This is a genomic window from Streptomyces sp. NPDC051183 (assembly GCF_040682455.1).
Classification (GTDB): Bacteria; Actinomycetota; Actinomycetes; order Streptomycetales; family Streptomycetaceae; genus Streptomyces.
Map to the genome: position 1 here is coordinate 1 of NZ_JBFBBA010000018.1, position 57,671 is coordinate 57,671.

Annotated in this window: 43 protein-coding genes (1 of these 43 running past the window's edge); 10 read left to right on the forward strand and 33 right to left on the reverse strand. The window is 72.1% G+C overall.

Annotated features, from left to right (window positions below; genetic code table 11):
* Positions 1–215 precede the first annotated feature (215 nt).
* From AB0M99_RS17645 to AB0M99_RS17660, 4 genes are all read right to left on the reverse strand, one after another.
* Positions 216–2,279, reverse strand: a complete 2,064-nt coding sequence (locus AB0M99_RS17645; RefSeq protein WP_365921287.1) for a SpoIIE family protein phosphatase — start codon at positions 2,277–2,279, stop codon at positions 216–218.
* A gap of 127 nt (positions 2,280–2,406) precedes the next feature.
* Entirely contained in the window at positions 2,407–4,326 is a 1,920-nt protein-coding gene (locus AB0M99_RS17650; protein WP_365921289.1) for a cellulase family glycosylhydrolase, read from the reverse strand.
* A 64-nt stretch (positions 4,327–4,390) separates the two neighbouring features.
* Entirely contained in the window at positions 4,391–6,433 is a 2,043-nt protein-coding gene (locus AB0M99_RS17655) for a beta-galactosidase (RefSeq protein WP_365921291.1), read from the reverse strand.
* Positions 6,434–6,459: 26 nt separating this feature from the next.
* Positions 6,460–7,512, reverse strand: coding sequence for a LacI family DNA-binding transcriptional regulator (locus AB0M99_RS17660; protein ID WP_365921293.1), 1,053 nt, complete (start codon positions 7,510–7,512; stop codon positions 6,460–6,462).
* A gap of 276 nt (positions 7,513–7,788) precedes the next feature.
* Between AB0M99_RS17660 and AB0M99_RS17665 the strand changes: the two genes are divergently transcribed.
* The 4 genes from AB0M99_RS17665 (at position 7,789) to AB0M99_RS17680 (ending at position 12,634) form a co-directional block, all read left to right on the forward strand.
* Positions 7,789–8,670 (forward strand): sugar ABC transporter permease, encoded by an 882-nt coding sequence (locus tag AB0M99_RS17665; protein ID WP_365921295.1) that lies wholly within the window; start codon positions 7,789–7,791, stop codon positions 8,668–8,670.
* 29 nt (positions 8,671–8,699) lie between these two features.
* Positions 8,700–9,575, forward strand: a complete 876-nt coding sequence (locus tag AB0M99_RS17670; protein ID WP_365921508.1) for a carbohydrate ABC transporter permease — start codon at positions 8,700–8,702, stop codon at positions 9,573–9,575.
* A gap of 61 nt (positions 9,576–9,636) precedes the next feature.
* Positions 9,637–10,986: a sugar ABC transporter substrate-binding protein gene (locus tag AB0M99_RS17675; RefSeq protein WP_365921297.1), complete on the forward strand. Its 1,350-nt coding sequence runs from the start codon at positions 9,637–9,639 to the stop codon at positions 10,984–10,986.
* A 103-nt stretch (positions 10,987–11,089) separates the two neighbouring features.
* Positions 11,090–12,634 carry a glycoside hydrolase family 31 protein gene (locus AB0M99_RS17680; RefSeq protein WP_365921299.1) on the forward strand — a complete coding sequence of 515 codons (1,545 nt, stop codon included), beginning with the start codon at positions 11,090–11,092 and terminating at the stop codon, positions 12,632–12,634.
* 97 nt (positions 12,635–12,731) lie between these two features.
* On the opposite strand, the gene galK is transcribed toward AB0M99_RS17680, so the two are convergent.
* Entirely contained in the window at positions 12,732–13,928 is a 1,197-nt protein-coding gene (galK, locus tag AB0M99_RS17685; protein ID WP_365921301.1) for a galactokinase, read from the reverse strand.
* A complete protein-coding gene (gene galT, locus AB0M99_RS17690) occupies positions 13,925–14,974 on the reverse strand; it encodes a galactose-1-phosphate uridylyltransferase (RefSeq protein ID WP_365921303.1) in 1,050 nt (349 codons plus the stop codon). The genes galK and galT overlap by 4 nt, the downstream gene beginning before the upstream one ends.
* 126 nt (positions 14,975–15,100) lie before the next feature.
* On the opposite strand from galT, the gene AB0M99_RS17695 reads away from it, so the two are divergent.
* Positions 15,101–15,916, forward strand: a complete 816-nt coding sequence (locus AB0M99_RS17695) for a DeoR/GlpR family DNA-binding transcription regulator (RefSeq protein WP_365921305.1) — start codon at positions 15,101–15,103, stop codon at positions 15,914–15,916.
* Between the two features lie 54 nt (positions 15,917–15,970).
* Here the strand turns inward: AB0M99_RS17695 and AB0M99_RS17700 are convergent, their stop codons facing one another.
* From AB0M99_RS17700 to AB0M99_RS17720, 5 genes are read right to left on the reverse strand one after another with little or no spacing between them, the layout of a single operon-like run.
* Complete coding sequence (locus AB0M99_RS17700) at positions 15,971–16,984, reverse strand: LacI family DNA-binding transcriptional regulator (protein WP_365921307.1); 1,014 nt, start codon at positions 16,982–16,984, stop codon at positions 15,971–15,973.
* Positions 16,981–18,759, reverse strand: a complete 1,779-nt coding sequence (locus AB0M99_RS17705) for a glycoside hydrolase family 36 protein (protein ID WP_365921309.1) — start codon at positions 18,757–18,759, stop codon at positions 16,981–16,983. Before AB0M99_RS17705 ends, AB0M99_RS17700 begins: the two co-directional genes overlap by 4 nt.
* A 2-nt stretch (positions 18,760–18,761) precedes the next feature.
* The gene (locus AB0M99_RS17710) at positions 18,762–19,592 is read right to left on the reverse strand and encodes a carbohydrate ABC transporter permease (protein ID WP_365921311.1); all 831 of its coding nucleotides are present in this window, start codon (positions 19,590–19,592) and stop codon (positions 18,762–18,764) included.
* Positions 19,589–20,512 (reverse strand): sugar ABC transporter permease, encoded by a 924-nt coding sequence (locus AB0M99_RS17715; RefSeq protein ID WP_365921313.1) that lies wholly within the window; start codon positions 20,510–20,512, stop codon positions 19,589–19,591. Before AB0M99_RS17715 ends, AB0M99_RS17710 begins: the two co-directional genes overlap by 4 nt.
* Positions 20,509–21,855, reverse strand: coding sequence for a sugar ABC transporter substrate-binding protein (locus tag AB0M99_RS17720; RefSeq protein ID WP_365921315.1), 1,347 nt, complete (start codon positions 21,853–21,855; stop codon positions 20,509–20,511). Before AB0M99_RS17720 ends, AB0M99_RS17715 begins: the two co-directional genes overlap by 4 nt.
* Before the next feature lie 216 nt (positions 21,856–22,071).
* Here AB0M99_RS17720 and AB0M99_RS17725 point away from each other — a divergent pair, with 216 nt between their 5' ends.
* Entirely contained in the window at positions 22,072–24,075 is a 2,004-nt protein-coding gene (locus tag AB0M99_RS17725) for a hypothetical protein (RefSeq protein WP_365921317.1), read from the forward strand.
* A 9-nt stretch (positions 24,076–24,084) separates the two neighbouring features.
* Here AB0M99_RS17725 and AB0M99_RS17730 read toward each other — a convergent pair whose 3' ends face one another.
* From AB0M99_RS17730 to AB0M99_RS17770, 9 genes are all read right to left on the reverse strand, one after another.
* Complete coding sequence (locus AB0M99_RS17730) at positions 24,085–24,915, reverse strand: PaaX family transcriptional regulator C-terminal domain-containing protein (RefSeq protein WP_365921319.1); 831 nt, start codon at positions 24,913–24,915, stop codon at positions 24,085–24,087.
* 112 nt (positions 24,916–25,027) lie between these two features.
* On the reverse strand, positions 25,028–25,735 hold the full coding sequence (locus tag AB0M99_RS17735; protein ID WP_365921509.1) for an Asp/Glu racemase: 708 nt from the start codon (positions 25,733–25,735) through the stop codon (positions 25,028–25,030).
* 81 nt (positions 25,736–25,816) lie between these two features.
* Positions 25,817–26,716, reverse strand: coding sequence for a fumarylacetoacetate hydrolase family protein (locus AB0M99_RS17740; protein ID WP_365921321.1), 900 nt, complete (start codon positions 26,714–26,716; stop codon positions 25,817–25,819).
* A 105-nt stretch (positions 26,717–26,821) separates the two neighbouring features.
* Complete coding sequence (locus AB0M99_RS17745) at positions 26,822–27,934, reverse strand: cupin domain-containing protein (RefSeq protein WP_365921323.1); 1,113 nt, start codon at positions 27,932–27,934, stop codon at positions 26,822–26,824.
* Entirely contained in the window at positions 27,931–28,956 is a 1,026-nt protein-coding gene (locus AB0M99_RS17750; protein WP_365921325.1) for a carbon-nitrogen hydrolase family protein, read from the reverse strand. The genes AB0M99_RS17745 and AB0M99_RS17750 overlap by 4 nt, the downstream gene beginning before the upstream one ends.
* 12 nt (positions 28,957–28,968) lie before the next feature.
* Complete coding sequence (locus tag AB0M99_RS17755; protein WP_365921327.1) at positions 28,969–31,371, reverse strand: bifunctional salicylyl-CoA 5-hydroxylase/oxidoreductase; 2,403 nt, start codon at positions 31,369–31,371, stop codon at positions 28,969–28,971.
* 91 nt (positions 31,372–31,462) lie between these two features.
* Entirely contained in the window at positions 31,463–31,963 is a 501-nt protein-coding gene (locus AB0M99_RS17760; protein WP_365921329.1) for a thioesterase family protein, read from the reverse strand.
* An 11-nt stretch (positions 31,964–31,974) separates the two neighbouring features.
* A complete protein-coding gene (locus AB0M99_RS17765; protein WP_365921331.1) occupies positions 31,975–33,600 on the reverse strand; it encodes an AMP-binding protein in 1,626 nt (541 codons plus the stop codon).
* Between the two features lie 353 nt (positions 33,601–33,953).
* The gene (locus AB0M99_RS17770; RefSeq protein ID WP_365921333.1) at positions 33,954–35,135 is read right to left on the reverse strand and encodes a transposase; all 1,182 of its coding nucleotides are present in this window, start codon (positions 35,133–35,135) and stop codon (positions 33,954–33,956) included.
* Between the two features lie 160 nt (positions 35,136–35,295).
* On the opposite strand from AB0M99_RS17770, the gene thpR reads away from it, so the two are divergent.
* A complete protein-coding gene (gene thpR / locus AB0M99_RS17775; protein WP_365921335.1) occupies positions 35,296–35,880 on the forward strand; it encodes an RNA 2',3'-cyclic phosphodiesterase in 585 nt (194 codons plus the stop codon).
* Between the two features lie 1,101 nt (positions 35,881–36,981).
* Here the strand turns inward: thpR and AB0M99_RS17780 are convergent.
* From AB0M99_RS17780 to AB0M99_RS17795, 4 genes are all read right to left on the reverse strand, one after another.
* Positions 36,982–37,497 (reverse strand): hypothetical protein, encoded by a 516-nt coding sequence (locus tag AB0M99_RS17780; protein ID WP_365921337.1) that lies wholly within the window; start codon positions 37,495–37,497, stop codon positions 36,982–36,984.
* A gap of 7 nt (positions 37,498–37,504) precedes the next feature.
* Positions 37,505–38,545 (reverse strand): SCO0930 family lipoprotein, encoded by a 1,041-nt coding sequence (locus AB0M99_RS17785; RefSeq protein ID WP_365921339.1) that lies wholly within the window; start codon positions 38,543–38,545, stop codon positions 37,505–37,507.
* Positions 38,546–38,694: 149 nt separating this feature from the next.
* A complete protein-coding gene (locus AB0M99_RS17790; protein ID WP_365921342.1) occupies positions 38,695–40,110 on the reverse strand; it encodes an NADH-ubiquinone oxidoreductase-F iron-sulfur binding region domain-containing protein in 1,416 nt (471 codons plus the stop codon).
* Positions 40,111–40,139: 29 nt separating this feature from the next.
* On the reverse strand, positions 40,140–41,096 hold the full coding sequence (locus AB0M99_RS17795) for a hypothetical protein (protein ID WP_365921344.1): 957 nt from the start codon (positions 41,094–41,096) through the stop codon (positions 40,140–40,142).
* A 443-nt stretch (positions 41,097–41,539) separates the two neighbouring features.
* Here AB0M99_RS17795 and AB0M99_RS17800 point away from each other — a divergent pair, with 443 nt between their 5' ends.
* Positions 41,540–42,805, forward strand: a complete 1,266-nt coding sequence (locus AB0M99_RS17800) for a helix-turn-helix domain-containing protein (protein ID WP_365921345.1) — start codon at positions 41,540–41,542, stop codon at positions 42,803–42,805.
* Between the two features lie 90 nt (positions 42,806–42,895).
* Here AB0M99_RS17800 and AB0M99_RS17805 read toward each other — a convergent pair whose 3' ends face one another.
* From AB0M99_RS17805 to AB0M99_RS17815, 3 genes are all read right to left on the reverse strand, one after another.
* Positions 42,896–43,714: a sigma-70 family RNA polymerase sigma factor gene (locus tag AB0M99_RS17805; RefSeq protein ID WP_365921347.1), complete on the reverse strand. Its 819-nt coding sequence runs from the start codon at positions 43,712–43,714 to the stop codon at positions 42,896–42,898.
* 152 nt (positions 43,715–43,866) lie between these two features.
* Positions 43,867–45,303, reverse strand: a complete 1,437-nt coding sequence (locus tag AB0M99_RS17810) for a DUF1996 domain-containing protein (RefSeq protein WP_365921349.1) — start codon at positions 45,301–45,303, stop codon at positions 43,867–43,869.
* A gap of 9 nt (positions 45,304–45,312) precedes the next feature.
* Positions 45,313–45,975 (reverse strand): DUF4142 domain-containing protein, encoded by a 663-nt coding sequence (locus tag AB0M99_RS17815; RefSeq protein WP_365921351.1) that lies wholly within the window; start codon positions 45,973–45,975, stop codon positions 45,313–45,315.
* A gap of 396 nt (positions 45,976–46,371) precedes the next feature.
* On the opposite strand from AB0M99_RS17815, the gene AB0M99_RS17820 reads away from it, so the two are divergent.
* Positions 46,372–47,976 carry an alpha/beta hydrolase gene (locus tag AB0M99_RS17820; RefSeq protein WP_365921511.1) on the forward strand — a complete coding sequence of 535 codons (1,605 nt, stop codon included), beginning with the start codon at positions 46,372–46,374 and terminating at the stop codon, positions 47,974–47,976.
* Positions 47,977–48,110: 134 nt separating this feature from the next.
* On the opposite strand, the gene AB0M99_RS17825 is transcribed toward AB0M99_RS17820, so the two are convergent.
* Both AB0M99_RS17825 and AB0M99_RS17830 read right to left on the reverse strand, forming a co-directional pair.
* Positions 48,111–48,524 carry a PaaI family thioesterase gene (locus tag AB0M99_RS17825; protein WP_365921353.1) on the reverse strand — a complete coding sequence of 138 codons (414 nt, stop codon included), beginning with the start codon at positions 48,522–48,524 and terminating at the stop codon, positions 48,111–48,113.
* 113 nt (positions 48,525–48,637) lie between these two features.
* Positions 48,638–50,671: an NADPH-dependent 2,4-dienoyl-CoA reductase gene (locus AB0M99_RS17830; protein WP_365921355.1), complete on the reverse strand. Its 2,034-nt coding sequence runs from the start codon at positions 50,669–50,671 to the stop codon at positions 48,638–48,640.
* 213 nt (positions 50,672–50,884) lie between these two features.
* Between AB0M99_RS17830 and AB0M99_RS17835 the strand changes: the two genes are divergently transcribed.
* The gene (locus AB0M99_RS17835) at positions 50,885–51,571 is read left to right on the forward strand and encodes an alpha/beta fold hydrolase (RefSeq protein ID WP_365921357.1); all 687 of its coding nucleotides are present in this window, start codon (positions 50,885–50,887) and stop codon (positions 51,569–51,571) included.
* 72 nt (positions 51,572–51,643) lie between these two features.
* On the opposite strand, the gene AB0M99_RS17840 is transcribed toward AB0M99_RS17835, so the two are convergent.
* The 4 genes from AB0M99_RS17840 to AB0M99_RS17855 form a co-directional block, all read right to left on the reverse strand.
* The gene (locus tag AB0M99_RS17840) at positions 51,644–54,667 is read right to left on the reverse strand and encodes a glycoside hydrolase family 38 C-terminal domain-containing protein (RefSeq protein ID WP_365921359.1); all 3,024 of its coding nucleotides are present in this window, start codon (positions 54,665–54,667) and stop codon (positions 51,644–51,646) included.
* A 51-nt stretch (positions 54,668–54,718) separates the two neighbouring features.
* Positions 54,719–55,552, reverse strand: a complete 834-nt coding sequence (locus AB0M99_RS17845; RefSeq protein ID WP_365921361.1) for a carbohydrate ABC transporter permease — start codon at positions 55,550–55,552, stop codon at positions 54,719–54,721.
* On the reverse strand, positions 55,549–56,370 hold the full coding sequence (locus AB0M99_RS17850; RefSeq protein ID WP_365921513.1) for a sugar ABC transporter permease: 822 nt from the start codon (positions 56,368–56,370) through the stop codon (positions 55,549–55,551). The genes AB0M99_RS17845 and AB0M99_RS17850 overlap by 4 nt, the downstream gene beginning before the upstream one ends.
* A gap of 68 nt (positions 56,371–56,438) precedes the next feature.
* A protein-coding gene (locus AB0M99_RS17855; RefSeq protein ID WP_365921363.1) for a sugar ABC transporter substrate-binding protein crosses the window boundary here: on the reverse strand, positions 56,439–57,671 show its 3' portion. Its footprint extends 102 nt past the window's final position; the window shows 1,233 of its 1,335 coding nt (coding positions 103–1,335); the start codon falls outside the window, past its right edge; its stop codon occupies positions 56,439–56,441.

The window sequence follows — 57,671 nt, forward strand, 5'->3', positions numbered from 1 at the left end:
GGTGCACCCGAGGGGCCCGCAGCTCCTAATCAGCGGTCGAGTCGTCGTGAGACACCGGGTGGCCAGGTGAGCTGAACCATCAGGGGCAACCGGCTCAAAGCCATACCCGGTGTCTCTGGATCTCTGGACCTTACGACGGCCCGTTCAACCCATGCCAACAACGTAGGACCGGCTGAACGCATCAACCACCGATCCGATGACCCGAAGGAAGCTGCCTAGATGCCGATACGGGTGACGAGGAGTGCCACGTCGTCGTCGGCGGCCGCCGGGACGAGGTGGGTGATCAGCGAGTCGCACAGGTGGTCCAGCTGCCGCTGCGGGTCCGCGAGCAGTCGGGTCAGTTCGGCCAGTCGCTCGTCGAGGTCGCAGCCGCGGGCTTCGATCAGCCCGTCGGTGTAGAGCACGAGGAGGCTGCCCGGCGGTACGTCGATCTCGGTGGGGGTGAAGTCGATGCCCCCCACGCCCAGGGGGACCCCGGGTGGGGTGTCGAGGAGCCGGACCGTGCCGTCGGGGAGCACGAGTGCGGGCGGCGGGTGTCCGGCCCGGGTGACGGTGCAGTGCCCGGTGGCCGGGTCGCAGACGACGTACAGGAAGGTGGCCAGCATGGGCTCGGCGAGGTCGCCGAGGACTTCCTCCAGCTGGTGCAGCAGTCGTACGGGGGGAAGGTCCAGGCGGGCGAGGGCCCGTACGGAGGCGGACAGCCGGCCCATGACCGCGGCCGCGGCGATGCCGTGGCCCATCACGTCGCCGATGAGCAGGGCCGCCTTGCCGCCCGTCAGGGCGAGTACGTCGTACCAGTCCCCGCCGACCTCGTTGACGTCGCTGGCGGGGAGGTACCGGTGGCTGACCTCGATGCCGGGCGGCGGGGTGATGTGCTGGGGCAGCATGCTGCGCTGGAGGATGACCGCGGTCTCGTGCTCGCGGTGGTAGAGCCGGGCGTTGTCGATGCTGAGTGCGGCGCGGGCGGCGAGTTCGCCGGCGAGGGTGACGTCCTCGGATCCGAAGGGTCCTATCGGACGGGTGCGGTAGAAGGTGGCGACGCCGAGCACCGTCTCGCGGGCGACGAGGGGTGCCATGACGAACGAGTGCACTCCCGTCGCGAGCAGTTGGGCGGGTTTGGCCGAGTGCCGGGCGGCGGGGGCGATGGCCTCCTCGTCGAGGCGGGCGACCAGGAAGGGCTGCCGGGCCGCGAGGGCCTGGGTGTAGGGGGCGCCCACGGGGAAGGTGAGCGTCCGGCCGAGCGGGGCGAGGATGTCGGTCACCCTGGATCCGGACAGCGGGGCCTTGCCGAGGCGCCGCAGGGCGACCCCGCCGGCCAGCCCCGTGCCGGGCTCGTCCCCGCCCGCCAGCACGTCCAGGACGTCCACGGTGACGGCATCGGCGAGGCGGGGCACGGCGAGATCGGCGAGTTCCTGCGCGGTGCGCTCCAGGTCGAGGCTGGCGCCGACGCGCATGCTGGCTTCGCTGAGCAGGGCGAGCCGGCGCCGGGCCGCTTCGGCCTCGACGTGGTCGCGCTGCTGCTCGGTGATGTCGACGAGCGAGGCGATGACGCCGATCGGCATCCGGGCGGGGTCCTCGACCCGGACGTACGAGCACGACCACACGCGGTCGTGCTCCGGTTCAGCCGGTGTCCGCCCGACCCGGCGGCGGTCGAGGACCGGCCGCCCGGTCTCCAGGACCTGCCGCATGGCCTCCTCCATTTCGAGGGCGTTCACCTCGGGGAGGATCTGCGCGAGGCTGCGTCCGACGTGCGCCGATTCGGGCAGGCCGTTCATGGCTTCGAGCGCGGCGTTGACCTGGAGGAACCGCAGCTGCGTGTCGAGGATGGCGATGCCGACCGGGGAGCGGGCGAACAGGCCGTCCCACACCGCCGACGATCCCCGGATACGGCGTGCGGCGTGGGCGTCGGCGGCGAAGACCAGGACCGTGGCCGCGCCGTGCCTGCGGTCGGAAACCGGGCAGGCCCAGATCTCCAGCTCCAGCGGGTGTCCGTCGCGGTGCCAGGCGGTCACCGTTCCCATCACGCCGCGCCCGGTGGCCGCGGCTTCCCAGAGGGAGCGGCCCAGGCTGCGGTCGGATCCCGGGTGCAGGAGGTCCGCGATGTTGCGTCCCAGCATCTGGGGCGGGGCGTAGCCGAGCAGTTCCTGCGCGACCTGGTTCCAGCGCACGATCGTTCCGTCGGCGCTGGTGGCCACCAGGGCGACCGGCAGCGCACCCAGCCATCCGCCGGCCGCCTGCGCGGCGCCGCTGATCAGCTCGTCGACCGGGAGCTCATTCATCCGGCACCTGTACCGGCAGACCTTCCGGGAGGCGTGTCTCCACGGATCCATCGTCTGCCGGTACACGCGGCGCCGCCTGCTGGTCGGCCGACCCGACGCGCTGTTCCGCCTCAGTCACTCATGGTCACTACAGCTTCCGGCACAGGAGGGCGTCCGGCGTCTTGCCCTTGGCCCAGGCTCCGGTGAAGGCGATGCCCGCGGCGTACTCGTCGGTTGCGCACTGCCCCTTGAAGTTGCCGTGGGCGAACTCTCCTCCGGGGGCTCCGGCCGGCCGGCTGTCGCCGCGGTCGAACCAGACGGTACGGCCGCCGGCGGCGAGGGTCCGGCCCGCCCGGGCGCACAGGACCGCGGAGACCGCCTGGCCGCGCACGCTGTAGCCGATCATGAACTGGTTGGGGCCGCACTGGTACTTCGTGTAGCCGCCCGCCCAGTCGCCCTGCTGTACGTAACGCTCGTCGGTCACGACGGTCGGCGCCGGGCCGGCGGCTGCGAGGCCGGCGGCCCCGGAGTCGGTGCACAGGCCGCGACCGTCGCGGTGTGCCAGGCCGACGAGCCGCTGTCCGTCGGGGCACGCGCCCTTGCGGGCTCCCGTGTCCCAGTCGCCCAGCGTCCGTACGCGCACCGACTGGACCGCGTCGGCGTGGTCGAGGTTGAGCATGTCCCAGGTGGCGGAGACGGCTACCTGGCCGCTCTTCTGGGGCGAGGTGACCAGGCGGTTCCAGTTGGCGGCGCGCCAGTCAGCGCCGTCGAGGATGCCGGAACGGCGGCCTGCCGCGTCGAAGTTGAGGATGGACCAGGTGCCGTGTCCGGCCCAGCCGACCAGGGGCCAGTAGGCGAAGTCGGTGTCGTTGGCGACCAGGTGGTCGACGAGGTTGCCGAACCAGGCTCGTGCCTGGGGGTTGGCCTCGTCGCTGCCGATGCCGAACTCGCTGATCCACAGGGGCGCGGTGAAGTGGCTGCCCGTGTCGGACGCGACGTAGAACGCCTGGCGCCGGAGGGTCGCGAACAGGTCCTCGCGGGAGAGTTCCTGGTAGCGCGGGTCGTGGGTCTCGCCCATGCCGGTCGCGCCGGTGTGGTTCGGTCCGGTGTAGCCGTAGAAGTGCGCCGCGTAGACCAGCTTGTCGGAGGCGACGAGGGTGTGCGAGAGGGTGCGCACCGGTTCGAGGGTGGGGCGCCCGTGGGGCAGTCCGTCGGCCGGAATGCCCTGCCAGTTGATGCCTTCGACGATCACCAGGAGGTCCGGGCTCGCCTCGGTGAGGAGCCGGTCGCCGAGGCGCTGGGACGCGGCCCACCAGTCGTGGTCGTTGCCCCAGTTCCAGTTGGCGTCGTCGGTGACGGTGCGGCGCACCTCGTTGTAGAGGTCGGCGCCGACGACGCGCTTGTTGTCCTTGTAGCGGCGGGCGAGGTTGATCCAGTCGTTCTCCCACTGCGCGGTGGACTGGCTGGTGTTCCAGCGTTCGTTGCCGTCGAGGCCGCAGCAGAAGCGTGAGGTGTTGGTGTGGTTGTTGAGGATCACCGCGAAGCCGTCGGCCGTGGTGGCGGCGATGACGGCGTCGAAGACCTGGAGGGGGGTCTTGCCGCGCAGGTGCGGGTTGGCCGCGACCGAGGCGTCGGAGACGGGGCGCTGGTCGTGCAGCATCTCGTTCGAGAACGGCAACCGGATGCTGTTGATGCCAAGTTCGTGGAATCCGGCGAGGATCTGCGGGATCGGGGCGCGGTCCAGGCCGAGGGGCATCTGGTCGGCCTTCTCGCCGTCGTGGTGGCTGGCCGGGTCGTTGATGTCACCGGAGCCGCTCCAGGACCCCTGGGCGCCGTGCCAGTTCCCGGACTTGAGCTTGAAGCGGTTGCCGTCGGCGTCGACGACGTAGCGGCCGCGGGTGCTGAGGGGCGGCCGCCAGGAGTCGGCCAGGGCTGCCGGGGCGCCGGCCGCCGCGGGAGTCGCGGCCGTCGTGGACGCGGTCGTGGACGCGAGGGTCGGGGAGGCGGCGCCGAGTGCTCCGAGCAGGAGCGCTGCGGCGAGCATCGCCGGCAGTACGGGTCTTCTCACAGTGTCCTCCGAATGCCTTGGGGGGTGGGGACGTGCGTGGTGGGGCGACGGGGCGCTCGGCTCCTCAGCTGCCGAGGACGGCGACGCCCCGCGGTTCGAGGGTCAGGCGGCGGACGAGGGGCCGCCTGCCGTCGAGAAGGTCTCGCCGGGCGGTCGGCAGCATCAACTGATAGGTGTCCTCGGTGTGGTTGAGCAGGACGAGGACGTCGTGGTCCGCGCCGTGGCGGATCACCGCCTGGATTCCGGCGGGCAGTCCGGGCACGACGGGGGCGACTCCCGCGTCGGCGAGCGAGCGGTCGACGATGGCCCGCATGGTGACGGGATCGGGCCGGGTCGCGACGTAGCGGGCGGTCCCGCGGCCGTGGGTGTGCACCGTGGCCGCCGGGCGGTCGTCCCAGTCGGGTCCGGCGAAGTGGAGTTCGGGGCGGGCGCCGGTGAGCTTCACGTCCTCGCGCCACAGCGACGCCGGCGCGGGGACGGGGACACCGCCCGCCGGGGCCCGCAGCAGGACCGCCTCACCGTCGGCGGCCGGCCAGAACTCCTCGACCCGTACGCCCAGTACGTCGCCGAGCGGCGCGGGATAGCCGCCCGTGTGCACGCGGTCGTGCTCGTCGACGATCCCGGTGAAGAACGAGGCGAGGAGGGAGCCCCCGTCCGCCACGAAGGTGCGTATCCGCACGGCGGTCTCGGCGGAGAGCAGGTAGTGGCCGGGCAGCACGAGCAGCTTGTACGGCGAGAGGTCCGCGGAGGGGTGGACGACGTCGATGCCGACGCCCGCTTCGAACAGGGGGGCGTAGTGGTCGAGGACCCGGTCGAGGCAGCGCACGCCGTCCGAGGGGTGCGAGTCGAGTTCGAGCGCCCACCAGTTGTCCCAGTCGAACATGACCGCGACCTCGTTGCGGATGCGCGTGCCGGCCAGCTCGGGCACCAGGGCCAGTTCGCGACCCAGCTCGCGCACCTCGGCGTGCACCCGGGTGCCGGACCCCGCGTGCGGGACCATGCCGGAGTGAAACTTCTCCGCGCCGCCCCGGGACTGCCTCCACTGGAAGTACATGACGGCGTCCGCGCCCTGCGCAACGGCCTGCCAGCTCCACAGGCGCATCCGGCCGGGGCTCTTGCCCCCGTTGCGGGCCCGCCAGTTGACGGCGGACGGGGCCTGCTCGGTCAGCAGCCACGGCTTACCGCCGGCCGCCCCGCGCAGGAGGTCGTACGACAGGGCGGCGCCGATGTGCGCGGCCTCCCAGTGGGGGTCCGGGTAGCTGTCGAGGGCGAGTACGTCCATCTCCGGCGCCCAGGTGTGGACGTCGACGGCCTTGTGCCCGGCGAGGAAGTTCGTGGTCACCGGTGTATCGGGGGTGATGCGGCGCAGCACGTCGCGTTCGAGGGTGAAGCAGGTGCGCAGCGCGTCGCTGCTGAAGCGCTTGAAGTCGAGCTGCTGGGAGGGGTTGGGGTAGGTGGGGGCGGCGCGCGGGGGCAGGACCTGCTCGAAGGAGGTGTAGCGCTGCGACCAGAAGTCCGTGGACCAGGCGTCGTTGAGCGCGTCGACATCGCCGTAGCGGGCCGTCAGCCAGGTGCGGAAGTCGGCGGCGGAGACGTCGCAGAAGCATTCGGCGACATGGATCCCGTACTCGTTGCCGATGTGCCACAGGCCCAGCGCCGGGTGGTCGCGGTAGTGCGTGGCGACGGCTTCGACCAGGCGGACGGCCCGGTCGCGGAAGACCGGGCTGGAGGGGCAGAAGTGCTGGCGGCCCCCCGGGGACAGGATGCCTCCCGCGGCGGTGACCGGCAGGATCTCGGGGTGCTCGACGGCGAGCCACGGGGGCGGTGACGCGGTCATGGTGGCCAGGTCGGCGGTGATGCCGTGCGCGGCCAGGTCGTCCATGACGGTGTCGAAGAGGCCGAAGTCGTAGGCGTCGCGGGCCGGTTCGACACGGGCCCAGGCGAAGATGGCGAGGTTGACGAGGTTGACGCCCGCCTCGTTCATCAGGCGCAGGTCTTCGGCACGGGTGGCCTTGTCCCACTGCTCGGGGTTGTAGTCGCCGCCGAATCCGAGGCCGCCCAGTCGCGCACTGAGGGCTCGGGCACGGTCTGGTGCCGGAGAGTTCATCTTCCTTGCTCCTTCAGGTACTTCGGTCAGCGACGCGGTGGCGCCGCGCTGTCGCGCGCCACCAGGGTCGGCATGACCGACACGATGGAGGAGTCCGTCGAGGGGACGCCTTCGATCTGGCTCAGGAGCCGGTCCACGCAGGCCGCACCGACCCGGGAGAGGTCCTGGTCCACGGTGGTCAGCGGCGGGAGGAAGTGGGCGGATTCGGCGATGTTGTCGAACCCGACCACGCTCACGTCCTCGGGCACCGGCCGCCCCGCCTCCCGGAGCGCCCGGACCAGGCCGAGCGCCATCTGGTCGTTGGCCGCGAACACCGCGGTGACTTCCGGTCGTTCGGCGAGCTCCCGGCCCGCCCGGTAGCCGCTGTCCGCGCTCCAGTCGCCGTACACGGCCTGCGGGATCGGGGCGCCGGCCGCCCGGAGCACGCGCTGCCACGCCTCGGCGCGGCGGCGGGCCGGGTGCGAGTCCTGCGGGCCGGCCAGGTGCCAGACCGTGGTGTGGCCGAGCGCCAGCAGGTGGTGCACGGCGATCTCGGCACCGGCCGCGTGGTCGGTGTGGACGCCGGGGTAGCGGTGGCCGTCGCCGCCGTCGACGACGACGACCGGGAGCCCCAGGGGGAGGACCAGCGAACCGGCCAGGATCTGCGCCTCGTTCACGATGACCCCGTCGACCGCGTGACCGCTCAGCCGGTGGAACGCTTCCAGTACCGCTTCCTGGGTCTGCGCCTGCGGGACGACGACGTTGACGGAGTAGTCGGTGGACTGCACGGCGGAGACGATCGATTCCAGCGTGCGTGCGTTCCCGTGCGCCTTGAGGTCGAAGCTGATGACACCGATCGTCCGGAACTTGCCGGTGGCCAGCGCCCTGGCAGCGGTGTTGGGCCGGTACCCGAGCATGTGTACGGCCCGGACGACCTTGTCGCGGGTCGCCTCGTCGACGCGGGCGGTCGCGTTGACCACGCGGGAGACGGTCTGCGCCGAGACTCCCGCCATGGCCGCGACGTCCGCCATCGACGGGGGCCGGGGGCGGTCCGCGGCCGGTGAGCGGGGCTTGCGTGGCTGCTGCCCATCCTTCGCCATGGTGCAGTTCCTCTCGCACTGTGCTGTCCGGGCATCTTCCTGAACGGCATCATGTTTGCGCGAACATGCTGCGTAGGTCAACACGTCACAGAGCTGCTTCGGACAGCAGGACCACCTGGCTGCCGGCTTCGCCATCTCCCAAATCCCTTGAAATACAAGAGAACCGACGGTCCGACAGGAGAGTCGGCCAAATGCCTTGACACTCGCCGAGGGCTGTCGACACACTTCCGAACCGCGCCACCATGTTGGCGCTAACATGCATCGGAGGTCTTACCCGTGAGAGCCGCAGTACGGCGCAACCTCACCGCCCATGCGTTCCTCCTGCCGTTCCTCTGCGTCTTCGCCGTCGGAGTCGTCGCCCCCCTGGTGTACTCGGTCAACCTGAGCCTCTATCAGGAGCGCATGATCGGCGGAATGACCTTCACCGGGCTGGACAACTACACCAAGGCCTTCAAGGACAACCTGTTCCATGCCGGCCTCGGCCGCGTCGCACTCTTCTTCGCGATCCAGGTCCCGGTCATGCTCGGCCTCGCGCTGGTGGCCGCCCTCGCGATCGACAGCGGGCGGCTGCGCGCGCCGGGGCTGTTCCGCATCGGCATCTTCGTCCCGTACGCCGTTCCCGGTGTGGTCGCGGCGCTCATGTGGGGCTACCTGTACGGCGACCGCTTCGGCCTGGCCCGCGAGATCGGCGACCTCCTGCACACCGAGGTGCCCGACCTGCTCTCCGGGAGCTGGATGCTCGCGTCGATCGGCAACATCGTCACGTGGTCGTACGTCGGCTACAACATGCTGATCTTCTTCGCCGCGCTGCGGTCCGTACCCGAGGAGCTGTACGAGGCGGCCGAGGTCGACGGCGCCGGTGCCTTCCGCAAGGCGTTCAGCATCAAGCTGCCGGCCCTGCGCCCGGCGCTGCTGATGGCCACGACGTTCTCGGTGATCGGCAGCTTCCAGCTCTTCAACGAGCCGAGCGTGCTCCAGTCCCTGGCTCCGGCCGCCGTCTCCACCAACTACACGCCCAACATGTACGCCTACAACCTCGCCTTCGACGGGCGCCAGTTCAACTACTCGGCTGCCATAGCCGTACTGCTCGGCCTGGTGACCGTGATCGTCGCGTACGCCGTCCAGCGCGCGACCGGCCGCAGGGAGCGCATGCTGTGACCACCGCAACGCCCCGGCCCGCCCGCCGCATGCGCAGCCGCGGCCGCAGCCGCCGTCCGGGCAGTTCCACCGCCCTGACCGTGGCGATGGGCCTGATGCTCGCGTACACGCTGATCCCCCTGGTCTGGCTCGCCATCAGCGCGACCAAGTCCAACCAGACCCTGTTCGACTCCCCCGGCCTGTGGTTCGGGGACGGCTTCCACCTGTTCGACAACATCCGGGACGTCTTCACCTACGACGACGGGATCTACCTGCGCTGGTTCGGCAACACCCTGCTCTACGCGGTGGTCGGAGCGGGCGGCGCCTCGATCATCGCGACCATGGGCGGCTACGCCCTCGCCAAGTACGGGTTCGTGGGCCGCCGGGCCGTCTCGGCCCTCGTCATGGGAGCGATCTCGATCCCGGCGTCCGCACTCGCGGTCCCGACCTACCTGCTGTTCAGCGACATGGGCATCGTCAACACTCCGTGGGCGGTGCTCCTGCCCTCCCTCGCCAGCCCCTTCGGGCTCTATCTGATGCGGGTGTACGCGGCCGAGGCCGTCCCGGACGCCATGCTGGAGGCCGCCCGCATCGACGGCGCCGGAGAGCTGCGCATCTTCCTCACCATCTCGCTGCGCCTGCTGGCTCCCGGCTTCGTGACCGTGCTGCTGTTCACGCTCGTCGCCACCTGGAACAACTACTTCCTGCCGCTGATCGTGCTCAACGACCCGGAGCTGTTCCCCCTCACCGTGGGGCTGCGCCAGTGGGACTCGCTCGCGCAGGGCGGCGCCGGCGCCGGCGCCATACCGATCCTTCCCCTGGTGATCACGGGGAGCCTCCTGGCGATCGTCCCGCTGATCGTCGCCTTCCTCTTCCTCCAGCGGTTCTGGCAGTCGGGCCTGGCCGCCGGCGGCGTCAAGCAGTAGCCCGCCCCTCCCCCCTCTCTCCCCCTCCCTCCTCCGCACGTCCAGTACGAAAGGATTCGCAATGAGCAGGTTCCTGCGGCTGTCGGTTCTCACCCGTACGCTCACCGCGGCCACCGTCGCGACCCTCTCCTTCTCCCTCACCGCATGCGGCGGCGGATCGGGCGCCTCCGACGGCGGCCGGAAGGGCGACCCCGAGGCCGTGCGGGCCGCGCTCGACAAACCCGCCGAGATCACCTTCTGGACCTGGGTCCCGAACATCGACAAGACGGTCGCGCTGTTCGAGAAGAAGTACCCGAAGGTCAAGGTCAACCTCGTCAACGCGGGCCGCTCCAAGGACGAGTACACGAAGCTGACGACCACGCTCAAGGCGGGCACGGGCGCCCCCGACGTCGTTCAGATCGAATACTTCGCGCTCCCCCAGTTCGCGATGACCAAGTCGCTGGTCAACCTCGCCGACTACGGCGCTGCCGGTCTCAAGGACCGGTTCGCCGAGTCGGCCTGGTCCCAGGTCAGCGTCGCCGGCGGGGTCTACGGCATACCCCAGGACACCGGCCCGATGGCGATGTTCTACCGCAAGGACATCCTCGACCGGTTCGGCGCGACGCCTCCGAAGACGTGGGAGGAGTACGGCGCGCTGGCCAGGAAGATCCACGACATCGATCCGAGCGTCCGGATCACGTACGTCGACCCCGGTGACGCGGGCACCTCCAACAGCCTGATCTGGGACTTCGGCGGCAAGCCGTACACCGTCGACGGCGCCACCGACGTCACCGTCGACCTCAAGGACGACCCCGGTGCCAAGGCCTACGCCGACACCTGGGGCCCGATGATCGAGAACAAGCTGGTCGACTCCACCGCGAGCTGGAACGACGAGTGGTGGAAGTCGATGGCCTCCGGAAGGTACGCGACCTGGCTGGCCGGCGCCTGGGCGCCCGCCGTGCTGGAGCAGAACATCCCGCAGAGCAGGGGCCAGTGGTCGGTCGCCCCCATGCCGGGCGGAGTCAGCGCGGAGAACGGCGGCTCGTCGGTCGCGGTGACCACGCAGGCGAAGAACAAGGAGGCCTCGGTCGCCTTCGCCCAGTGGCTCAATTCCGACCCGGAGGCCGTGAAGTCGCTCAACTCCGAAGTCGGCCTGTTCCCCGCGACCAAGGTACTGCTCGACGACCCCGGCTTCCGCGGCGCCCAAGTGCCGTTCTTCCCCGGCAGCAAGCCGAACGAGACCTTCGCCGACATGTCGAAGGCCGTGCGGCCCGGCTGGCAGTACCTGCCGTTCCAGGTGTACGCGAACAGCGTCTTCAAGGACTCCGTCGGCCAGGCCCTCCAGCCCGGCGGGAACCTGCCCGGCGCGCTGGCCACCTGGCAGGAACGGCTGAAGGCCTACGGCAAGGAACAGGGCTTCACCGTCAAGTAGTCCGCAGTCCGCAGCTCCACGAGTCCGCAGCTCCATTCCGTACGGCGGCGGGCCGCCGGGCCCCAGACCCTCCGGCCCGCCCACGAGGAGGAACCCCACAGGCATGACGACACTCGAACTCCCCCTCCTCGACGGGGAACACTGGTGGGGCGGAGCGGTCGCCGAAGGCCGCCGCATGCCCTACCCCGACGGCTACACCTTCGACCTGCGCGACGTGCTGGCCAACCAGGGCATGCCGCTCTTGCTCTCCGACCGCGGCCGCTGGGTGCACAGCGAGCACACCTTCACCTTCACGATCGCCGACGGGCTGCTGACCGCGCACGCGCACGAGGCGCACGCGGTCATCGAGCACGGCGAGGGGCACGGGACCCTGCGCGGGGCGTACGGCGACGCGATGGCCCGCCACTACCCGCCGTCGGGCACGATGCCCGACCCGCTCCTCTTCGGCGCACCGCAGTACAACCTGTGGATCGAGACGGTGTTCGAGCCGACCCAGGCGAAGGTGCTGGCGTACGCGGAGCGGTTGCTCGCGGAGGGCTTCCCGCCCGGCGTGCTGATGATCGACGACCGGTGGAGCAACGACTACGGGGACTGGACCTTCCACCCCGGCCGCTTCCCCGATCCGGCGGCCATGGTCTCCCGGCTCCACCAGCTCGGCTTCAAGGTGATGCTGTGGCTCGTCCCCTACGTGACACCGGACTCCCCCACCGCGCGACACCTCGGCGACCGGGGCCTGCTGGTCCGCGACACCGGTCCCGGCGCGCAGGGGCGGGCCAAGGTCGCCCGGTGGTGGAACGGCTGGAGCGCCGGGCTCGACCTCCTCGATCCGCGGGCACGGGCCTGGCTCACCGGGCGTCTGGAGGCCCTGCGGGACGACATCGGCATCGACGGGTTCAAGTTCGACGGCGGCGACGCGCCCTGGTGGCGCGCGCTCGGCTGCGCGGACCCGGAGGCGTACACCCATGCGTGGAACCGCTTCGGCGTCGACTGGCCGCTCAACGAGTTCCGTGACGCCTGGCGCGCCGCGGGCCTGCCGCTCGCCCAGCGCCAGCAGGACAAGTACCACCTGTGGGAGGGCCGGTTCGGGCTGGACAGCCTGATCCCGAACGCCCTGGCCCAGGGGGTGACCGGCCACGCGTTCACCTGTCCGGACATGATCGGCGGCGGCGAGTTCCGCTTCGTCCCGGGCGAGGACGGCGAGGGCTTCGACGAGGAACTCTTCGTCCGCTACGCCCAGATCGCCGCGCTGTTCCCGATGATGCAGTTCTCCACGGCGCCGTGGCGCGTGCTCTCGGCCGACGGCCTGGCGATCGTCCGCGCGGCCGCCCGCCTCCACACCGAGCTCGCCCCGGAGATCCTCGCGCTCGCCGAGCACGCCGCGGCCACGGGCGAGCCGATCCAACGCCCTCTTGAGTGGGTCTTCCCCCACCAGGGCTACGCGGCGGTCACCGACCAGTTCATGCTGGGCGACACCCTGATGGTGGCCCCGGTGGTGACCAAGGGCTCGGCGGGGCGCGAGGTCCGCATCCCGCCGGGCACCTGGCTGGCCGACGACGGCCGGTCGTACGCGGGCCCGGCGACGGTGTGGATCGACGCGCCCCTGGCCCGGCTGCCGTACCTGCGCAACACCGCAGCGCCGAACGCGTGAGGCACTGCCGGGCAGCGGGCTGTGCGCCCCTGCCCGGCAGCCCCGGCTGGTGCCGTGCCGGGGCGGCGCGACCCGGTGGACCTTTCCGGTCACGGCACTAGCGCACGGGTGCCGGCTCGACGCGGCGGGCGCCCGCGGCGGGGGTGACCGTGAGGGTGCGCGGGGGGCGGTGGCCGGCGGCTCCGAAGGCGGCCGTGACGCTCTCGCCCACCATGCCTTCCCGCCCGGCTCGCACCAGGGCGATGACGGAGCCTCCGAAGCCGCCTCCCGTCATCCGGGCGCCCAGTGCCCCGGCGTGCAGCGCGGCTGCCACGGCTAGGTCGGTTTCCGGGCAGGAGATGCGGTAGTCGTCGCGGAGCGAGGCGTGGCCGTCGGTGAGGATCGGGCCGAGTGCGGCCGCGTCCCCCTTCCGCAGCCGGGAGACGGCTTCCTCGACCCGGGCGTTCTCGGTCACCACGTGGCGGACCAGCGGGACGAGTTCCTGCGGCAGGGCGCTCAGGGCCTCCGGGAGCTTCCCGGCGGGCAGGTCGCGCAGGGCGGGCAGGCCGAGCAGTGCGGCCGCGCGTTCGCAGCCCGTGCGCAGGGCGGCGTACGCCCCGTCCCCGAGGTCGTGCGTGACCCGCGTGTCGATCACCAGCAGCCGCAGTCCCTGGCCCTCCAGGTCGAAGGGGACCTGGAGGTGGCGCTCCGGGGTGCGGGCGTCGAGGTGGAGTGCGGCCCCGGCGGTGCAGCAGACGGAGGCCATCTGGTCCATGATTCCGCAGGGGACGCCGACGAAGCCGTTCTCCGCGCGCTGGGCGGTCCGGGCCAGTTCGGCCCCGGTCAGCCCCAGTCCGTACAGCTCGTCGTAGGCGACGGCTACGGCGCATTCCAGCGCGGCGGAGGAGGAGAGGCCGGCGCCGGTGGGCACCGTGCTGTCGAAGTGGAGGTCCGCGCCGCCGACGGCGTGTCCCGCCTCGGCGAACGCCCAGACCACGCCGGCCGGGTAGGCGGCCCAGCTCGTGACGGCGCCGGGGGCCAGCGCCGCCACCGCCAGTTCGGTGATCCGGCCGTCGCCCTGCGCGCTGTGCAGCCGCAGTCGCCCGTCCGTACGGGTGCGGGCGGCGAGCAGGGTGGTCTGCGGGAGGGCGATCGGGAGGGCGAAGCCGTCGTTGTAGTCGGTGTGTTCGCCGATGAGGTTGACCCGGCCCGGTGCCGCCCAGACCCCGTCCGGGGAGTCGCCGTAGATCTGCCGGAAGGTGTCCGCGGCCCGGGCCGCCCGGCTGTCGTCGTCCGATGGGTGCGTCCGGTTCACGACAGGGCCTCCCTGAGTCGCCGCGCGGCCGTCTCGGGACCCACGTCGTTGATGAAGGCTTCCGTCCCGGACTCGGTCCCGGCGAGGAACTTGAGCTTGTCGGGAGTCCGCCGGATGGTGAACAGCTCCAGGTGCAGGGCCAGTTCGGCTCCCTGGGTGCGGGGCGCCTGGTGCCAGGCGGAGACGTACGGCGTGGGGGGCGGCCCCTGCGGCCGGTCCGGTACGGGGAACAGCCGGTCGAAGCGGCGCAGCAGGTCCAGGTAGATGCCGGGGAACTCGGCGCGCTCGGCCTCGGTGAGGCGGGTCAGGTCGGGGACGCGGCGGTGGGGGTAGAGGTGTACCTCGTACGGCCAGCGGGCGGCGTGCGGCACGAAGGCCGTCCAGTGCTCCCCGGCGGTCACCACCCGCTCGGTGGCGCCGCGGGCGCGGGTCAGCAGGTCCTCGAAGAGGTTGCGTCCGGTGGTGGCGCGGTGGGCGGCCGCGGCGGCGGTCATCTTGGCGGTGCGCGGCGTGACGAAGGGGAAGGCGTAGATCTGGCCGTGCGGGTGGGAGAGCGTCACCCCGATCTCGGCGCCCCGGTTCTCGAAGACGTACACCTGCTCGGTGCCCGGGAGGGCGGAGAGTTCCGCGGTGCGGTCGGTCCACGCGTCTAGGACCAGGCGGACGGCGGCCGGGGTGAGGTCGGCGAATCCGGCCTCGTGCTCGGGGGTGAAGCAGACGACCTCGCAGCGTCCGGCTTCGCCCGCGAGGGAGGGGAAGCGGTTCTCGAAGACGGCCACCTCGTAGTCGGCGGCGGGGATCTCGCCGAGCCGGCCGTCCCGGGAGGGGCAGAGCGGGCACTCGCCGGCGGGCGGTCGGTAGGTCCGGCCCTGGCGGTGGGAGGCGATCGTGATCCAGTCGCCGGTGGCCTCGTCGCGCCGCAGTTCCGGGTGGCTCTGCACGCGGTCCAGGGGGCGCAGGTCGGGCGCGTCGCGCACGGCGCTCTCGTCGCTGTCGAAGTAGATCAGTTCGCGGCCGTCCGCGAGTTTCGCGAGGGTCTTCTTCACGCCCCAAGACTAAACAGATTCCAAAACAAATCAACAGCTCCAAGCAATAATTCCCCAGGATCCGACAATCACTGCGTGCTATGTTGTTGCTTTCTGACCGTTTCCCCGACGCCCGGGAGGGACATCGTGGCCGAGCAGGCTGCACAACTGGCCCATCAGCGACGCGCGTTCATCCTCGCCGCGATCCAGCACGACGGCACGGTACGGGTGGCGGACCTGGTCGGACAGCTCGGCGTATCGGACATGACGATCCGCCGCGACCTGGACGCCCTCGCCCGGCGCGGCGCCGTGGAGAAGGTCTACGGCGGAGCCGTCGCCACCGCCGGGGCCGGGGCCAGCGGCCACGAGCCCGGGTTCGACGCCAAGTCCGACCTGGAGGGGGCCGCCAAGGCCGCCATCGCGGCAACGGCGGCGACCCTGGTGGAACCGGGCAGCGTGGTCGCGCTCTCGGGCGGCACCACCGCGCACGCGGTGGCCGCCCGGCTGCTCGGCGTCCCGGGGCTCACGATCGTCACCAACTCCCTGCCGGTGGCCGCCCTGGTACGCGCCGCCGGCCGCGACGGCGGGACCCCGGCCCCCACCCTGCTGCTCACCGGCGGCACCCCCACCCCCTCGGCCGCACTGGTCGGCCCGGTCGCGGACCTGGTGATCGGATCCCTCCACGTGGACCTGCTGATCCTCGGCGCGCACGGGGTGGCGGAAGGAGCCGGGCTGACCACACCCAACCTCACGGAGGCCCAGACCAACCGGGCCCTGGTCGCCTCGGCGCGGCGGGTCGCCGTCGTGGCCGACCACAGCAAGTGGGGGGTGGTCGGGCTCAGCGGTTTCGCGGGGCTGGACCAGGCCGACTGGTTCGTGACGGACGCGGGGATGCCCGCTCCGGCCCGCGCCGTCCTCAGGGAGGCGGTGGGCGAACTCCTCATCGCGGGCGAGGAGCACTGACCGCCGCCGGGATCCGAAAGCCCGCGGCCCGCAGCGCGCTGCCCGCTGCCCGGATCAGGCTCCGGCGCCGGGTTCCCCCGGAACCGGCCCGGTGGTCGCCCGGATGACCAGTTCGGGGTCGAACAGCAGCTCCCCCGCCGGTACGTCCCGGTTGCTGACCAGTGCCAGCACGCTGCGGCCCACCTCCAGCGCCAGCCGGTCGGCGGGCTGGCGCACCGTGGTCAGCGGCGGGTCCGTGAACTCGGTGATGGCCGAGCCGTCGTAGCCCACCACCGACACGTCACCCGGCACGGAGCGGCCCTGGCGGCGGACGCCCCGGATCGCACCGAGGGCCATGTAGTCGCTGGCCGCGACGATCGCGGTGGCGCCGAGGGCCAGCAGCGGGCCGACGGCGGCCTGGCCGCCCTCGACCGTGTAGGACTGGCGCACCACCCAGCGCTCCGGGTCCTCGATGCCCCGCTTGGCCATGGCTTCCAGGAAGCCCCGTACCCTGCGGTCGGCGGGCTGGTTGCCCGCCGGTCCCGAGGCCATCCCGATCCTGCGGTGGCCCAGCCGGTGGAGGTGGTCCACGGCCAGTTCCGCGGCGAGCGCGTCGTCCGTGGAGAAGACCGGGGTGGGCACGCCGTCCGCGAACTCGCCGTTGATCCCGACGTAGGGGACCCGGCGCTGGCGCAGCAGTTCGTACGTCTCGGTGTCGGCACCCTCGACGGTGTTGGACGCGGACAGGAAGACGACGGCCGCGACACCCTTGTCGACGAGCGCGGAGATGAAGTCCCGCTCCTGCACTCCGCCGGGGAAGGCGGGGCACAGGACCGTCTTCAGTCCGTGCGGGGCGAGCGCCGACTCGATGCGCTCGGCCACGTCCGCGAAGAACGGGTTGGACACGAACTCGGTGATGACCGCCACCAGTTGGCCCTGTGTCTGCCGTTCGTAGCCGAGCTCCGCCATGGCCTGTTCGACCGCGTCCCGGGTCTTCTTCGACACGCCCTGGCGTCGGTTGATCACCCGGCTGACGGTCGCCTCGCTGACCTGGGCGCGGGCTGCGACCTCGGTGATCCCGACCTTCATCGCGGTCCTTCCGTGATCGTGAGCGATGCCAGACCGCCGCGCGGCACGGACAGCGAGTGTGCTCCCTCCGGCAGGAACGCGGGCGGACCGTCCATGATACGGCCGTCCGGCCCCTGGACCACGCCCTTGATCCGGCCACCGCCGCCCCGCACCTCGACCATCACCCGGTCCCGGTCCGAGCCGTTGACCAGGTGGAAGTGCCGATGCGCGGAGAAGTCCAGCGGGACGACCCGGTCGCCGTGCACGCTGAGCAGACAGTGCTCCCCGGCGCTCGCCCGCACCAGCGGGTACAGCTCGTCGGGCCGGCCCGGTTCGACCTCCCCGTCCAGCAGCAGCTCGCGGTGCAGCCGCCACTGCCGCAGCCAGAACCCGACCGCCTCCCGGTGCGCAGCCGGTACCCGGTCCAGCCGTACGGAGATCTGCGGGACCGCGTGCAGGGCCCCGATCAGCTGCCGGGCCACCGTGGCCACCGGCGCGTCGGGCGACCACAGGAGCATGTCGGAGTGGACGGCGCCGCCGACGGCCAGCAGTGCGGTGTCGAGGGTGCGGACCCGGTTGGCGGTCGCGTCCGCCGGGCAGTCGAAGGAGCGCAGCATGTTGCCGAACGGGGCCATGCCGGGTCCCGTGTAGGGCTGGCGCAGCTCCAGCAGCAGGCCCGGGCGTACGGCTTCCAGGGCCGCGCGCAGTTCGGTCAGCAGGGCCACCATCGCCCGTCCGACGTCGCCCGCGCCGTCGTCCGCGTACACCATGGCCTGGTCGAGGAAGTCGAGCTTGAGTCCGTCGAGTCCGTACTCCCGGACCAGTCGGACGCAGAACCCGACGACGTGGTCCCGTACCTCGGGGCGGCGCGGGTCGAGCACCTGCGCGCCGGGCACGGTGGCGGGGGCGGGCGCGCAGTGCGCCCACCGCTCGTGGCAGGCGGCGCCGGGGCCGAGCAGCAGGGGCGCCACCCAGGCCAGGTAGGCCAGCCCGTGGGCCCGGACCCGGGCCACGTGCCCGGCGAAGTCGGGGAACTTGGCCGGGTCGGGCTGCCAGTCGCCACAGCCGGAGTAGCCGCGCCCGTAGCCGTGTTCCTGCCAGCCGTCGTCCAGGATCAGGGCGCCGCAGCCGAGGCCGGCGGCCAGTTCGGCCTGGGTCTCGACGGCGCCGGCGCTGACGTCCTGGTTGAAGGCGTACCAGGTGGAGTAGGCGGGGGTGCGGGCCGCGTCGGGCACCGGCATGGGGGTGAGTGCGGCGGCGAACCAGGCGCGCAGGGCCCGCGCGGCCACGGCCACGGACGGCGAGCGGGGGACGAGGAGGATCCGGTGGGGCTCCCGCGAGGCGGGCAGGCGCAGGTGGACGACGTGGGTGTCGTTCTCCTCGGACACCCCGAACCTCAGGGCCGCCTCGGGTACCGGGTCGGCCGCGGCGAAGGTCAGCAGGGTCGCGCCGGAGTGGTCGTAGAGGCAGCCGGCGGCGTGTCCGTCGACCAGCGAGACCCGGGTGCGGCCCTCCCAGTCGGCCAGGAGCGTACGCCGCCAGGCGCCCTGGGGGTGCCAGTATCCGGCGGCGTCGCCGAGGGGCACGGAGAAGCGGACCTCGACGGGGGCTCCGTCGGAGCGCACTTCCAGCAGGCGCACACCACCGGCGGGCGCGGCGAGGGACCAGGCGGGGCGGACGCCGGGGGCGAGGACGGCGAGCGAGACCCCGTCGAGGAGGGGCTCGTACCGGGCGGGTTCCAGGTGCGCCGTGGTCACGGCCTCGGTCGGGTCCGCCGGGGCGGTGGTGGTCTGCACGGTCACTCCTTCACGGCGCCGGCGAGCAGGCCGGACACGAACTGGCGCTGGAGCGCCAGGAATACGAGGGCCATCGGGATCGCGGCGGCCGCGGTTCCGGCGAGGATCGCGCCGTAGTCGGTCTCGTCGAGGCCCTGGAGGGAGGCCAGGGCCACCGGGATGGTGAACGAGGCGCCGTCGCGCAGGACGATCAGCGGCCAGATGAAGTCGTTCCACTGGTAGAGGAAGAGGAAGATCGCCAGGGCGGCCAGCGCGGGCTTCATCGGCGGCAGCACCACCTTCCAGAACAGCCGCAGCTCGCCACAGCCGTCCATGCGGCCCGAGTCGAGGAGCTCGTCGGGGAGCGCGGCCATCGACTGGCGCATCAGGAAGATGCCGAAGGGCAGGGCCAGGTTGGGCATGATCACGGCCTGGTACGTGTTCAGCCAGCGCAGCTCGGCCATCATCTGGAAGAGCGGTACGAGGGTGACCTGGGAGGGGATCACGAGCCCGAGCATGAGCAGCCCGAACAGGGCCTCGCGGCCGCGGAAGCGGTACTTGGCGAAGCCGTAGCCGGCCAGGGTGCAGACGGCTCCGGCGCACAGCGTGTAGACGACCGCGATGAGCAGGGAGTTGAGGACGACCCGGCCGAACTGCGCGGTGTCCTGGAGGGTCCGGAGGTTGGTCGCGAGGTGGCCGCCGGGCAGCAGCGGCGGCGGGCTGTCGAAGATCTCCGCGGAGCTGTGGGTGGCGGCGACCACGAGCCAGTAGAAGGGGAGCAGGACGGCGGCGAGCGCGATGGCCAGTCCGGAGGTGAGCAGGATGCTCCTGCCGCGATGGCGGGCGGCGGTCATGGCTTCTCCCCCAGGAGGCGGAACTGGATCACGCCGAGGATGCCGATGAGCACGGCCAGGGCGTAGGCGATGGCGGAGGCGTATCCGAAGTCGAAGTATTTGAAGGCGTTCTGGTAGAGGTACACGCCGATGGTCAGGGTGGCGTTGTCCGGGCCGCCGCCGGTGAGCACGAACGGCTCGTCGAAGATCTGCAGGGTGCCGATGGTGGAGAGCACCGTGGTGAGCAGGAGCGCGGGGCGCAGTCCCGGCAGGGTGACGTGGCGGAAGGACGCCCAGGCGCCGGCCCCGTCCACGGCCGCCGCGTCGTACAGCTCGGCGGGTACGGACTGCAGGCGCGCGAGCAGGATCACGGCGTTGTAGCCGGTGTAGTGCCAGGTCAGTGCGATTCCGAGGGAGACCTTCGCCCACAGGGGGTCGGTCAGCCACGGCACGGGGTCCGCGCCGACGAGCCCCAGCAGCCAGTTGACGAGCCCGTAGTCCTTGCCCAGCAGGACGGAGAACATGATGCCGTAGGCGACCAGACCGGTGATCATCGGCAGGAAGAAGCCGAGCCGGAAGACGGCGCGGCCGCGCAGCAGGGTGGAGTTGAGGGCCACGGCGAGCCCGGTGGCGAGGGCCAGCATGAGCGGCACCTGGACGGCGAGGATCACCGCGGTGTTCTTCAGGGCGGTCCAGAACAGCGAATCGCCCAGCAGCCGGGTGTAGTTGTCGGCGCCGACGAACCGCTCGGTCCCGCCGACGGTCTTGTGGAGGCTGATCATGAAGGACCGGCCGATGGGGTAGAGCTTGAAGGCGGCGAACAGCAGCAGCGCGGGCAGTACGAAGAGGTACGGGGCAGCGCGGCGGCGCGGCCGTGTCCGCGGGGCCGCCCCCTTCGCGGGGGCGGCGGGTGCCGCGCGGCCGGTGAGCGTCGCGGTCATCGGGAGACCTTGCGCCCGGTCTGCTGGGCGAGCTGGTCGGCGGCCTCCTTGAGGACCTTCGCCGGGTCGGCGCCCTTGAGCAGCACCTTGGACTGGGCGTCGGTGACGAGCTTGAGGGCGCGGGCGTAGTCGGCGGTGTAGTTGAAGGCGGGCGAGGGGGCCTTGAGGGCCTCCAGGAAGATCTCGCCCTTCTTCTGGCCGCCGAAGAAGGCCGCGGGCTCGTGGAAGACCGCGTCGTCGTAGGCCTTCATGAGGGCGGGGGCGATGCCCTTGCCCTTGTAGATCTGGACCTGGGACGCCGGGCGGGTGAGGACGAACTCGATGAAGGACCAGGCGGCGGCCTGGTGCTTGCTGCTGCCCGCGATGGCGAGGTGGGTGGAGTTGACGGTGGCCGCGGTGGCGCCGCCCCGGCGTACGGCCGGGGGAAGCCGGACCTTCCACTTGCCGGCCTCCTCGGGGACCTGCTCCTCCAGGATGCCGCCGAACCAGGTGGGCAGCGGCAGGACGGCCGCGGTCCCCTGCTTCAGCGAGCTCATCAGGGCGTTCCAGCCGCCGGCGAGGTCGCTGACGAGGCCGGCGTCGTTCATGGTCTTGATGAGGGTCATGGCCTTCACGGCCTCCGCGGAGTCGAGCGTGATGTCCCCGGCGAGGTTGAAGTAGAAGGAGCCCTGCAGTTGCAGGAGCATCTGGAAGAAGTTGGCGGCGTCGGCCTGTGAGGCGGGCTTGTCGATGCCCAGCAGGTGGGCGCCGGTCTTCGCCTTGATCTCCTTGCCGGCCTCGATGGTCTCCTCCCAGGTCTGCAGGGCTCCGGCGTCGACCCCGGCCTTCTCGAAGAGGTCGGCGCGGTAGTAGAAGCCCGCCGAGTTCGCCTCCCAGGGAAGGGCGTTGACGCGCTTGCCGTCGGGGGACACGGTCTGCCACAGGCCCTGGGCGAAGGCGTCGCGGTGTGCGTTCGCGCCGAGCGGGCCGAGGTCGGCGAGGCCGCCGGGGAACTTCTCCACGTAGCCCGGCAGGTAGTCGACGCCGATGTGCAGGACGTCGGCGAGGCCCTGGCCGCCCGATGCCAGACCGGTGGTGATCTTGTCCCAGATCGCCGGGTTGCCGATGTCCTCGACCGTCACCTCGATGTCCGGGTACTTCTTGTTGAACTCCGGTACGAGGGCCTTCATTTCGGCGGCCGGGCCCTGCCAGGACCAGACCGAGATCCTGCCCTTGTCCTTCTCGCCGCCCGCTCCGCCCTGGCCGGTGTCGCCGGTGCCCGAGCAGGCGGTCAGTCCGGCGAGCCCGGCTCCCGCCGCGATCGCGCCGCCGATCCGCAGCACTCTTCGACGTTCCAGTTCCATTGCTGACCACCCCTGCTCGCACCGTTGCGGAAGCCTGACTGGCCGGGACTGTAACAACGTCAACTCTCGACTTGCAAGCCTGAGATGAAAACTTTCAGTTCGATCCAGCAAGCGATTCTTGTGAGATCCATTGCAAACCGTCATCGCCGGTTGCTAGCGTGCCGCGCGCCCAGCTCACCGCTGACCGGTCGCCCCACCACAACCCGGGAGAACCCGATGACGCGTTCCCGTGTGTCACTGCTGTCCGCCCTCGCCCTGCTCGTGCCGCTCACCCCGCTCACTCCCCTCGCCCTCGGCAGCCCCGCCGCGGCGGCGCCGCCGGGTACGGCGGCCGGGCAGGCCGCGCCCGCCGCGCCCGCCGCGCTCGCCGTCGCCGACCCCGGCTTCGAACAGGGCGGTACGGGCTGGCAGTTCACCTCCGGTACCGGGGTCGCCACGAACTACCCGCACGGCGGGGCGCGGCTCGCGTACCTCGACGGCGGGCCGGGGATGAAGGTGTCCCAGGCCGTGACGGCCACGGGCCGGGGCGTGTACGACATATCCGCCTGGATCGCGACGGGCGGGCCGAACGGCCGGTACGTCGCCCGCGTCAACGGCGTGGTCGCCGCATCGCAGACCCTGCCCGGCGCCTCCAACTACCGGCGCTACACGCTCAGCCGGATCCCCCTCGCCCCGGGCGACACACTGGAGATCGCCTTCGAGTCGGGGGACGCCTGGGTCAACTCCGACGACGTGATGCTCTCCCCCGCCTCCCCGGCGGACCCCCGCATCAGCTCCTCGGACCCGAAGATCGTCGAGATGTTCGACTGGTCCAAGCGGAAGGCCAACAGCTGGGTCCACCTGCCCGGCACCCGGGGCCCGCTGAACGTGGACGAGCGCAACACCGGCGGCAGCGGCACCGGGACCTACGGCGCCTCGTACTGGGCCGGCTACGCCAACCGCAGCGGCTACTACTCGCGCGACATGGCCCACCAGCTGGCCGGCGCCGGGGTCCTCGGCCTGCACGCGGAGAACAAGGCGATGCTGCGCTCCTTCGCCGCGTCCGCCACCGCCGCGCACAAGTACTACCCGGCGTGGGCGCTCAACTTCGACACGCGGACCTACCTGTCGATCGACTACAAGAGCCCCACGAACTTCGTCCGCGAGGTGCCCGCCACCTTCGAGCTGGTGCAGAAGTCCGAGGAGGCGTACCGCTGGAGCGGGGACCGCTCCTACCTCGACGACCCCGCGCTGTGGGACTTCTACCGCCGCGCCACCGACGAGTTCGTCACCCTGCACGACGGGCTCAAGGACAACGGCGCGGTCAAGGTGGCCGAGGGCACCGGCCAGGGCATCTTCCAGGGCACGGCCAGCTACAACGAGCAGAGCGACGAGCCCCTCGCCGAGGCCGGCGACGCGATCGGCTCCCAGTACCAGGCGTACGCGGCGATGGCCTCGCTCGCCCGCGGCAAGGGGGACTGCGCCCTCGCCGACCGGTACGAGGCCAAGGCCCGGGACCTGAAGGCGTACTTCAACTCAACCTGGAGCGGCACCGGTTCGGGCGCCGACATGGTGCGCGGCTACACCACGGACGGGCGCGCCCTGACCGGCTGGGGCAAGGAGAACAGCTGGTTCATGCCGATGAAGCAGATCGTGGAACCCGGCCCCCGCCGGGAGGCCTACCTGGACTACATCGACCAGCAGGCCTCGGGACCGGACCGGCCGGACAACATCGAGGCCCTCACCTACCTGCCGGACACGTTCTTCCGGAACAACCGCAACGACACCGCCTGGAAGTGGATGAAGGACGTCTACGACCGCAAGGACATCCAGCACGTGAACACCACGCAGGGCACCAACGGGGACTACCCCGAGGTCTCCTTCACCCTGGTCGGCCAGACCGTCGAGGGACTGATGGGCGTCGTACCCAACGCGCCGGCGCGCACCCTGAGCACCCAGTCCCGGCTCCCGTCGGGCATGGACTGGCTGCGGATCGACGACCTGCGGGTCGGGCAGTCGACCTTCTCCCTGCGCCACGACGGGGCGACCAAGTCGTCGCTGACGCACGGCTCGGGCACCGCCCCATACACCTGGGAGGCCCGCTTCCCCGGCTCGTACGCCACGGTCACGGTCGACGGGGTCGCCCGGCCGGCCCGTACGAAGGTGGTCGACGGGGTGACGTACACCTACGTGACCCCGGTCGTGGCACCGGGCCGCACGGTCACGGTCCAGGTCGGCTGACGCCGTGGATCAGTCCGACTCCGCAAGGCCCGTGACCTGCCGCACGTGCAGCAGGCTCGGGGCCGCGAGGACCTCGTGCAGCTGCTGGAACATGCGGCGCGCCGCCACCGCGTTCCAGTCCGCCGGGAGCAGTTCGCTGGGCAGACCCGGGTCGAGGTAGGGCAGCCGGCGCCACTGGGTGAGCATCGGGACGTAGTGGCCGAAGGCCTCGGCGCCGTCGATCTCGCGCTGCTGCGCCAGTCCCTCGGCGACGGGGCCGTACTCCTCGGTGAACGTGGCGTACTGCTCCTGGATCGCCGGGAAGTCCCACCACGAGCTGACCGTCTCGGGCAACTCGCTGAAGGCGGCGTAGTCCGCGGCGAAGAGGTGCACGTAGTCGCTGAGCCCGAGCCGGATGAGCATGTCCCGGGCGTCGCCGAGGAGCCGGCCGGGCGCCAGCCACACACCCGGGGCGATGTTCCCGAACCCCAGCCAGGTCAGCCGGGTGCGCAACTGGTAGCGGTACGACCGCTCGGACTCCGGTACGGAGAAGACGGCCATCGCCCAGCCGTCGCTCAGCTTCGCCGGTTCCAGGCTGCCGAAGATGCGCCGGTCGCCCTCGTCGAAGACGGGCTGCGCGGCCGGGCTCAGCCGGTAGCCGGTGGCGCCCCGGCGCTCCGGTTCGAGCACGCCCTTCTTCTTGAGGCGCGAGATCGCCGAGCGCACCGCCGGGCCGTCGACGTCCAGCTCGGACATCAAGGTGATCAGGTCGGCGACGGAGATCCACCCGCCGAGGCGGCGCGCGAACGCCCCGTAGACCGTGTTGATCAACGAGCTGGGCCTGAGGGGAGTGTCCGCCATGATCGCCTTCCGTCGTGTGCGGTCGCGATCCTACCGAGCCGGGAGGACGGCGCACCGTCCAGGCCCGGCCCGCGGCTCGGCGGACGCACGGCGACGGGGCGGCGCGGCGGCGTCATCGCGCGTAGGCCCCCGAAAGGAGGTGGCCCGCTCCGGGGGCCACCGCCGGGAGGTCCAGGGCGCGCAGCATCTGGTGGGCGGTGCACACTGCCGCCGAGACCACGGGCTTGCCGAGGAGCTGCTCGGCCTCGTCGATCGCGCCCAGCGAGGGCATCTGGACACAGGCGGAGAGCACGACGGCGTCGGCGTCGCTGTGGTCCAGGGCCTTGGCGAGCCCGGGGAGACGGGCGGGGTCGTGCGCGGCGACGTCCAGGTTGTTGGGGATCTCCAGGGCCCGGTAATCGAGCACCTCGATGCCCTCGTGGGTGAGGTAGTCGACGACGGTCTGCGTCAGCGGGCGCATGTACGGGGCGATGAGGGCGATCTTCTTCGCCCCGAGGGTCTGCAGACCGTGGACGAGGGCGCCGGCGCTGGTGACGACCGGGGCGGGCGCGCCGTTCTCCACCGTACGGGTGTGCAGGCGCTCCTCGGAGGCACGGTGGTAGCCGAGCCCCATGCTCATGATGGCGACCAGGCAGGCGTAGCCGAGCACGTCGACGTGCGCGTCGGAGAGCTCGACGGCGCAGCGGTCGGAGTCGGCGTCCATGGCCTTCAGCTGCTCCGGGGTCACATGGGTCATGCGCATCCGGCTGGAGTGGAAGGTGAACCGTTCCGGCGCGATGGCCTCGCGGGCCCGCAGGATCGCCGGGACCTCGGTCTCCATCGTGACGTTGGAGCTCGGCACGATCTGGCCGATGCGGTAGGTGCGGGAGGCGGGCTGGGCGGGGTGGGACACGTTCGCTCCTCAGCGGGCGTCGACGACGGGGTTGGTGAGGGTGCCGATGCCTTGGACGGTGGCCTCGACGGTGTCGCCGGGGTGCAGGAACTCCGGCGGGACCATGCCGGCGCCCACACCCGCGGGCGATCCGGTGGCGATGACGTCCCCGGGTTCGAGGGTGACGCCGGAGGAGATGTCGGCGATGAGGCGGGCGATGGGGAAGAGCATGTGGCGCGTGTTCGACTTCTGCTTGGTGACGCCGTTGACGCGCAGCGAGAGGTCGAGGTCCATCGGGTCCCGGATCTCGTCGGCCGTGACGACGGCCGGGCCGAAGGGCGCGTAGGAATCCTGGCCCTTGGAGAAGAACCACTGGCCGGAGCGCCGCTGGTCGCGGGCGCTGATGTCGTTGACGATGCTGTAGCCGAAGACGTGGTCGTACGCCTCCTCCTCGCTGACGCGGAAGGCGGTGCGGCCGATGACGACGGCGAGTTCGCACTCCCAGTCCAGCTGTGCGGTCAGGTCGGCGTTGTGCAGGATCGGCTGGCCGGGGCCGGTGACGGCCGTGGCGGGCTTGCTGAAGAGCACCGGGCGCGTGGGCCGCTCCTTGTCGGTGTCCAGGCTGCGGCTGGACTCCTCGACGTGCTCGACGTAGTTCAGCCCGACACCGATGATCTTGCCGGGGCGCAGCGGGGCCGCCAGGGTCACGTCGTCGAGCCGGTGGACGGCCTCGGCCGGCCGGCCGGGGGCGGCGAGCAGTCCGCGGAGGGTCTCCTGCGCGGCGGCGCCCGCCCGGATGAAGGACAGCAGGTCCAGGGGGACTTGTACGCCCGCCCGGTCGGCCAGGGCGGCGATGTCGAGGACGAGGTCGTCGACCTGCGCTCCCAGGCGGTGGGGCGAGTCGTCGAAGGTGTAGGTGACCAGCCGCATCGGGTGCTCCTTGCGTGTGAGTGGAAGAGGGGGATCGGGGCCGGAGGTGCTCCGCCGCGCCGGGGCCGGTGTCAGGGCCGGCGGCGTCCGGCGCGGCGGAGCGGTTCAGGAGGCGGGCTGGTGCCCGCCGTTGTCGGTGTACGCCTCTTCGCGGTGGAAGCCGAGGGAGCGCATGACGGGGAAGTCGTTGAAGGAGAAGAGGCAGGCGTCCTCGGACTGGTCGAGGTTGTGGTGCTCGTGCCAGGCCCAGGAGGGGACGCAGAACATGTCGCCCTGCTGCCACTCGAACCGCTGTCCGGCGATCACCGAGACCCCGCGCCCCTTGGCGGCGGTGTAGATCACCGAACCGGTGTGGCGGTGGGCCGAGGTCGCCTGGCCGGGTCGCAGGAGCTGCATGTGCGCGCCCATGGTGGGCATCACCGAGCCGCCGGTGAGCGGATTGGTGTACTCCGCGATGACGCCGTCGTACGGGGATCCCTCGGTGGCCCTGGCGAGGTTGCGCAGGGCCTCGTAGGTGGGCTCCCAGGGGAACGCCAGGAGCGGCGAGTAGGGCCGGGTCCACTTCTCCACGCCGTAGGGCAGGAGGTTCGCGCCGTACGTCAGCACGGAGGAGTTGATGACCTTGCCCGGGGTCTGGTACAGCTCGGGGTGAACCTCGTAGAAGCCCGCGTCCAGGGCGTTGACCAGCGGGATGTCGAGTCCGTCCTGCCAGATGACGGGGGCGTCGTCGGCTTCGTTGCCGTGTTCGTGCCAGGTGCCGTTGGGGGTGATCGCGAAGTCGCCGGGTCCGACCTTCAGCTTCTGGCCGTCGACGATCGTCCACGCGCCGGTGCCCTCGTGGACGAAGCGCAGGGCGGCGGCCTGGTGGCGGTGGGCGGTCATGGCCTCTCCCGGGCCCATGATCTGCAGGCCGGTGTAGAGGAGTCCGACGGCGGCGCTGACGTCCTTGCGGCCCGGGTTGACGAGCATCACCACGCGGCGGCCCGCGTCGTCGGCCTTGACCAGGTCGAGGGCCTTGCGGACCAGGGGCCGCAGCTCGCTGTAGCGCCACAGCACGGGGACGGACTTCGGCTGCGGGTACCAGGGCTCGATGTCGTTGGCCACGGTCCACAGGGCGCCGGCTTCGAGCTGGGCGAGTTCGCCGTAGAAGGCGGCGAGTTCGGGAGAGTCGGCCACGCGTGCTCGGCCCAGACGGTTGTCGTCGTACTCGGTGGTCATGCGTCCTCCTTCGGGATGGCGGCGGGTTCGGCCGTGAGGGGCCCGGCGGGGTGCGCGGGGTCGGTCGCGAAGGTCACCGGGGTGCGGGGGCGGTTGTCGACGTGGAGCTGGAAGACGTCGAACCGGTTGTAGTGGCCGACGATGTCGTGCATCTGCTTCGGCTGGATGCACTTGGCCAGGTCGATCTCGGCGTAGACGATGCCCTCGGTGTCGATCAGCGGCTCGGTGACGGGCCGGCCGTCGGGGCCGAAGATCCCGGACAGGGCGCTGCGGGGGCGGGCGAGCATGCGGCGTACGTCCTCGTCGTCGCCCGCGATGGTGTCGACGATCTCCGGCGAGATGGTCGAGCAGGCCACGACGGAGAAGACCTTGCCCTCGAAGCTGTGGGCGGCGGTGCGCACGGCGATGGCGTCGGCCATGTCGTAGTCGGCAGGTGCCACCGGAAGGGCGATGTAGCAGGAGGCGTGCACCAGTTCGCCCTGCGCGAGCAGGGTGAAGCGGGCCAGCGTGTTGGTGTTCTCCCCGCAGGCGAGCGCTCCGAGGGGGCCGACGGGGGTGGGGTGGACGCGCAGTGAACTGCCGTCGCCGCCGGTCCAGGTGAGCTTCTCGGCCCAGGTGGGCACCAGTTTGCGGTGCACTCCGAGGAGTTCGCCGTCCGGGCCGATGGTGAGCAGGGTGTTGTAGAGGACGCCGAGGCTGTACGGGCCCCGCTCGTTGACACCGATGACGAGGACGACCCCGTACTGGCGGGCGGCGGCCCGCAGTTGGTCGACGTACGGGCCGGGAACGTCGATGGCCGAGCGGTAGAGGCGCTCGAACCAGGGCGAGCCCTGGACCGGGGTCATCGTCCAGTTCCAGTACGGATATCCGGGGACGAACACCTCGGGGAGGACGACCAGTTCGGCGCCGGCGGCCGCGGCCTCCGCGATGAGGGCGATCGCCTTGTCGACGGTCGCCGCGGCGTCCAGGTACACGGGGGCCGCCTGCACGGCCGCGGCGGTGAAGCGTGGCAGGTTGTCCATCGGTTCTCCAGGTCAGCGGGCGGCCGCGGCAGCGGCCGCGGGGACGTGCGGAACCCAGCGCTGGTGCACGGGGGCGGAGGCCTCGCGGAGCAGCTGGAGGCGGGGCGGCACCCGGTCGGTGCGGGCGCGCGGGGGGCGGCCGCTGCCCGCCCGCCAGGATGCGGGCCAGGGCGCCGCGGGACCGCTGTAGCCCTGGGCGGCCGCGGCGTGCAGGGTCCACAGGGGGTCGTGCAACTGGGCCCGGCCGACGGCGCACAGGTCGGCCCGGCCGGCCAGGATGATCGAGTTCACGTCGTCGTACGTGGAGATCGCGCCGACGGCGATGGTGGGCAGGCCCGTGGCGTTGCGGATCAGGTCCGCGAAGGGCGTCTGGTAGCTGCGGCCGTAGCGGGGCCGTTCGTACGCGACGACCTCGCCGGTGGACACGTCGATCGCGTCGGCTCCGGCGGCGCCCAGGGCGCGGGCGATCTCCACCGTGTCGGCCTCGCTGGTGCCGCCCTCGGCCCAGTCCGCGGCGGAGATACGGACCACGAGGGCCTTGCCCCCGGGCCAGACGGACCGCACGGCGCGGAGCACTTCCAGGGGGAAGCGGAGCCGTCCGGCGAGACTGCCGCCGTATTCGTCCGTCCGCACGTTCGTCAGCGGGGAGAGGAAGCCGGACATCAAGTGGCCGTGGCCGTACTGGAGTTCCAGCGCGTCGAACCCGGCGCGATGGGCGCGTTCGGCCGCGGCGGCGAAGTCGCGCGCGATGGCGTCCATGTCCTCGCGGGTCGCTTCGCGCGGGATCACGGCGCCCGCGCCCCAGGCCAGCGGGGAGGCGGCGACGAGGGGCCATCCCTCCGCCCCGAGCGGGACGGCCCGGCCGTCCGCCCTGGGTACGCCGGTCGCGGCGCGGCGGCCGGCGTGGGTGAGCTGGATGCCGAGGCAGGTGTCCGACTGGCCGTGCACGAAGTCGGTGATGCGCCGCCAGGCGGCCTCCTGCCCGTCCGTGTACAGGCCGGGGCAGCCCGGGGTGGCCCGGCCGTCCGCGCTGACCGCGGTCATCCCGGCGAAGACCAGGCCGCAGCCGCCCAGGGCCTGGGTGCTCAGGTGGACGAGCTCGAAGTCGCCCGGGATCCCCTCGCGCGCGGTGTACAGCGCGGTGGGCGGCACGACGACGCGGTTGCGCAGGCGCAGGCCGCCCAGTCGCATCGGGCGGAACATCGGCGGGGCGGCGGCCGCGGTGCCGGCCGGAGCGGCGGCCGAGGCGCTCCCGCTCCCGTCCGCGTGCCAGGCGTCGACCGCGGTGGTGAACTCCTCGTCGCGTACGCGCAGGTTGTCGTAGGTGACGCGGCGGCTGCGGGTGAGGAGGTTGAAGGCGAACTGCGGGGGGTCCTGGGCCGTGTAGCGGCCGACGTTCTCGAACCATTCGAGGCTGGCCTGCGCGGCGCGCTGGGTGGATTCGACGACCGGGCGGCGCTCGGCCTCGTAGGCGGCGAGCGCCGAGGTCACGTCGGGGTGTTCGTGCAGGCAGGCGACCAGGGCGAGCGAGTCCTCCATGGCGAGCTTGGTGCCGGAGCCGATGGAGAAGTGGGCGGTGTGGGCGGCGTCGCCGAGCAGGACGACGTTGCCGTGGCGCCAGGAGGCGTTGCGTACGGTCGTGAAGCGTATCCACTTCGAGGCGTTGGGGATCAGACGGTGGCCGTCGAGGTGGTCGGCCAGTATCTCCTCGCACAGCCGCACGCTCGCCTCGTCGCTCTCGCCACGGGCGAACTCCCGGTCGGCGAGGGCCTCGAAGCCCGCCCGCCGCCAGTCGTCCTCCGCGATCTCCACGATGAAGGTGCTGCGCTTGTCGTCGTACGGGTAGGCATGGACCTGGACGCTGCCGAAGTCCCGCTTCTCGACGATGAAGGTGAAGGCCTCGAAGACCCGGTCGGTGGACAGCCACATGTAGCGGCAGTGGCGCTCGTCCAGGTCCGGGCGGAAGCTTTCCGCGTACGTGTCGCGGGCCGCGGAGCGGATCCCGTCCGCGGCGACCACCAGGTCGTAGTCGGCGGAGAGTTCCTCGACGGGCGGCGCCTGGGTGCCGTAGTGCACGTCCACCCCGAGCTCCGCGCAGCGCCCCTGCAGGATCTCCCGCAGCCGGTTGCGGTCGAGGGCGGCGAAGCCGTGGCCACCGGAGACGTGGACCTCGCCGCCGTAGCGGACGTCGATGTCGCTCCACCGGGCGAACTCCGCGGACATCGCCGCGAACACCTCGGGATCGGCCTGCGCGATGCCGTCCAGCGTCTCGTCGGAGAAGACGACGCCGAAGCCGAAGGCGTCGTCGCGGGCGTTGCGCTCCCAGACCGTGATCTCCCACTCCGGTGAGAGCTGCTGGGCCAGGGCCGCGAAGTACAGCCCGCCCGGCCCCCCTCCGATGACTGCTACACGCACGGTGTTCCTCCTAGTGGTTCCGGACAACAGAATATGTTGACTATTTGACGACCGTCAAGAATGCGACACATCCTGTTGGCGCACCCCTTGCTCACGCGATGAGTTCGGGAGCCTGCGGACCGGCCTTCGTGAGGACCTCCCGCACGTCGTCGGGCCAGGGCGTGGAACCGGTGGCGCGCGAGGCCGAGTGGGCGATGACCATGCGCCCGGTGGCGGCTGGCTCCTCGCCCTCACCGCGCACGGTGAAGGCGTAGTGCAGGGAGCTGGCCCCGACCCTGACGACCTTCAGTTCGGTACGGACGGCCTCGCCGAACCACAGCCGGGCCCGGTAGTCGGCCTCGAAGTGGACGCGGGGCGTACTGCCGAAGAGGTGGGCCAGTCCCAGCCGGCGCAGCAGGACGGCCTCGGCCGCCTCGACCCAGCGCACGACCGTGGAGTGGTGGTAATGGCCGGCCGCGTCCGTGTCGGGCCATTCGACCCGCCGCTCGATGACGACGCTGGGCAGGTTCGGCTCGTGCGCTTCGGGGCATCCGGCGGCGCAACTGCCCGTCGGCTCGGGGACCGTCCGCTGCTGCGGGGTGGAAGTGTCCATGGAAGTGCCTTTCAGGGGGTGTCCGGATTGGCGCGCCTGCGCAGTTCGGCGCGCCGGAGCTTGCCGTTGCTGGTGCGCGGGAGGTCGGTGACGAACTCGACGGCGCGCGGGTACTTGTAGGGCGCGACGGTCTGCTTGACGTGGTCCTGGAGCTCCTTGACGGTCGCCCCGTCGGGCGCGACGCCCGGACGCAGGACCACGTACGCCTTGACGACCATCCCGCGCTTGTCGTCCGGGGCTCCGACGACGCCGCATTCCTCGACGTAGGGGTGGGCGGCCAGCGCCTTCTCCACCTCGGGGCCGGCGATGTTGTACCCGGAGGAGACGATCATGTCGTCGCTGCGGGCCACGTACCAGAAGTAGCCGTCGCCGTCCCGGACGTAGGTGTCGCCGGTGATGTTCCAGCCGTTGCGCACGTACACGCTCTGGCGCGGGTCCTCCATGTACCGGCAGCCGGTGGGGCCGGTGACCGCGAGGAGCCCGGGCTGCCCGTCCGGTACGGGCTCGCCGCCTTCGTCGACCACCCGGGCGCGGTAGCCGGGGACGGGCCTGCCGGTCGAGCCGGGCCGGATGTCGCCGTCGGAGGCCGAGATGAACACGTGGAGCATCTCGGTGGCGCCGATGCCGTCGATGATGCCGAGCCCGGTGGCGGCGTGGAACTCCTCCCACACCGCGACCGGCAGCGCCTCCCCCGCGGACACGCAGCGGCGCAGGCCGGCCAGCTGGTGCACCGCACCGGCGTCCATGATCGCCCGGTAGGCGGTGGGCGCCGTGAAGAGCACGGTGACCCCGTGCTCCTCCACGAGGTCGGCCAGCCGCTGCGGGCCCGCCTGCTCGACCAGCAGGGTCGCCGCACCCACGGAGAGGGGGAAGACCACCAGCCCGCCGAGCCCGAACGTGAACGCCAGGGGCGGGGTGCCGGTGAACACGTCGTCCTGGCGGGGCCGCAGGACGTGGCGGGAGAAGGTGTCGGCGTTGGCCATGACGTCCCGGTGGAAGTGCAGGGTCGCCTTCGGCCGTCCGGTGGTGCCCGAGGTGAAGGCGATCAGTGCGATGTCGTCCGCCGCGGTGGCGACGCCGGCGAAGCGCCCGCCCTTCGCGGCGCAGCGCGCGACCAGGTCCTCCGCGCCGGGTCCGCCGTAGGCGAGCACGGCCGGGCCGGGGGCGTCGACGGCGGGGAGCTCGTCGAGGAAGCGGTGGTCGCACAAGGTGACGGCGGGCCGGCTGATCCCGTACAGCTCGGCGAGCTCACCGGCGCGCAGCAGGGGCATGGTGGTGACGGCGACCCCGCCGGCCTTCAGGACGCCGAACCAGGCGGCGACCAGCCAGGGGTTGTTGGGGCCGCGCAGCAGGACCCGGTTGCCGGGGACGAGACCGAGGTCCTCGGTCAGGACCTGGGCGACCTGGTTGGCGCGCTCCAGCAGGTCACCGTAGGTCCAGCGCTCGGTGGGGGTCAGCAGGCAGGGCCTGTCGGAGCCCCAGCGCCGGACGGCGTCGTCGAGCAGCCGGTGGGCGCAGTTGAGCCGGTCGGGATAGTCCAACTCCGGTAGGTCGAAGTGGAGTTCGGGCCACAGGGGGAAGGGTGGGAGCCGATCGCGACAGAACGTATCGACATGGGCGGTAGGGGAGAGCTCCATGGGGGCGGCACCTCGATCTCGGGGCAGCGGGGAGAGTGGAGCAAGTATCTCGCTAATCTTGCGACCGTCAATGATTCGCAATAGACGGATTCGGTTAACAGCTTGTTACACGTGTAACAAGCGCTATGCTAGGCACCACCCCGAGATCAGTGCAAGCAATTCGGACAAAACGCGCGATCGGTGCGGTGGTGCAGGGGCACGTGTAACCAGGCGCGTCGGGTCCGCGGGCCGTGGATCACGCGCGGCGCGGAGGGGGCCGGTGGTGCCGGACGGCCGGGGACACGGTACGAAGTCCCCTTTGAAACCTCCCCTTCCTGAAGGGAAGGGGATTCCTAGCTCACTTTGCCTGTCACCTAGCAGGTGCCGGGTCTTACGAGATCAGCACTAGCCGGGTTGAGACCAGCCCGGACGAGCATCACGCGGGCGGAGTTCTTCTCCCTGGGGGACACGAACCCGCACGCGGTGCACGTATACGTTCGTTCCGAAAGAGGCAGTGCGTGCTTGGTTCTCGCTCCGCACCGTGCGCAGTCCATCGTGGTGTGCGCGGGATTCACGAGGTGGATGGTGCGGCCGTGCTTGCGGCCCATCTCGATCAGCGCGGCCTTGACGGCGCTGATCGCGGCGTCGGCGGCCTTGCGGGCCATGGTGGTCTTCGCGAGGAACTTGGGGCGGAAGTCCTCCACGGCGAGGTGGTCGAAGTCGCGGACGACGGTCTTGGCCCACTTGCGTCCGGTGTCGGTCCGCTGCCGGGCGATCTTCTTGGACACCTTCGCCGCGGCCTTGCGGTAGCCGGCGGTGTCGGGACGGTTCCTCGGCGTCGCCCGGCGGGCCATCATCCGCTGGTAGCCGGCGAGTTTCCGCGCGGCGCCCTTCCCGTGCTGGGCGTGCGGCAGGTCGTGTGCGTCGGAGGTGGTGGTGGCCGTCTCCTTCACGCCCCAGTCCACCCCGATCACGCGACCGGTCGCGGGCAGCGGTTCGGCCTCGACGGTGACGACGAAGCTCGCGTACCAGTGCCCGAGGCTGTCCCGGTACACCCGAACCGAACTGGGCGCAGACGGCAGGCCACGCGACCACACCACGCTCAGGACGATCCCGCCCGCCAGGTGCAGTCGGCCGTCCCGCAGCCGGAAGCCGCGGGCCGTGTAGTTCAGCGTGGGCAGCGCCTCACGCTTGCGCTTGACCCGGGGCATCCCGGCCCGCTGGCGCACCGGCAGCCGCGCCTTGATGTCCTTCAAGGCCTTGGCACGGGACTTGGCGAAGTCCCGGATCACCTGCTGCTGCGGCACCGAGCTGCCCTCCCGCAGCCACGCCATCGACTGCCGGGCCCCGGTCAGCATCCTGTCGAGCCGCGCCGGACCACACGCATCGCTCCCACCCGTGGCCCGGTTGGACTTGTGGACCTTGCGGGACATCGCCACGCACTCGTTCCACACCCACCGACACCGCGCCCACTCGCCTTCAAGCCCGGCCAGCGCACCGGACGACACCCGCAGCCGGAACGTGTACCGGGCATGCCCGGACCCCTCCTCGGCCATCGCTGTCGTCCTCCCGCTCCGGAACCTAACAGCCCCCACTGACAACGAAAGAGAGCACAGGTCAGAGAAGATGCGCAGGGAACCCCGGCGCTTCGCGCCTCCGGTCCAAGGGACCCATTCCTCCCCGGCCTGAAGGCCGCGGCATCCTGGGAGAAATCAGGTGAACGTACAGATCCAGCCCGCGACCGTTCGCGTGTTCATCGCCCTCGCCCCGCCCGACGACGCGAAGGAGGAACTCGCGCGGGAGCTGCGCCCCGCCTACGACGCCTACCCGCACATGCGGTGGAACCGCATCGAGGACTGGCACATCACCCTGGCGTTCCTCGGCGAGCTCCCGGTCGGGACCGTTCCGCTCCTGCGGCCGCCGCTCGCCGGGATCGCGGCGCGGCGCCGGCCGCTGGAGCTGGCGCTGCGCGGCGGCGGGCACTTCGGCGAGCGGGTGCTGTGGAGCGGGATCGACGGGGAGCTCGACGGGCTGCACCTGCTCGCCACCGAGGTGCGCGCGGTGGTCAAGGAGTGCGGCATCCCCTTCGAGGACCGGCCGCTGCGCCCCCACCTGACGCTGGCCCGGTCCCGCCGCAACGATTCCTCCAGCGCGGTGGAGGCCGCCGACGGCCTCGGCACGTTCACCGGCCGCCGCTGGCCGGCCGAACGCCTGCACCTGGTCGGCAGCAACATCGGGCGCGGCCCGGGGCGGATCCACTACCGCGACATCGAGTCCTGGGGCTTCGACGGCGGAGCCTGAGCCGGGTCCGGCGCAGCCGGGATGCGCGGGGTCCGCCGTGGGCGGCGCGGGCGGCCGGTCGCGCAGCGGCGCGGTCGCACCGCCGGGCGCGGTCGCCGGGACGTTCGCCACGGGCCGCGCCTGGTCCGGCCTGGCCTGGATGCCGCGGGTCCGCCGGGCGGCCCTCGCGGGGGCGGCGCGGACCGCAGATCGCGCAGCGGCGCCGGTCGCACCGCCGGGCGGGGTCGCCGGGACGGCGGCCGTCGGGACCTCGCGTACGGCCACGGGCGCCCGGTCGGCCGCGGCCCCGCGCGGACCAGGGTCAACAGCGTGCCTGGCAGCACCGCCAGAGAGGCGGACAGGCACGTCCAGGCGGTGACAACCCGGAGTGCGCGACCGGTGGTCGAGCCGCACTCGCCGGCGCGCGCCGACTCGTCCTGGACGGCAGCGATGGCGGCGCGCCCCCTCGCGACGGCATCGCGGTTCCCGCGAGCGTGGTTCTGCTCGATGGGCGGGACCAGGCTGCCACCGGGTCGGTACGGGCCGCGCGACGGGCGACGGTGAGCGGCCCGGCCGCCGTCGCCGCACAGCCCGACCGCGGCGGACAGCCTCGGCGCGCTGCGGTCAGGTGGAGCACCTGGAGTACGTCCGCCGGCGCCGGGTGGGCGCCGGCGGTCCCCGCGGTGGTCGGGCTCCCGGCCGCGCGCAGAGTGAGGGCGGCTCTCGCCCGGCGGCGGTGCCACGGGCTCCTCGTCGCGACCCGGGTCGGCCGGCGGCGGGGCTCCGGGGACCTGGGGAACCGGTCGGCACGGCAGGCCCTCGGCGTCCGTCGCATCTCGCGCCCCGACGGCGTTGCTCGCCCGGCTGGTCCGCCGGCGCCAGGTCGGCGCGGGCGGGCCGCGCGGTGGTTGGGGCCCCGACGCCCGGCGGCGGTGTCACGGACTCGTCGCCCGGGGGCCTCGCCGCGACCCCGATCAGCCAGCGGCGCGGGGGGGGCCGTTGCCGTGTATCGGGGCGCCGGGGCCCGGGGGCGGCGACCTCCGGGTGCGTCACATCTCGCGCGCCCGACCGCACGGTTCGGGGCGCGGGGCGATGTTCGGCGGCCCGCTCCACGTCGGGGCCTCAGGGAGGCGCCGGGGTGTGCTGCCGGCCGTGGGCGGAGCCGTGCTCCGAGCCGTGCCCCGAGCCCTGCTCCGCGCCGTGCGACGCGCCCGGCTCCGAGCCGTGGGACGTGCCCGTCTCGATGGTTCCGCCGAGGCGCTCGCGCAACGGCGTCAGCGCGTCCGCGGAGGCCGCGGTCACCACCCACCGGTCTCCGACGAGGTAGGTGCCGCCGTACATCCGCGATTCCGCCAGCCACGCCCGCTGCCCCTGGCCGGCGGCGAAGGTGGCCATGCGGTACGCCTCCGGCCCCGTCCCGCACGCGCCCTCCTTCAGTTCCTCCGCGTCGACGGTGATCTCGGCCGTGCAGCCGAGGGCCGCGGCGATCTCCGCCACCGTGGTGCCGGGCGCGGCCGCCGGCCCGGGCTCCTGCTCCGTACCGTGACCGGCCGTGCATCCGCCGCACCACAGCGAGGCGAGGAGCACGGCCACGCAGGGCACCAGGTGGCGGCCGGTGACGCGAGCCGGTCGGGGCACGGCCCGGTCACCCACCGGCTCCACCGGCCGGGACCTTCTTGCCGGCGTCGGTCACGGCGAACCACAGGCCCTGCTTGTTGTGCCCGTTGGTCTGCCCGGGCCCGGTGTCGCCGGTGAACAGGTAGACCGGCCAGCAGTCGATCGTCAACTGCTCCGTCCCGTCGGGCCGCTTCACCGATCCGACCAATTGCGACTTGATTCCCGAAACCTTCGACTTGTCCACGGCGGCCGCGGGCTTCCAGGTGTCGAGGCAGGCACCGAGGCAGCCGAGTTTCATCGGCCAGGCGCTGTCCTTGTCGAATCGGTAGAGCGTACGCCCCTCACCGTCCACGAGAATCTTCCCGAGTTTCGAATCGGCCGAAACGGAGAGCTCTCCGGCGGTTTCATTCTTCGAATGCTCCATCTTTCCGTTGTTCTCCGCATTCTCCGTCTTCTCCGTCTTCTCCGCGCCCTTCTTGTCGACGGCCTTCTTCCCGTCGGCCGCCAGCGCGTGCCAGGTGCCGCCGACCCCTTCGCCCTTCGCCTCGCCCGGCCCGCCGTCCTTGGCGTAGCGGTACACGGGCCAGCCCCCGAGGGTCAGCTGCCGGGTGCCGTCGGAGCGCAGGACCGAGCCGAGCATCGCCGCGTCGATGCCCCCCGAGGCCGTGGCGTCGTCCGCGGGTACCACCGGCCAGGCCTTGGCGCAGTCGCCTTCGCAGTTCGAGGCGGGGGGCTTGGCCGTGTCCTTGTCGAACCGGTAGAGCGTGGCCCCGGCGCTGTCGGTGACGACGCTGCCGACGTCCGCGATCTCCCGTACGGCCAGCTGCCCGGCCGGTCCGTTCGCCTCCTTGCCCGTCCCCTCCCCGGCCGACGGGTCGGCGCCGGCGCCGCCCGAGCCGTATCCGGAGCCGAATCCCGAGTCGTATCCGCCGCCCAGGGCCTTGCTGTCACTGGCCGGCTGTACGGAATTCACGTTGCGGGAGGTTTCGCCGCCGCTGCCGCATCCCGCGGCCAGCAGCAGTACCGCGATCACCGATCCGGCGGTCGTCACCCGACGCCTGTTGTCCACGATCACTCACTCCTTCGAGTTCAGCCCGGCGCTTTCGCTTACGTGCTCATTCATATGGCCTGAACGGTCCGCCGAATTGAAAATCCAAGGAATTTGTCAGATCGCGCCAATCGGTGAACTCGCCCCGGCGGCAGCCGTTCACCGCCGGCTCATTCCTGAATGCGCAGGGCGAGGGCCGGGCAGCGCCGCACCGCCCGCAGGGCCTTGGGCCGCAGCCGTCCGGGCACCGGCATGACCCCCTGCGCGGGGTACCCGTCGGCGTCCAGCCGGACCACGTCGGGCAGCAGGTCCACGCACAGGCCGTGGCCCTTGCACAGCGTCCAGTCCACGACGAGCCGTTCGGGGTTCTCGTCCGCCGGCAGCGGCAGCGCCCCGAGGACGGGCCGCCCGCACCCGCTGCCCAGCGCGTGGTCGCGGAACTCGTCGGGGAAGACGGCCAGCGCGGACGCCACGAAGGACGAGGTGCCGTCGGGGTGGCTGCACGCGCCGCGCCCGCGTACGGCGCGCATCCGCGCCTCCACGGCTTCCAGCGCGGCTCTCCCCCCGCCGCCCGCGAGGTCCTCCACCGCACCGGCCAGCGACGGCAGTCCCCTGACGCACGGCCCGCACTGCCCGGCGGACTCGTCCGCCATCCAGCGGGCCACCCGGGCCACTTCCCCGGCCGGGCAGGTGTCCTCGGGCAGCGGCAGGACCGCCCCCGCCCCGAGAACCGCGTCGAAGGCGGCGAGGGAGGCCCGGGAGAGCGCCGCCGACCGCGCCGCGGCCGGCGTGAGCCACCGGCCGTGGTAGCCGCCGACCAGGACGCCCTGGCCGGGGGCCGATCCGCAGAGGTCGAGGACGTACGCGAGCGAGGTCCCGGTCGGCACCTCGACGACGGTGGAGCCGCCGACCGTCAGCAGGATCGTGCCCGGCTCGGTCGGCAGGCCGGCCGACCGGTAGCCCGCCTCGCCGAGCCGGGCAGCGACGGCGAGCTGGGCGTAGGTCTCGGTGTTGGACAGGAGGGTGGGCAGCGTGCCCAGTCCCCGTTCGCTGGTGCGCACCTTCTGCCCGGAGGGTCGCGCGGCGCCGCCCTCCAGCCCGTTGACGAGTGAGGTCCCCTCGCCCGTGACGAAGCGTTCGGGGAGTCTGACGACGCGGACCCGGCTGCCGACCGGGCCCCGCTCGGCGACGGCGGCGCGCAGCGACTGCTCCACGTCCTCGCGGGTCACTCCGACGACGATGTCCTCGGCGCCCAGCGCGGCGGCGGCCAGCAGGGCGCCGTCGAGCACGAGGTGCGGCACGTGCAGCAGCAGTGCGGTGTCCTTGAGGCAACTGGGTTCTCCCTCGCTGCCGTTGACGACGACCGCGGTACGCCCCTCCCGCGCCCGGGCCGAGCGGGTGACGGCCCGGAGTTTGCGGGCGAACGGGAAGCCCGCCCCGCCGCGCCCCCTCAGGTCGATGCCTTCGGCGAGTTCTACGAGGGCGTCGCTCGGGTACGGGGGCAGCGCGCCGTGCACGGTCAGGTGGCCGACCCGGTCGAGGCGGGCGGCCGTGTCGAGCCCGGCCAGCAGCCTGGGCTGCCCCACGCATCCGAGGGCCGGGCTCGTCACCCCGGTCATCGCCGCCCCCGGCCGGCCGGGGAGGGCAGGACGAGGGGCTGTTCAAGGGTCTGTTCGCCGGGCGGCTGGTCCAGTTGGCGTGCGAGCCGCGCCGTCAGCAGCGCCGTCGGCTGTTGCAGGGGCTGGCGTACGAAGGGCTGCGGGGGCCGCGCCGGCGGCTCCGGGGCCGTCTTGGGGGCGGTGGCCGGGGCCGGGGCCGCGGGCCGGGCGGGCGCCGAGCGCATCCGCGCCCGCAGCCGCAGGGTGAGTACTGCGGCCACGCCGACCAGACAGAGGGCGTACGCGACGGTCACCCAACCGCTCGCGGCGCGGCCGGACTTGAGCCCGTGGACGAGCGAGGCGCCCCAGGCCGGGTACGCGCCCATGTGCAGGGCGCGCCACCACACCGACCGGCCCTTGGTGGCGAAGGCGCTGCGGACGGCGCCGGAGACCGCCACGGCGACGAAGAGGTATCCGGCGAGGGTGCCGAGTCCGATGAGGAAGGGCCGGTCCCGGTCCGCGAAGGGCACGACGGCGGCGGCGACTCCGGTCTGCGCCTCGGCGACCTTGACCCAGACGTGCAGGGCGAGGAAGCCCAACCCGGAGACGGCGAGGGCCCGGTGGGCCCCCTGGGCGACGATCCGGTGCCCGGAGGTGAGCAGCGTACGGTCCGTGGCGGCCAGGCCCCACAGGACGGCGGAGGTGAGCGAGACGAGCGAGAGCACGCCCGCCCCGTAGTCGAGGAAGTCCCACAGGTGCGTCAGGGCTCCTGCCCGGGCCGCCACGAAGAGGGAGACGAGGGCGGCGAGGGCGCCCACGACCAGGGAGGCCGGGTTCGGTCCGCCGCCGGCGGACAGCAGGGGCGGGCGCCGTACGGCCCGCCGCCCGACGGCCGCGGCGGTGGCCGCGCCGGCATGCCGTCTGGTGCGCCGGGCCCGATGAGAGCGGGGCATACGGGTCTGGGGCAGGGGCATCGAGTTCTCCCATACGCCCGGGCCCGAGCGCTCCACCTCGCACTCGGCGCCCGGGGCAGTCGTCGGAACTGCTCCGCAGCGGGCGGGAGATGGATGCCTCGCCGACCGGGGAGCGGGGGCCGGAGTGCAGAAGCATCGTGGACCTTCGCAACGCCTCCACAGTATTTATCGAATCGTGACAAGTTCTGGTGGCCACGGCATCATCACGTCGAACACCCCCGGAAGATTCCCTTCCAACGGTGCGGTGGCGACCGGGTCCAGGCCCTGTCGGCCGCCACACCTCCCCGACGGCAAATTCGAGGCAAAGTCGCGGGACTGCAAGTGGACGGCACTCTCCTGGAGGGAGTACGAGGTGCTCAACTCACCTGTCGGCACCGGCCGGCGGGGAGGGTGGCGGTCTCGGCAGGCTGGTCACCCTTCCACGGGGCGGGCCGTACCCCGGCATGAACGAGGTAACAATGTGCGAACTTCTGAACCGCATCTGGTCCCGCCCGCGGGGCGAGTGGACCCGGGTCCTGCGAAGGGAGCTGCCCGCGCTGGCCGCCGGGATAGTGGACGAACTCCGGGAGGGGATCCCCGGATTCGCCGAGCTGATCGAGGACGTCGGCGAGGACGTGGTCAGACAGCGGGTCGAGGCGGGACTGCTCACCTCCCTGGGCTACCGCGAACCGGCGGACCGCGGCCGTCGGGCCGACCCGCAGCACGGCCTGGCCGAGGACTGCGGCCTGGGCGGCGACCGCGGCCCGGGCGAGGACGGGGACCTGGTCAGGGACGGGGACCTGGTCGGGGACGGAGCCCTCGGGGAGGAACACGCCCGGGAGCCGGACTCGGCCCTGGATCACCGGGAGCGCCACAGGGTGCGCGCGCTGCCCCCCTTGACCGTCGTCCCCCCGCAGGGCCTGGGGCCGGGGCCCGAGCGCGCCCGACGCGAGCTCTTCGCCGCCCTTACGGGTGACATGGCCATGTCTGACATTGCCCTTGCGGAACTCGCCACGGCGGCCGGCTGGCCCCTCCCCTCGGCAGTACGGGCCATCGCCCTCGCCACCCCCGGCGAGGCCCAGCAGCTGGCGGCCGCCCTGGACGACGGCCTCGTCGGCATGGTCGGCGGCCAGCCCTGCCTGCTCGTCCCGGACCAGGACCCGGAGGCCCGTACCGCTCTGGAGGCCGCGCTGCGCGGCCGGTCCGCCGCCGTCGGCCACACGGTCGCCCTCCGCGACACCGCCTCCTCACTGCGCTGGGCACTGCGGCTGCTGTCCCTCACCCCCACCCGGGCCGGCCTGGACGCCCGGGCCGTCTTCGTCGACGACCACCTCTCGACGCTGTTGCTGCTCCAGGACGAGCCCCTGGCGCACGCGCTGGCGGCACGCTGGCTGCGGCCGCTCGCGGACCTGACCCCGCGCCAGAGCGAACGGCTCGAAGTGACGCTCCTCGCCTGGCTGGAGGGCGGTGGCGCGCCCGAGGCGGCCAAGGCCCTGAGCGTGCACCCGCAGACGGTGCGCTACCGCATGCGGCAGCTGGAGAAGCTCTTCGGGCCCGGGCTGCGCGATCCCCGGACGCGCTTCGAGCTGGAGATGGCCCTGCGCAGCCGCCGCCTCATGGCGCAGGTACGGCGCCAGAACTCCCGGGTGAGCCGCCGGCCGCGCCCGGTGACGACGGACTTCCGGCCGCAGCTGGGCATGGGGCGCATGGCCCGCGTCAACGGCCTCTAGGCCCGCCCGCCAGGAACCGGCGAGTCCCCCACCGGGCGGTCCCCGGCCCCCGCCCCAGCGGCGCGGGGGGCCGGGGACCGCCCGTCCTCGCTACGGGCCGACGAGTACGGCCGAAGCGCCCGCGCGCAGCGCGGCGTTGAGGTCGAGCAGCTCGGCGTACGCCCGGGAGCAGGACCGGCACGCGGCCAGGTGGCGGCTGAGCCCCCGCCCGCGCGGCGCCCCGCGGCGCCGGACGGCCGCCCCGAGTACGGAGCTGTAGTGGCGGCAGCGGTCATCGGCCGCGGTGTCGAGGTGGGCGTTCAGGTAGGCCTCGCGCAGCCCCTCGCGCGCGCGGAAGGCCAGCGAGGTCACCGCGCTCGGGGTGATGCCCAGCAGCAGCGCGACGGGATGCCGGCAGTCGTCCTCGACGAGGGTGTGCCACAGGACGGCCTTCCAGCGCTCGGGCAGGGTGTGGAAGGAGCGTGCGACGAGCCGGCGGTCCTCGCTGTCGAGCAGCTCGCGCTGCGGATCCCCGTCGGAGGGGGCCGGCCGGCACCAGGATTCCACGTCGGGCGTCAGCACGGTCCGCCCGTCGCCGGCCCGCCACTCGATCGCCGTGTGGCGGACCACCGCCAGGAGGTACGGGCGCCAGTGCTCGCGGGGCCCGGCGCCGGACCGGACGGCCTGGAGGGTACGGATGAAGGCCTCCGAGACCAGGTCCTCGGCGTCCTGCGGTGCGCGGCAGCAGGCCCGCGCGCAGGCGAGGGCGGCGGCGCTGTGGCGCCGGTACAGGAGGTCGCAGACGCCGGGGTCCGCCGCGCCGGACGCGTAGGACCGCCTCAGGCGCAGGATGAGGTCCCGGTCGCCGGGCGGGGTCTCGTACCCGCCCTCGCGTCCCGGAGCGGCCTTGGTGTGACGAGAGCCGGACATGACACTCCTCATGTGTTCCAGGGCCCGCGGGCCCCTTCGGGCGACGGCAAGGTGCGGTGCCGGTCCGAAGTCGGCTTCGGACCGGCACCGCTCTCTCGGGGCGACGCGGGAGGGGGAAGGGGAGGTCGCGCCGGCCCCGGGCTCCGGCGGGTCTAGCGGCAGGCGCGCCCGCCGTTGATGCAGCGCACCGCGTTGGACATCAGGCCGTCCGACATGACGTTGATGAAGTCGCCGTGGTCGGTGACCGGTTTGTGGAGCTGCTCGGGGAAGCTGTCCACGGCGAACCGCGCGCCGGGGCTCACCCCGTAGGTGATCCGCTGCACCAGCTGCGGGATGGCCTTGAAGCCCTTCGGGCAGGATCCGTCGCGGCCCGCGAAGGCCACGTGGGTGCGGTGGTTGGCGCTGTCGGCGTTCTTGCCGTCCCAGCAGCTCTGGAAGTTGAAGGTGCGCACGACGTCGCTGCCCTTGGGGCAGATCGGGTACTTGTCCTTCAGCTGGCGGTTCTCGAAGCCGGTGCAGCTCCAGGAGGCGTTGGCGTTGGCCGTGCCGTTGGTGAGCGCCTTCGCGTCGCCGGTGATGATCCGCAGGAACCGGGGCATGGCTGCGACCCGGCTGACCGCGCTCCCCTTGAACTCGATCGTCACCTGCTTCGGGCGCAGGATCGTGCCGACGTTCGCGTCCTGGCCGCCGCCCGGCGCCTTGGCGTCCGCTTCCGCCCGGCCGTCGCGCAGGCGCAGTACGGGCCAGTAGTAGGTGGACTGGTCGCCGTTGGTGCAGGTGGTGCCGGCGGCGGCGAGGCTGTTGTTGGTGGAGAAGGCGTCCGTGGCCTTGTTGCCGACGTAGTCGTGCATGTGGTGGGCGCCGTTGCTGACACCGGGCGCGACGATAACGTTGTCGGGGTTGAGGTGGCGGTTCTCGTTGCGGCCGCACTGCACGGCGAAGGATCCGGTGGAGGCGCCCGCCCGGCGGGCCGGGGTGCGCACGTTGGGTTTGACGGTTCCGATGGCGACGAAGTCGCTGCGGGCCGGGCCGCCGGCCTTGCTGCCGGTGCCGCCGCCCTTGGCGGCGAAGCCCTGCGCGTCGCTCTGGGCCCCGTTCTGGGCCCCGCTCTGGGGCTGGTCCTGGGCCTCGTCCGGGGCCGCCGGCTCGTCGGCCGGGTCGGCGGCCGGGGCCTGCTGCATCGTGCAGGCGCTGAGCTCCTCCAGTCCTTCCGGGCGGGCGGCCGACTTCCCGATCGCGTCGGACACCCCGGATATCGTCGTCGTCCGCTGCTCCTTCAACTCGCCGAGCAGGACTTCGCCCCGGGCCTTGCCCGAGGCGAGCTTGCCGTACGCGTCGGCGACCTGGCTGTCCAGCTCGGCGAGGTTCTCGTCGACCTCGGCGCGGGCCTGGTCGGGGACCTCGCGGAGCCGGTCGCCCACGTCGGGGCAGTCGATGGTCGCGGTCACCGGCGCCCGGCGGGAGTCCTGGCCCGCGGAGGCGCCCTGCGCGACGATCACCACTCCGCCGCCGCCCAGGACCAGGGCGGACACCACGGCGAGGGCCTTGTGTGACGGTCGGAGGCGGCGTTTGTGGCCCTTTTGACTCATGCGATCACTTCACTTCGTCGGTCGGGAAACGGTGGAGGGTGCCGGCGAGGCGTCGGCGAGGCCGTCGAAGTCGACGAGCCCGCTGTCCTCCAGGACGGTGATGTGGTCCAGGACCGTGGCGTTGGCGTCGGTGGCCAGGGCCCGGACCATGGAGTTGCGCGTCTGCGCGCGCACTTGGGCCACGAGCGCGAAGACCTTGCCGTGTGCGCGGCGCAGCAGCTGGATGAAGAGCCGTTCGTACTGGGCGCCCTGGGCCCGGTCGAGCTGGTCGAGCCAGCCCTGCTGCTGGGCGGTGGGCTGGTTGGGCAGGTCGACGCCGAGGGCCTGGCCCACTTCGATGACCCGTCGGTCCAGTTCGGCGTGCCCCTCGACGAGGTGCATCCCTGCGGTGCGGACCGATGGGCGCGTACCGCGCTGCTGGGCCTGTCGGCCCGCGGGCAGCTCCCACAGCCCGGCGAGCCGCACCTTGCGGACGAAGTCCCGGTCCTGGGGGGTGAGCGGGCCGAAGGCCGTGCTCAGGACCCCGGCACCGTCGTCGTCGCCGACCGGGGTGGCGGCGGCCGCGGACCGGCCGCCGAACTTCTGCACGGGTATCAGCAACGCGATCAGCGTGAAGGCGAGGGCTCCGATGACGATGCCCGTGCCCATCACGTACCGCGAAGCGAGCGACATGCCTCCGACGGTCGACCGGCGGAATGACAGCACTGTGCCTCCTTGCTACGGGGGCCGGGAGGGCCGCGGGGCCGCAGACTCCGGTGATCGCGCCGTCCGCACCCGCACTCCCGGGTGCCAAGGGACGCTAGTGCCAGTTGTGGTACCGGTGTTGAAGGACCATCACGATTGGACAAACATCCGGGCAACCCCTCGAAGGGCTGGTACGGTGCGCGGCCCGACGGGTCGGCTCCCTCAGTGGGGCCGAACTTCCCGGGCGTGTCGGCCAGTTGTCCGGATTTGAGCTCCTTCGTGAGGAGCACACGGCCTGACCCTTCGGGATGATTCGCCCAGGGCTCCGGTGTAACAGGGTTGGCGGGGAACCGACTTCACGGAAAGGAACGGCTCCCCTTGCGCATGAAACGCTTCGCACCGCTGATCGCCGCTGCCGGCGCCATCGCGATGTCCCTCCCCTTGCTGTCCGCGGCTCCGGCGTCCGCCGCCCCCGCCCCGGACCACTCCCCCCAGAAGCCGGCCTGGGCCCGCTGCAGCCCCGAACAGCCGGCCTCGTACGAGTGCGCGACCATCAAGGTGCCGCTCGACTACCGGCGCCCCGAGGGACGCAAGCTCGACATCGCGATATCCCGGATCAAGAGCGAGAACCCGGCCAAGCGGCACGGGGTCATGCTGCTCAATCCGGGCGGGCCGGGCGGTTCGGGTCTCGACCTCCCGCTGATGATGAACGAGGCGATGCCCAAGGACGTACGGGACCAGTACGACCTCATCGGCTTCGACCCCCGCGGGGTCGGTGCGAGCAGTCCCGTCACCTGCGGTCTGAGCGACGCCGAGCAGGCCTTCGACCGCCCGTACCGGCCGGAGACCTTCCCCTCGGACGTGGCCTGGGCCCGCACGGTCGCGGAGAAGTGCCGGGAGAAGTCCGGCTCGGTCCTCCCGTACATCACCACCCGCAACACGGCGCGCGACATGGACTCGATCCGTGCGGCCCTGGGCGAGCGGAAGATCTCGTACGTGGGCTACTCGTACGGGACGTACCTCGGCGCGGTGTACACGCAGCTCTTCCCGAACCGTACCGACCGCTTCGTCCTCGACAGCGGCGTCGACCCCGACCGGGTCTGGCGCGGCATGATCCAGGTGTGGGCGACGGAGGCCGAGCCGGCCTTCGCGCGGTGGACGCAGTGGACGGCCGAGCGCGCGGGCGAGTACCAGCTCGGCGACACTCCGAAGGCGGTGTCCGACACCTTCTGGGCGCTCGTGGCGCGCGCCGACAAGGACCCGATCGTCCTCGACGGGCAGAAGATCACGGGCGACGACATCCGGACCGCGCGGGCGCTGTTCTTCTATCCCGCGCAGGCCGCGCCCGTCATCAAGCTGCTCAAGGACGCGGCCGACGGCAAGCCGACGGCATCCGCCCTGCCGGACCTGAAGCAGTTCTCGCAGTCCGCCCGCGTCGCGGGAGCCGCCAGGTCCACGAAGGCGGCGTCGGCGTTCGCCGCCGACCCGGCCCCGGACAACGGCACCGCCGCCTTCTGGTCCGTGCTGTGCGGGGACACGGGCGCCTGGCCCAGGTACGCCGAGCAGTACGAGCGGGACGCCGTCAAGGACAAGGCCAAGTACCCGCTGTACGGGGACTTCGCCTCCAACATCAAGCCCTGCGCCTTCTGGGACCGGCCGGTCGAGTCGGCGACGCCGATGCGGACGAAGGCCGGCGTGCTGACCGTGCAGAACGAGTGGGACTCGCAGACCCCGCTGGTCAGCGGCCAGGACATGCACCGCGCGCTCAAGGGCTCGCGGATGGTGCTGGCCATGGGTGGCGAGGGCCACGGCGTGTACCTGGCCGACGCCACTTCCTGCGCCAACGCCCCGGTCAACTCGTACCTCACGACGGGCCGGCTGCCGGAGCGGGACATCACCTGCCAGACCCCGCCGGCCGGCTCGGAGCGCCGCGCTCCCCTGACCTCGCCGGTGCCGCAGCGCTTCCCGGTCGGGGCGTCGCGCTTCTGACCCGGTAGGGCCCGCGACACCCGCGGGCCAGGACGCCTCCGCTTCTACGCCCGCCTCGACCCGGCGGCCGGAGGCGGGGGCGTCCTCGTCCTCGCGTGCCGCGGCGCGCCGGGTGCGGAGCCCGGCGGCCGCGCTCAGCCGAGCAGGGCGTAGACCGTGGAGGCCTTGGCGGCGGGCTCCCGCTCGCCCTCGGGGGTCATGGTGACGTCCGCGAAGGCCATCCGCTTGCCCAGCTTGGTGACGCGTACGTCGATCAGCACGTCGGCGCCGACCACGGGCCGCTGGAAGCTGGTGGACTGCTGCACGGTGGTCATCGGCCCGTACCCGCCGCGCGCGGCGGAGATCGCGATGACGGTGGCGGTGTCGGCGGCGGCCATCAGCGCCTGGCCGGACAGGCCGCCGCCGTCCCGGGCCAGTTCGTCGGACCACGGCAGCCGCAGCACGGCGTGCCGTTCGCCGGTCTCCCGGACGGTCAGGCCGAGGGCGAGCACCCAGGGGGCGAAGTTCTCGCCGAGGATCAGTTCTGCGTCTGCCGGTGTCAGGGTCACCCGCCGATTGTGGCGGCCCGGACCGGACCGCCACAACACCTTCGGGCGGGCCGGTGGAGGGCTCGTGGCTCGTCGCTCGTCGCTCGTCGAACCCTCCCCCGGCTCCTGGCGGGTCAGAGGCCGGCGGCCAGCTCCGTGCCCTGTCGGATGGCCCGCTTGGCGTCCAGTTCCGCGGCCACGTCGGCGCCGCCGATCAGGTGCGGCTCCAGACCCGCGGCGCGCAGCGCCTCGTACAGGTCGCGGCGCGGCTCCTGGCCGGTGCACAGCACCACCGTGTCGGCGGGCACCAGGCGCTGTTCGCCGTCCACCGTGATGTGCAGGCCCTCGTCGTCGATGCGGTCGTACGTCGCTCCTGCGACCGAGACGACACCGCGGTGCTTGAGCTCCGCCCGGTGGATCCAGCCCGTGGTGGTGCCCAGGCCGGCGCCGACCTTGGTGGCCTTGCGCTGGAGCAGGTGGACCTGGCGCGGGGGCGCGGGCCGCTCCGGGGCGGCGAGACCGCCGGGGCCGGTGTACGAGGTGTCGACGCCCCAGTGGCGGAAGTAGACCTCGGGGTCCTGGGAGGCGCCCTCGCCGCTGTCGGTGAGGTACTCCGCGACGTCGAAGCCGATGCCGCCGGCGCCGACGACGGCGACGCGCCGGCCGACGGGGGCGCCGTCGCGCAGCACGTCGAGGTAGCTGACCACGTTCGGGTGGTCCACGCCCTCGATGTCGGGGGTGCGGGGGGTGACTCCGGTGGCGACGACGACCTCGTCGTAGCCGCGCAGGGCCTCCACGTCGGCGCGGGTGTTCAGGCGGACCTCGACACCGCGTTCGACGAGCTGGTTGCCGTAGTAGCGGATGGTCTCCTCGAACTCCTCCTTGCCGGGGATGCGGCGGGCGATGTCGAGCTGTCCGCCGATGTGGCCGGAGGCCTCGTAGAGGGTGACGGCGTGGCCGCGCTCGGCGGCGGAGACGGCGCAGGAGAGTCCGGCCGGGCCGGCCCCGACGACGGCGACGCGCTTCTTCAGCTTCGTCGCGGACAGGTTGAGTTCGGTCTCGTGGCAGGCGCGCGGATTGACCAGGCAGGTGGTGATCTTGCCGCTGAAGGTGTGGTCGAGGCAGGCCTGGTTGCAGCCGATGCAGGTGTTGATGGCCTCGGGACGGCCTTCGGCGGCCTTGGCGACGAAGTCGGCGTCGGCGAGGAAGGGGCGGGCCAGCGACACCAGGTCGGCGCGCCCGTCGGCGAGCAGCTCCTCGGCGATCTCCGGGGTGTTGATGCGGTTGCTGGTGACGAGGGGGACGGAGACCGCGCCCATCAGCCGCTTGGTGACCCAGGTGTAGGCGCCGCGCGGGACGGAGGTGGCGATGGTGGGGATGCGGGCCTCGTGCCAGCCGATGCCGGTGTTGATGATGGTGGCGCCGGCCGCCTCGATCTCCTTGGCGAGGTGGACGACCTCGTCGAGGGTGGATCCGCCGGGGATCAGGTCGAGCATCGAGAGGCGGTAGATGAGGATGAAGTCCTCGCCGACGGCCGCGCGGGTGCGCCGGACGATCTCCAGCGGGAAGCGCACGCGGTTCTCGTACGCCCCGCCCCAGCGGTCGGTGCGCTTGTTGGTCGCGGCGGCGATGAACTCGTTGATCAGGTAGCCCTCGGAGCCCATGATCTCGACGCCGTCGTAGCCGGCGAGCTTGGCGAGGCGGGCGGCGCGGACGAAGTCCTCGACGGTGCGCTCGACCTCGATGTCGGTGAGCTCGTTCGGGACGAAGGGGCTGATGGGGGCCTGCAGCGCGCTGGGGGCGACCAGGTCCTTGTGGTAGGCGTAGCGGCCGAAGTGGAGGATCTGCATGGCGATCTTCCCACCCTCGGCGTGCACGGCCTCGGTGATCACCCGGTGCTCGGCGGCCTCGTCCTCGGTGGTCAGGCGCGAACCGCCCTCGAAGGGCCGGCCCGCGTCGTTCGGGGCTATGCCGCCGGTGACGATGAGGCCCGCGCCGCCGCGGGCGCGCTCGGCGTAGAAGGCGGCGAGGCGCTCGAAGCCGCCCTCGTGCTCTTCGAGGCCGGTGTGCATCGAGCCCATGATCACGCGGTTCGGCAGGGTGGTGAAGCCGAGGTCCAGGGGGCTCAGCAGGTGCGGGTACCGGCTCTGGGAACTCTGCGGGCTCATGGGGGCATGCCTCTCGCGCGGGGGTGATGAACCTGTTCTAGCGAGCCCGCGCCGGTTTTGCAACTAGGTGCAAAACCGGGTTCGGCCGGTCCCCGGCCGCATTTCCCGGGACCACGGGCCCGGCGGGCCGGGACCTGTGGCGGAGTTCACGCCCCCCGTCCCGCGCACCGGGCGCCTCCACGGCCCGGTGCGGCTCCCCGTAGCGTCTGCCGGATGACCGCACACCACACCCTGACGACGTCGAACGGCATCCGGCTGGCCTACCGGGTCGCCGGCCCCGAGGACGGCGAGCCGCTGCTCCTGCTGCCCGCGCTGGGCGAAACCGCCGGGCACTGGGCCCCCGTACGGGACGGACTCGCCCGGGAGCACCGGGTGTACGCGCTGGACCTGCGCGGCCACGGCGGGAGCGAGCGGACCGCGGAGTACTCGCTCACCCTCATGCGGGACGACGTCCTCGGCTTCCTCGACGCCCTCGGCCTCGACCGGGTGGACCTGATCGGGCACTCCATGGGCGGGGTCGTCGCGCACCTGGTCGCGCAGCGGCAGCCGCACCGCATCGCCCGCCTGGTCCTGGAGGACGTACCGGCCCCCCTCCCCCGCGAACCCCACCCCCCGGTCCGCCCCGAGGGCGACCTGGACTTCGACTGGGCGATGGTGCTCGCGGTCCGCCCCGAGCTGGACCGCCCCGACCCCTCCTGGCTCGCGGGACTCGCCCGCATCACGGCCCCGACCCTGGTCGTGGCGGGCGGCCCCACCAGCCACGTCCCGCAGGACGGCCTCGCCGAACTGGCCCGCCGCATCCCGGGCGCCCGCACCCTGACCATCCCGGCCGGCCACCTGGTCCACGCGGCCGCCCCGACGGAGTTCCTCGCCGCCGTACTCCCCTTCCTCAAGTCATGACCCCGGGCCGCGACCTCGCCCGGCCCCGGCTCCCGGGCGGGGGCCGGAGCCGGGCGCGGGCGCGGGAAGGGGTCAGGCGCGGTGGAGGCGGAGGGTGAGGATCTGGAAGGGGCGCAGGGTGAGGGCGATGGTGCCGTCCGGGGTGGGCGGGGCTGCCGCCGAGCGGGGCAGGGGGCGCTCCAGGAGGTCGCTCTCGATCACCGCCGAGACCGGGAAGCCCGCCGCCAGGGTGGCGTTCGCACGGCCGCCGCGGGACTCGTAGAGGCGGACGATCACGTCGCCGCTGCGGTCCTCGGCCAGCTTCACCGCCTCTACCACCACCGCGTCCTCGTCCACCGAGACCAGCGGGGCGACCGGGCCCGCGCCCGTCAGGCCCCGTTCGGGCAGGTTCAGCGCGTGGCCCTCGCGGACCGCGTCGCCGATGTCCGCGCCCGGGGCGAGCGAGAAGCGCAGGGTGTGGGCGCCCTGGTCGGTCTCCGGGTCGGGGTAGCGCGGGGCCCGCAGGAGCGACAGCCGTACCGTCGTGGTCTGGCCGCCGTCCGGCCGCACGTCCCGGGTGACGTCGTACCCGTACGTGGAGTCGTTGAGCAGGGCCACGCCCCAGCCGGGCTCCTCCGCGTGGATCCAGCGATGGGCGCAGATCTCGAACTTGGCCGCCTCCCACGAGGTGTTGGTGTGGGTGGCCCGGTACACGTGCCCGAACTGCGTCTCGGACGCGGTCCGTTCGGCCTTCACGTCCAAGGGGAAGGCCGCCTTGAGGAACTTCTCCGTCTCCCGCCAGTCCACGTCCGTGACGATGTCCACCGTCTTGGCCCCGGCCCGCAGGGTGATCGCCTGCGACACCGCGGAGGAGCCGAAGGACCGGGTCACCCGGACCGTGGCGGACGACGGATCGGCCTCCGTCACCTCCAGCGAGTCCGCCTCGGCCAGGTCGGTGACCTTGTTGCGGTAGAAGGCGTCGACGTCCCACGCGTCCCACATGTTCGGGAAGTCGGGGTGGATCTGGAGGAGGTTGGCCGCCGCCCCCGGCGCGACCGACTCCCGGCGGCCTTCGAGGTCGTAGGCGGAGACGATCAGGCCCCGCCCGTCGATCTCCACCACCAGCCGCCCGTTGGCGAGTACGTGTCCGCCGCCGTGCCGCTCCTCGACGGTGACGGGCTGACCGGCCGCGTCCGGCCGTCCCGCGCCGCCGGCCGGGACACCGCGCCGGGTGTGCGGGGCGCCGTTGAAGACCAGCTGCTCCTCGCCCTCCCCCGCCAGCGCGAGCTGCGCGGCCAGGACGATCCCGAGCAGTTCCGCCCGTACCGATGCGTAGGTCGCGCGCGCCTCCCGGTGCACCCAGGCGATGGAGGAACCCGGCAGGATGTCGTGGAACTGGTGCAGGAGCACGGTCTTCCAGATCCGCTCCAGGTCCTCGTACGGGTACGCGTACCCCGGCACCCGCACCGCGGCCGTCGCCGCCCAGAGCTCGGCCTCGCGCAGCAGCGACTCGCTGTGCCGGTTGCCCTGCTTGGTCTTGGCCTGGGAGGTGTACGTGCCGCGGTGCAGCTCCAGGTACAGCTCCCCGGCCCAGACGGGCGCGTCCCCGTACTCCGCGCGGGCCTTCTCGAAGAAGGCGTCGGGGCGCTCGATCTCGATGCGCGGGGAGCCTTCGAGGTTCCGCTGCCGCTTCGCGCGGGCGAGCTGCTCGCGGGTGGGGCCGCCGCCGCCGTCGCCCCAGCCGAAGGGGACCAGGGAGCGTGAACCACGGCCCTTCTCCTGGTAGTTGTGGGCCGCGTGCGCCATCTGGGCGCCGCCGAGGTCGGAGTTGTAGGTGTCGACGGGCGGGAAGTGCGTGAAGACACGGGTGCCGTCGATGCCCTCCCACCAGAAGGTGTGGTGCGGGAACTTGTTGACCTGGGACCAGCAGATCTTCTGGGTCAGGAACCACGTGGACCCGGACAGCTTCACGATCTGCGGCATCGCCGCGGTGTAGCCGAAGGAGTCGGGCAGCCAGACGTTCTTCGTCTCGATGCCGAACTCGTCGAGGAAGAACTTCTTGCCGTAGAGGAACTGGCGGACCATCGCCTCGCCGCCGACCATGTTGGTGTCCGACTCCACCCACATTCCGCCGACCGGCACGAACTGCCCGTCGGCGACCTTCTTCTTCACCCGCTCGAAGAGCTCGGGCCGGTGGGTCTTGATCCAGTCGAGCTGCTGTGCCTGCGACATGGCGAACACGAACTCGGGGTGCTCGTCCATCAGGGCGACCATGTTCGATGCGGTACGGGCGACCTTGCGCACGGTCTCGCGCAGCGGCCACAGCCAGGCGGAGTCGATGTGCGCGTGGCCGACGGCGCTGATCCGGTGTGCGGAGGCGTTGGCCGGGGCGGCGAGCACCCCCGCGAGCCGCGCGCGGGCGGCGGCGGCCGTGCCGGGGACGTCGCCGAGGTCCACCTCGTCCAGCGCGGAGTCGATGGCGCGCAGGATCCCGTACCGGCGGGCGTCGCCCTCCGCGAGCTGCGTCATCAGCTCGTAGAGGACTTCGAGGTCCTGTACGAGCTCCCACACCTCGGTCTCGAAGACGGCCAGGTCCATGCGGGCGATCCGGTACAGGGGCTGGTCGCCGCACGTCCGGCTGTCGCCCTCGTACGTGGCGCTGTGGTCGACCAGCACCGGGTTGGAAGCGGCCTCCACGTACCACTCGATCCGTTCGCCGCCCGCCGCGGACTCGGCGACGCGCACCCAGTCGTTGTACGGGTTGAGCGCCTTGATCTCCCCGCCGTCGGCCCGGTGGACCAGGCCCTCGCACTGGAAGCCGGGCATCATCCGGTCGAAGCCGAGGTCGAGTACGGCCTCGACCGTACGGCCCGCCCAGGCGGCCGGGACGGTGCCGGTGACCCGGAACCAGGTGGTGCCCCAGGCCGGGCCCCAGGCGTCGCCGATCGCGCAGGGCCCGTACGGGGCGGCCAGGCCTTCGGCGACGGGGACGGGCTCGCCCGGGGCCTCCCAGCGCTCGACGGCCAGCGGGACCGAGCGGGAGCGGACGGCGGGCTTGATGCGCTCCTTGAGGACCCGGCGGAGGCGGTGTTCGGTGATGCTGCGGTCGTCGTGCATGACGGCTGCTCCTGGGGAGGGAAGGGGCGGGTCGGAGGGTTCTGCTCGGGCTCAGGTCTTGACGGCTCCCTCGCCCACGCCCTTGAAGAAGAAACGCTGGAGGGCGAAGAAGAGGAGCATCATGGGGACGAGCGCCGCCATCGCGCCGGCGGCGATGAGCCGCTGGTCGTTGACGGTCGTGGCGCCGGCCAGGGTCTTCAGGCCCAGCTGAAGGGTGTAGTTGTCGCTGTCGGTCAGGATCAGCAGCGGCCAGAGGAAGTCGTCCCAGGCGCCCATGAAGCTGGTGATGCAGACGACGGCCAGCGCGCCCTTCGCCGCGGGGAGGAAGACCCGGGTGAAGCGGGTCCACTCGCCCGCCCCGTCCAGCACCGCGGCCTCCTCGACCTCCGTCGGCACGGCGAGGAAGGCCGCCCGCATGATCATGATGTTGAGGACGGAGACCGCGCCGGGCAGCCAGACCCCGATGAGGGTGTCGACCAGGCCCATCTCCCGGACCGTCAGGAACATCGAGATCATCACCGACTCGAAGGGGAACATCAGCGTCGCCACGAGCACCGTGAAGACCGTCTTGCGGCCCTTCCAGCCCGCCCGGGACAGGGCGTAGCCGCCCATCGCCGCGAACAGCATGTTGGAGGTGACGGCGAGGGCCGCGACGATCAGCGTGTTGCCCACGTACTGCACCAGCGGGAAGGACTCCGCGACCCGGAGGTAGTTGTCCAGGGTCGGCTGCGAGGGCAGCACGCCTTCGTACACGTTCTCGCCCCGGCCGCGGATCGACGTCAGGAACTGCCAGACGATCGGCCCGAGCATCACCACGAGCATCAGGGTCAGGGTCAGGTACCGGCCGGCCAGGCCGATCCGGCGGCGTCTGCGGTCGGCGCTCAACCCTCGTCCCCCTTCGACAGGTGCCGGCCGAGCAGGCTGAAGACCAGCGTCAGGAGGAACAGCAGGATGGACACGGCGGAGGCGTACCCGGTCTCGCCGGAGAAGCCGAGGCCGACCTGGCGGATCAGGAAGGGCAGCGTGCGCGCGCCGCCGCCGGGGCCGCCGCTCTCGCCGCCGAGGATGTAGATCTCGGTGAAGACGCGGAGCGCCGAGATGGCGGAGAGGGTGCCGACCAGCAGCATCATCGGCTTCACCTGGGGGACGGTGATGCTGAAGAAGCGGCGCAGGGTGCCGGCGCCGTCGAGCGCCGCGGCCTCGTAGAGGGAGGGCGAGACGTTCCCGAGGGCCGCCAGGTAGAAAACCATGTAGTAGCCCAGGCCCTTCCACACGGTCACGATCATCGCGGAGACGAGCAGCATCGTGCTGTCGGTCAGGAACGGGATCGGCTCGGAGACGATGCCGAGCTTCTGGAAGACGGTGTTGACGAGGCCGTCGCTGCGCAGCACCCACTGCCAGATCAGACCGACGACGACGGCCGAGGCGATCACCGGGGTGTAGAAGGCGGAGCGGAAGAAGCCGATGCCGGGGATCTTCCTCTGTACGAGGACCGCGAGGGCCAGCGGCAGGAGGACCAGGCACGGCACGACGACCACGAGGTACAGCACGCTGTTGCCGGTGGCGACCCAGAAGTCGGGGTCGGCGAAGGCACGGGTGTAGTTGTCGAAGCCGACGAAGCCGCCACCGCGCAGGATCTGCGCGTCGGTGAAGGAGAGGATGACGGTGTTGACGAAGGGCCAGAGGCTGAACAGGGCCACCATCACCAGGCCGGGCGCGAGGAACAGGTAGGGCGTCCAGCGGTTGCGGTGGGGCAGGCCCGCCTCCGACGTCACTTGCGCACCATCTTGGCGAGCAGTGCGTTGGCCTCCTCCTGCGCCTTCCGCACGGCCGTCCTGGCGTCCTGCTCGCCCTTGATCGCCTTCTGCACCTCGCGCACGACCGCGTCGCCGACCTGGTTGGTCCACTGGACGGGCGTGTTGGCGTCGAGGGCGGCGGTCCTCAGCTGCTCCGCCCCGATGGCACGGGCCAGCGTCTCCGCGTCCTTGCCGTCGCCCCGGTCGGCGAAGTAGGGGTCTGCGAGGCCCTTGGCGTTGGACGGGTAGATGGTGGCCTTCCGGGCGAACTCCACCTGGTTGGGTCCGTTGGTGACCCACTTGGCGAACTCGGCGGCCGCGTCGAGGTGCTTGGTGTCCTTCTTGATGCCGAGCGACTGGGCGTAGATGCCGATGTGGCCGAGCCTGCCGGTGACGGCACCCGCGACGCGGGTGTCGGCGTAGACCTGCGGGGCGTTCTGCTTGATGTCCTTGACGAAGCCCGGGGAGCCGGGGCCGAAGACGAGCTTGCCGCCGCCGTAGAGCTGGTTGACGTCGTCGGACTTGAGCAGGGACTCCTTGGGCATGGCGCCCTTGGCGTACAGGGACTTCATGCGCTCGACCCACTCGACGGCCTTGTCGGTGTCGAAGGTGAAGCGGTCCTGCTGCCCGTTGAGGATCGGGATGCCCATCCTCTGCCAGTCCCCCGGCAGCCGGCCCTTGGGGTCGGCCATGAAGGCGGAGTACCGGCCGCCGGATCTGGCGGCGATCTGCTCGGCGTAGTCGAAGAACTGCTCCACGCTGGTCGGCGGCTTCTCCGGGTCCAGGCCGGCCTTCTCGAAGAGGGACTTGCTGTACGTGAGCACTTCCGGGGTCACGTACCAGGGGTACGCGTACACGCTGTCGCCTCTGCCCGGCAGCTTGAACTGCTCCCAGGCGCCCGGTACGTACTCCCGGGCGACCTCGGCGTCGAGCCCGGCGACGTCGGCAAGCATCCCGCGGTCGCCGAGGAGCTGGAAGGAGTCGGTGGAGAGGTTGACCACGTCGGGGAGGGCGCCGGCCTGGGCGTCGGCGACGAGCTTCTCGTTGTACCCGTCGCCCGGGACGTCCTCCCACTTGACCTCGGCGTCCGGGTACTCGGCCTCGAAGGAGTCGATGACCCCCTGGACGTAGCTCGTGTACACGGGCTTGAGCTGGAGGGTGCGGAAGGTGATCTCGCCGGCCACCTTGCCCGTCCTGCGGGCCTCCTT

What these genes read in the sequence shown, in the direction of transcription:
- AB0M99_RS17795 (WP_365921344.1), bottom strand. Translation starts at nt 41,096, where the DNA reads ATGCCCCTGCCCCAGACCCGTATGCCCCGCTCTCATCGGGCCCGGCGC.
- AB0M99_RS17830 (WP_365921355.1), bottom strand. Translation starts at nt 50,671, where the DNA reads ATGAGCCCGCAGAGTTCCCAGAGCCGGTACCCGCACCTGCTGAGCCCC.
- AB0M99_RS17710 (WP_365921311.1), bottom strand. Translation starts at nt 19,592, where the DNA reads ATGACCGCCGCCCGCCATCGCGGCAGGAGCATCCTGCTCACCTCCGGA.
- AB0M99_RS17770 (WP_365921333.1), bottom strand. Translation starts at nt 35,135, where the DNA reads ATGGCCGAGGAGGGGTCCGGGCATGCCCGGTACACGTTCCGGCTGCGG.
- AB0M99_RS17850 (WP_365921513.1), bottom strand. Translation starts at nt 56,370, where the DNA reads ATGGTGGCCCTGTTCAGCCTCTGGCCCTTCGTCAACACCGTCATCCTC.
- AB0M99_RS17680 (WP_365921299.1), top strand. Translation starts at nt 11,090, where the DNA reads ATGACGACACTCGAACTCCCCCTCCTCGACGGGGAACACTGGTGGGGC.
- AB0M99_RS17745 (WP_365921323.1), bottom strand. Translation starts at nt 27,934, where the DNA reads ATGACCACCGAGTACGACGACAACCGTCTGGGCCGAGCACGCGTGGCC.
- AB0M99_RS17670 (WP_365921508.1), top strand. Translation starts at nt 8,700, where the DNA reads ATGCGCAGCCGCGGCCGCAGCCGCCGTCCGGGCAGTTCCACCGCCCTG.
- AB0M99_RS17810 (WP_365921349.1), bottom strand. Translation starts at nt 45,303, where the DNA reads ATGAGTCAAAAGGGCCACAAACGCCGCCTCCGACCGTCACACAAGGCC.
- AB0M99_RS17725 (WP_365921317.1), top strand. Translation starts at nt 22,072, where the DNA reads ATGACGCGTTCCCGTGTGTCACTGCTGTCCGCCCTCGCCCTGCTCGTG.
- AB0M99_RS17760 (WP_365921329.1), bottom strand. Translation starts at nt 31,963, where the DNA reads ATGGACACTTCCACCCCGCAGCAGCGGACGGTCCCCGAGCCGACGGGC.
- AB0M99_RS17800 (WP_365921345.1), top strand. Translation starts at nt 41,540, where the DNA reads ATGAACGAGGTAACAATGTGCGAACTTCTGAACCGCATCTGGTCCCGC.
- AB0M99_RS17735 (WP_365921509.1), bottom strand. Translation starts at nt 25,735, where the DNA reads ATGGAGACCGAGGTCCCGGCGATCCTGCGGGCCCGCGAGGCCATCGCG.
- AB0M99_RS17675 (WP_365921297.1), top strand. Translation starts at nt 9,637, where the DNA reads ATGAGCAGGTTCCTGCGGCTGTCGGTTCTCACCCGTACGCTCACCGCG.
- AB0M99_RS17720 (WP_365921315.1), bottom strand. Translation starts at nt 21,855, where the DNA reads ATGGAACTGGAACGTCGAAGAGTGCTGCGGATCGGCGGCGCGATCGCG.
- AB0M99_RS17840 (WP_365921359.1), bottom strand. Translation starts at nt 54,667, where the DNA reads ATGCACGACGACCGCAGCATCACCGAACACCGCCTCCGCCGGGTCCTC.
- AB0M99_RS17835 (WP_365921357.1), top strand. Translation starts at nt 50,885, where the DNA reads ATGACCGCACACCACACCCTGACGACGTCGAACGGCATCCGGCTGGCC.
- AB0M99_RS17750 (WP_365921325.1), bottom strand. Translation starts at nt 28,956, where the DNA reads ATGGACAACCTGCCACGCTTCACCGCCGCGGCCGTGCAGGCGGCCCCC.
- AB0M99_RS17740 (WP_365921321.1), bottom strand. Translation starts at nt 26,716, where the DNA reads ATGCGGCTGGTCACCTACACCTTCGACGACTCGCCCCACCGCCTGGGA.
- AB0M99_RS17730 (WP_365921319.1), bottom strand. Translation starts at nt 24,915, where the DNA reads ATGGCGGACACTCCCCTCAGGCCCAGCTCGTTGATCAACACGGTCTAC.
- AB0M99_RS17655 (WP_365921291.1), bottom strand. Translation starts at nt 6,433, where the DNA reads ATGAACTCTCCGGCACCAGACCGTGCCCGAGCCCTCAGTGCGCGACTG.
- AB0M99_RS17815 (WP_365921351.1), bottom strand. Translation starts at nt 45,975, where the DNA reads ATGTCGCTCGCTTCGCGGTACGTGATGGGCACGGGCATCGTCATCGGA.
- AB0M99_RS17820 (WP_365921511.1), top strand. Translation starts at nt 46,372, where the DNA reads ATGAAACGCTTCGCACCGCTGATCGCCGCTGCCGGCGCCATCGCGATG.
- AB0M99_RS17700 (WP_365921307.1), bottom strand. Translation starts at nt 16,984, where the DNA reads ATGAAGGTCGGGATCACCGAGGTCGCAGCCCGCGCCCAGGTCAGCGAG.
- AB0M99_RS17805 (WP_365921347.1), bottom strand. Translation starts at nt 43,714, where the DNA reads ATGTCCGGCTCTCGTCACACCAAGGCCGCTCCGGGACGCGAGGGCGGG.
- AB0M99_RS17765 (WP_365921331.1), bottom strand. Translation starts at nt 33,600, where the DNA reads ATGGAGCTCTCCCCTACCGCCCATGTCGATACGTTCTGTCGCGATCGG.
- AB0M99_RS17660 (WP_365921293.1), bottom strand. Translation starts at nt 7,512, where the DNA reads ATGGCGAAGGATGGGCAGCAGCCACGCAAGCCCCGCTCACCGGCCGCG.
- AB0M99_RS17645 (WP_365921287.1), bottom strand. Translation starts at nt 2,279, where the DNA reads ATGAATGAGCTCCCGGTCGACGAGCTGATCAGCGGCGCCGCGCAGGCG.
- AB0M99_RS17715 (WP_365921313.1), bottom strand. Translation starts at nt 20,512, where the DNA reads ATGACCGCGACGCTCACCGGCCGCGCGGCACCCGCCGCCCCCGCGAAG.